Origin of the sequence: Flavimobilis rhizosphaerae, assembly GCF_014852685.1 — a bacterium.
GTDB classification, from domain to species: domain Bacteria; phylum Actinomycetota; class Actinomycetes; order Actinomycetales; family Cellulomonadaceae; genus Flavimobilis; species Flavimobilis rhizosphaerae.
This window is the reverse complement of record NZ_JACZDF010000005.1, coordinates 1-56,491: the sequence shown is the minus strand read 5'-3', so window position 1 is coordinate 56,491 and position 56,491 is coordinate 1. Positions and strand designations below refer to the sequence as shown.

The window sequence follows — 56,491 nt, the reverse complement described above, 5'->3', positions numbered from 1 at the left end:
CTGCTCGAGCAGCACCTGCCGGAAGTCGCCCTGGCCGATGCGGAGGATGCACGAGCCGACGAGCGCGGACGCGGACTGCAGGTGGGAGGGCTCGCCGAGCGTGCCCATCGCGCCGAAGAGCTCGCCGGGCACGAGGACGTCGGTCACGGTCTCGGTGCCGTCGGCCGTCGCCTGGGACACGCGGACGCGGCCCTCGGCGACGACGTAGAGCGCGTCGGCCGGCTCCCCCGCGCGGTAGACGGGCTCGTCGGCCGCGTACGTGCGGGTGCGCATGCGGCGGTCGACGGCGTCGAGCGCCGCCTCGTCGAGCCCGACGAAGTACGGGGCGCGGGAGAGCACGTGGATTCGGACGGGGCGTGGGCACTCGTGCGGGAGGGTGATCTCCTGCAGCGGGATGGTCCGGCGGGGCCCGACGGAGGGCGGCGCGCCCGCGGCGGTGCGTCGTGGCTCGCGCTCGGGGGGTGCCATCCGTCCTCCGACCTGGTCGTCCTGCACGTGCGCGTCCGAGGCGCGCGGGCCCCGTCCGGGGCCCGCGATCAGGCTATCCCCAGCCCGACGTGACGAGCACCACCGCAGGTCGCAGCGGATGCTGCGGTTGATTGACGGCCGTCATGCCACCCGCGCCGGCGGCTTCCTAGTGTCGGTGGTGCACCGCAGGAACAGCTGCGGGGCTCACCTGCAGCACCGACCGGAAGAAGGCTCATCATGACCACCACCTCCACCCCCGCCACCCGCACGGTCCTGCGCGCCGAGGGCTTCAGCTGCCCGTCGTGCGTCACGAAGATCGAGAAGCAGGTCGGCCGCCTCGACGGCGTCGCGAACGTCGCCGTGAAGTTCGCGTCGGGTCGCATCGAGATCGACCACGACCCTGCCCTCGTCACGGTCGACGCGCTCGTCGCCGAGGTCGCCAAGGCCGGCTACACGTCCGTGCCTGCCGCCTTCTGAGACGGCTCCGACGGCGCGGCCGGGCCGCGCCGTCACCGCTCGTCCCTTCGCAGGACAGCACCGCGTCACCCCGTCCGGGGCGCGCACCTCCTCACGGAAGGAAGCATCATGAGTTCCCTGTCACGCTGGCTGCGCGGCCCCTGGGGTGTCCCGACGGTTGCCGGGGCTCTCATCGTCGCCGCCGCGGTCGCGTCGTTGTCCGTCGGCGTCAACCCGTTCGGCGCCGGTCACGGCGAGGCGCACGCCGTCCCGACCGCGCTCGTCGTCTCCGACGTCCTCATGGTCGTCGCGGCGCTCGTCGCGGGCGCACGCATCGTCCGCACGGCCGTGCGCGCGCTCCTCGTCAAGGTCGTCGCGATCGACCTGCTCGTCTCGATCGCCGCGATCGGTGCACTCGTCATCGGTGAGTACTGGGAGGCCGCCGCGGTGACCTTCCTCTTCGCGTTCGGGCACGCGCTCGAGGTCCGCACGATGGACCGCACCCGCTCGGCGCTCGCCGAGCTCGTCGCCGTCGCCCCCGACGTCGCGGTCGTCCTGCGGGACGGCACGCAGGTCGAGGTGCCCGCGGGCGCGGTGCGCCCGGGCGAGATCGTCGTCGTGAAGAACGGCGCCAAGGTCCCCGTCGACGGCGAGGTCACGGACGGGACTGGAGCGCTCGACGAGGCATCGATCACTGGCGAGTCGATCCCCGTCGAGAAGGTCGCGGGCGACCGCGTCTTCGCCGGCACCGTCTCCCACGGCGGTCTGCTCCAGGTGCGGGCGACCGGCGTGGGCGCGGACACGACGCTCGCGCGGATCATCCACCGCGTCGAGGAGGCGCAGGACGCCAAGGCGCGCACGCAGACGTTCATGGAAAGGTTCTCCGCCTGGTACACGCCGGGGATCATCGTCGCCGCGCTCGTCGCGGGCCTGACCACGGGTGACGTCGTGCTCGCGCTCACGTTGCTCGTCATCGGATGCCCGGGCGCGCTCGTCATCTCGATCCCTGTCGCCGTCGTCGCTGGCATCGGCCGCGGTGCGCGGGACGGCACGCTCATCAAGGGCGGCGACCACCTCGAGACGAGCGCGCGCATCAGCGCGGTCGCGCTCGACAAGACGGGCACGCTCACCGAGGGCCGGCCGGTCCTCATGGACGTCACGGTTCTCGACGACGCGCTCACGCGGGCCGACGTCCTGCGGTGGGCGGCCCGCGCCGAGGCCGGCTCGGAGCACCCGCTCGCACGGCCCGTGCTCGACGCCGCTCGCGCCGAGGGGCTCGACGTGCCGGGGCTTCCCGAGCACACCGAGCCTGTGCCCGGCAAGGGCGTCGTCGCGACGGTCGAAGGCCGTCGGGTCGCGGTCGGCAACCTCGCGCTGCTCGCCGCGGAGGCCATGACGCACGACGTCGCGGCGCCCGAGGCCGAGCGCCTCGCGGGCCTCGGGCGCACGCCCATGGTCGTCGCGCTCGACGGGGAGGTCGTCGGTGTCCTCGGCGTCGCGGACCGTGTCCGCGACGATGCCGCGGAGATGGTTGCACGGCTCCACGCGAACGGTGTGCGCCGGGTCGTCATGCTCACGGGCGACGCACGGCCGGTCGCGGAGGCCGTCGGCGCGGCGGTCGGCGTCGACGAGGTCCATGCGGCGCTCCTGCCCGAGGACAAGCTCGAGGTCGTCGAGCGGCTGCGCGCCGAGGGACACGTCGTCGCGATGGTCGGCGACGGCGTCAACGACGCCCCCGCGCTCGCGGTCGCGGACGTCGGCGTCGCGATGGGCCTCGGCGGCACGGGGGTCGCGGTCGAGACCGCGGACATCGCGCTCGTCCAGGACGACCTGCTGCGTCTGCCCGACGCGATCCGGCTCGCGCGCCGCACGGTGGCCGTCATGCGGCAGAACATCGCGGTCGCGCTCGTCACGGTCGCAGTCCTCCTCGCCGGGGTGTTCGCGGGCGGGGTGACGATGGCGGTCGGCATGCTCGTCCACGAGGCGTCGGTGCTCCTCGTCATCGCCAACGCCATGCGCCTGCTGCGGGCGAGGCCCGCAGCAGCACGTGTCGTCGCCGCGCCCGAGCGCGAGCTCGTGGGTGCCTGACCGCGACGACGCGGGGGTGGCGTCCGACCACCGGTCGGGCGCCGCCCCCGCGTCGCCGCTCGGGAGACGCGCGCCAGGTCGCGTGACCCACGGGGCGTCGCGGGCCATGATGGGTGCATGGACCTCACGCGCCCCGTCGCCCCGGACCCCTACGCCTCGCTTCCGGCCGTGCCGTCGTTCACGCTGACGAGCTCGACGCTCGTCGACGGCGCAGCGATGCCTGCCGAGCACACCGCCGACGGCGGCAACACGTCGCCGCAGCTGTCGTGGACGGGCTTCCCCACCTCGACGCGCTCGTTCCTCGTCTCGTGCTTCGATCCCGACGCGCCGACGCCCGCGGGCTTCTGGCACTGGACGGTCGTCGACGTGCCGGCCGAGGTCACCGAGCTCGACGAGGGGGTCGGCGAGTCCGACCTCATGCTCGACGGTGCGGCATTCCACGTCCGCAACGACGGCGGCGGCTACGACTACACCGGGGCGGCACCGCCCGCGGGCGACCGCCCGCACCGCTACGTGTTCGCGGTGCACGCGCTCGACGTCGACTCGCTCGACCTCGACGCGGAGGCGTCGCCGACGGCCGTCGCGTTCACGGCGCTCTTCCACACGGTCGCGAGGGCGACGCTCACGGTCACGCACGCGCGGTGACCCTGCACGTGCGGGCCGCGGTACCGGACGACGCGGCGGCGCTGGCCGCGCTCGCGGCCCTCACCTTCCCGCTCGCGTGCCCGCCGGGCACCGACCCGGCGGACATCACGGAGTTCGTCCGCGGGAACCTCACGGCCGCGCACCTTGCCGCGCATGTCGCCGACGCGTCGTGCGACGTGCTGCTCGTCGCCGACGACGCGCGTCCGGGCACGCCCCTCGCGTACGCGCTCGTCGTCGACGAGGCGCCGCCGTCGACGGCCGTCGTGCCGGCGCTGTCACGGATGGTCTCGAAGTTCTACGCGCACCCGGACGTGCACGGCACGCCCGTCACGGCCCTCCTCATGGGGGCTGTGCTCGACGCAGGCCGCGCACGTGGTGTCGCAGCGGTGTGGCTCGGCGTCAACCAACGCAACGAGCGCGCGCAGCGCTTCTACGCGAAGCACGGATTCGAGGTCGTCGGGACGAAGCACATGCGGGTCGGTGACCGCATCCACGACGACTTCGTGCTCGCCCGGGTGCTCTGACCCCGTCGAGGGCCGGGTCAGTCGACGGTCGCGTCGGCCGCGCGCCGCATGACGTCGAGGACGTCGCCCGACTCCGCGAACCATCCGCGCTGGCGTCGGGCTCCCCCGCCCCGCGACCACAGGCCGCCGAGCATTTCGGTGACGGCGTCGAGATCGCCCGCGTCGGCCAGTGCGGGGCGGACGTGGTCGACGAGGCTGCCGACGACGTCGTGCGCGGACGCGTTCCGCCACGTCGCGGGATCGACGAGTTCGTCGGCGAGCCCCGAGCGGCTCGCGCGCCACGCTGCGGCGCGCAGGACCTCGGGGTGCAGCTCGGGCAGCGGCTGCCCGGCTGCGTGCTCACGGGCGGCAGTCTCGACGAGGGCGCGGGCGAGGGCCGCGACGAGGGTGGCGGTCGCGGGCGCGAGGCACACGTCGGCGACACGGATCTCGACCGTGGGGTACCGCGCCGAGAGTCGCGCGTCGAAGTAGATCATGCCGGTGTCGAGGATCGTCCCGGTCGCGAGGAGTCGTGCGACGGCGTCGTCGTACGCGTCGACCGAGCCGAACGTGCGGACCGGTCCGGCGGTGGGCCAGCGTGACCATACCTGGGCGCGGTAGGACTCGTACGACGTATCGACGCCCTGCCAGAACGGGGAGTTCGCAGAGATCGCAAGGAGCGGCGCGAGCCAGGGCCCGATGCGGTCGAGCACGGCAACCCCCTCGGCGCGCGAGGTGACGCCGACGTGAACGTGGCAGCCGCTCGTCAGCTGCTCGTCGGCGGTGAGGCCGAACTGCGCGGCGGCGCGCTCGTAGCGCCGCGAGGGGACGCGCGTGCCGAGGACGTGGACGGGGCTCGTGCCGACGGCCGCGATGCGTGCACCGTGCGGGGCCGAGGCCTCGTTCGCACGGGCGCGGCCTGCGCGGATCTCCGCGTCGAGCGCCGTGAGGTCGGTGCACGGGACGGTGCCGGTCTCGATCTGCTCGAGCATGAGCTCGTGCTCGAGGCCTCCGCCCGGCACGTGAGCGGGGCCCTCGCGCAGCTCGGGTGGCGCGGTCTCGAGCACTGCGGCGGCGACGGCGGTCGGGTGTCCGGTCTCGTCGACGAGGAGGAACTCCTCCTCGACGCCCACAGTCCTGAGGTTCGTCATCGTCACAGGGTGGCAGCGGAGCGCGCGTCGCGCGACCCGAGCGTGGACGGTCGATCACGGTCGTCGAGTGCCGCCGTCAGTGCTTCCGTCGAGTGGTGCGGGGCCGGACGCACGACGACGGGCCACCGGCGTGCGGTGGCCCGTCGTTCGTGCGCGGGACGTTGCAGGGGTCAGCTCGTCGCGGCCTCGAGCGCGGGAGCACCGGAGTCGTGGACGACCTCGATGCGACGCGGGCGAGCCTCCTCGGCGACGGGGATGGTGAGCGCGAGGACGCCGTCGCGGTAGCTGGCGTCGATCTTGTCGAGGGCGAGGCCGCGACCGACCGTGAGCTGTCGGGCGAACGTGCCCGCCGGGCGCTCACGGAGGAGCCACTGGCTCACCTCGGTCCGCGCGCTGCGCTCCGCCCGGATGGTGAGGGTGCGGTCCTCGACGGAGACGTCGATCGTGCCGGGGTCGACGCCCGGCAGGTCGATGTTGAGGACGTAGTGGTCGTCGGTGCGGAACAGGTCCATCGGCATGCCGGCGTTGTCGCGCGGGCCGCCGAGCATCGCGCCGAAGAGTCGGTCCATCTCACGGAAAGGGTCTCGCTGAGCAGCCATCTCGTTCACCTCCGCAGAAGATCCCCCGGACCTTCCGGGGGTCGGGGACGCCGGAGTCCGGCGCCGTGGCTACGCCTCTATTTTTAGCACTCTCACCCCCCGAGTGCCAGTCTCGCCGGACAGTTTCGCCACGAGCGATCGATGCGGCCGTGCGTCACCGCACCCGGGTCGCCCAGCCCGCGACCGCGACGGCCGACGCGACGTTGAGCGAGTCCACGCCGCCCGCCATGGGGATCTTCACGGTGAGGTCGCACGCCGTGATCGTGCGCTTCTTGAGGCCGTCGCCCTCCGTGCCGAAGACGAGCGCCAGCTTCTCAGGGGTGTCGTGCTCGAGGACGTCGAGGCTCACCGAGTCGTCCTCGAGCGCGAGCGCCGCGACCGTGAAGCCGAGCGACCGCAGCAGGTCGACCCCGTCGGCCGCACCGTCCGCGGGGCCCGCAGGCCAGTGCTCGAAGCGGGTCCACGGCACCTGGAAGACGGTGCCCATCGAGACGCGCACGGCCCGCCGGTAGAGCGGGTCGGCGCACGAGGGCGTGAAGAGCACCGCGTCGACGCCCATCGCCGCGCACGCGCGCATCGCGGCGCCGACGTTCGTGTGATCGACCGTGTCCTCGAGGACGACGACACGGCGAGCGCCCTGCCCGCCACGCGCCGCCGCGAGCAGCTCGGCGACGGGCGCGAGCGCGGGCCGGTGCATCGAGGCGAGCGCCCCGCGGTGGAGGTGGAACCCGGTGACCTGTTCGAGGACCTCGGCCGTGCCCGTGTAGACGGGCACCCCCGGGTGCTCGGCGAGCACGTCCGCCATGGACGTCAACCACTTGTGCTCCATGAAGAACGAGCGCGGCCGATGGCCCGCGGCGAGCGCCCGCCGGATGACGGTCGAGGACTCCGCGATGTAGAGCCCCTTGCCGGGCTCCGTGCGCGATCGCAGCCTCACGTCGGTGAGCGCGACGTAGTCCTCGAGGCCGGGCGCGGTGACGTCGGTGATCTCGACGAGGTCGAGGTCGGCGGGCAGCACGGTGTCAGCAGGATTCGTGGGCACGGTCCATTGTCACGCATGCCAGCCAGGCTCGGCGCGGGGCGGCTGACGCGGGGCTCAGAGCAGCCCGTGCGCCCGCGCGTTGCGCACGCCGAGGAGCACGCCGACGGCTCCGAGCACCGCCATGACGGGGATGGCGACGAACGCCGTGTGCGTGCCGACCGCGTCGGCCGCCGCTCCGAGGAGGAACGGGGCGATGCCGACGGTGGCACCTGCGACGAACGTCGCGACGGCCTGCGCCCGGTCGGCGCCCTCGCGTGCGATGCCGAGGAGCAGCGCGATCGTCAGGGGGTACTGCGCGCCGTACCCGAGACCCGCGACGACGAGCCCGGCGACGGCGACGCCCGGCGTGTGTGCGGTCCAGAGGACCGCCCAGCCCGCGATCGCGAGGACGAAGCTCGCGGCGAGCACCCGGTCGGCCCCGAACCGCCGGGTGAGGGTCGTCCCGAGGAACCGGACGACCGTCATACCGCCGAGCAGGCCGGCAGTCGTCGCGGTCGCGATGCTCGCGTCAGCGCCCGTGCGCTCGAGGACGAGCGACGTCGACCAGTACGTCGTCGCGTTCTCAAGAGTCATCGCTGCGACGAGCGCGACGAGGAGCCCGGACGTCCCAGGGGCGAGCCGTCGCGACGCCACGCTCACGGAGCTGGTGACCAGAGGACCTTCGGGCACCGGATCCGCGACGTCGCGGGCCTGCGTGCCTGGACCGGGGACGTCGCGCGGCAGACGCGACACAGCGAACGCAACGGTGAGCGCGAGGACGACGGCGACGACGACCGCGGCCCGCCAGCCCCAGCCGATCCCGACTGCGAGACCCACCGCGAGCGGTCCGAGGAGGCCGATGCCCGAGCCCGCCCCGTTGGCCTCGGAGATCGCGGCCGGTGCCGCGAGACCGTGGCGCTGCGAGAGGTTGAGCTGCGCGATCGAGAGCGCGATGTTGCCACCGAGCGCGACGACGGCGATCGAGGGCAGCGTGAGGGCGATGCTGGGGGCGAGGACGAAGCAGGTGACGCCGATCGCGACCGTCACGAGGCTCGCGACGAGCAGCCGCTGCCGCCCCAGGAAGCGGATCAGGTGCGGCAGGACGAGCGCCGCAGTGATCGCGCCTGCTGCCATCGCGGTGCCATGGAGCCCGCCGACGGCCTTGGAGACGCCGAGGTCCTCCGCGAGCAGCGGGACCGACGGACTGAAGGAGTAGAGAAACCACCCCCACACGACGAGGACGAAGTAGTGCGTGAGCGTGAAGCCATCACGGCGGAGGGTCGGGGTGAAGGGCGTGGTCACGGGAGGATCATCGCAGGGTTCGGAGCGTTCCCATGCGGGGACACGTCTCGGCATGCCCGGTGGAGCAGGACGACGTTGGACGACGACGGCGCGCCCCGGAGGTCCCGGGGCGCGCCGTCAGTGCGCGGTCGTGCCGTGCGATGGTGTCGTGCGGTCGTACCGTGTCGTGCGTCAGGGTGCCGGCGGCGCGGGAGGTGCCGGCGGCTGCTCGTCGTCCTGCGCGGGGGGTTGCGGCTGGTACGTCGGTGCCGGAGCCTGCGACTGGTAGGGCGGTGCGGCCGAGGCAGCGTGTGCCGGGGGCTGCGCCGCGGGGAACCCGGGCTGCTGACCCCGCGCGGCATCCGGGTTGAACGGGCGCCCCGAACGCTGACCTGCGGTCGTCGCGTCGGCCGTCGCGGCCTCGGCCTCGCGACGTGCCTCGGCGAGTGCCTCGGCAGGGTCGCGCAGCCCGGACGACTCGAACGAGAGCCGCTCACGGCGCCGTGCTGCGGCCGATTCCGGGTCGTCGGCCGCGGACACCGGCGCGGCCGGTGCCGTGCCGCCGAGACCGGCGGTGATGGCGCCGAGCGCCGCCGTGAACTCCGTCGGGACGAGCCAGAGCTTCGAGGAGGTGCCGTTGGCGATCTCGGGGAGCTTCTGCAGGTACTGGTACGCGAGGAGCTTGGGGTCGGCGTCGCCAGCGTGGATGGCGTCGAAGACCTGGAGGATCGCGCGCGCCTCACCCTCGGCCTCGAGGATGCGCGACTGGGCGGCACCCTCGGCGCGGAGGATCGACGCCTGCTTCTCGCCCTCGGCCGTGAGGATCTGCGACTGCTTGACGCCCTCGGCCGTGAGGATCGCGGCACGACGGTCACGCTCGGCGCGCATCTGCTGCTCCATCGAGCCCTGGACGGACGCGGGCGGGTCGATCGCTTTGAGCTCGACGCGGTTGACGCGGATGCCCCAGCGGCCGGTCGCCTCGTCGAGGACGCCACGGAGCTGGCCGTTGATCTGGTCACGGCTCGTGAGCGTCTGCTCGAGGTCCATCGAGCCGATGACGTTGCGGAGCGTCGTCACGGTGAGCTGCTCGATACCGACGATGTAGTTGGCGATCTCGTAGACGGCCGACTTGGGGTCCGTCACCTGGAAGTAGATGACGGTGTCGATGCTCACGACGAGGTTGTCCGACGTGATGACGGGCTGCGGCGGGAACGAGACGACCTGCTCGCGGAGGTCGACCTGGGCGCGGACCCGGTCGACGAACGGGATGAGCAGGTGGAGTCCGGCCTCGAACGAGTGCGAGTAGCGGCCGAGCCGCTCGACAAGCCAGGTCTGAGCCTGCGGGACGATGCGGACGGACTTGCCGATGACGATGAGGACGACGATCGCGAGGACGATCGCGAGGACGATCCCGAAGTTGAGGGTGACATCCTCAGGCATGGAGCGGCTCCCTGGTTCGTGGTGGCGGTGCAGGCGTGCGGTGCGGCCGGGTGCGCGACGTCACGCCCCGTGTCGGATGTGCGTCAGGCCGACGCGGGATGGTCGCTGTAAGTGACGATCGCGATCGCGCCCGCGATGCGCACGACGCGCACCTCGGTGCCCGCTGCGATGACGGCGTCGCCCTCGGTGCGGGCGGACCAGACCTCACCCGCGAGCTTGACGAGGCCGGCGTGCTCGGAGACGTCGTCGACGACGATCGCATCGCGCCCCACGAGGGCCGCGGCGTTCGTCTCGGGAAGGTTCTCCCCACGCTTCCGCAGCGACTTGAGCATGAAGGGTCGCAGGGCTGCGAGGAGGATCGTCGAGACGATGGCGAACACGACGACCTGCCAGACGAGGTCACCGTCCGCCGCCGCGACGACCGCGGCACCGAGGGCACCACCGGCGAACATGAACAGCACGAGATCGAGGGTCATCGCCTCGATCGCGACGAGCGCGAGCATGATCGCGACCCACCAGTACCAGTCCATGGCTCCCCCTCCGTGGTCACGCCGACGCCGACGGACCGCTTTGCCGTAACTTTACCAGCAGCAGGGTCGCTTGTCCTGCGAAAAAGCCTGCTGGGTCAGCGTCCGCGCGCCGAGAACCGGGCGCCGTCGCGCGTCACCACGAGAGGCAGGCCGAACGCGTCGGACAGGTTCTCGCTCGTGACGACCTGGTCGATCGGACCGGCGAGGAACGCGCGGCCCTCCCGCAGCAGGAGCGCGTGCGTGAAGTGCGGCGGGATCTCCTCGACGTGGTGAGTGACGAGGACGAGCACGGGCGAACGACGGTCGCTCGCGATCTCGGCGAGCGCCGCGACGAGCTCCTCTCGGCCGCCGAGGTCGAGACCCGCGGCAGGCTCGTCGAGGAGCAGGAGCTCGGGGTCCGCCATGAGCGAGCGGGCGATCTGCACGCGCTTGCGCTCGCCCTCGCTCAGGGTGCCGAACGTCCGACGCTCAAATCCCGAGAGACCGAAGAGACGCAGCAGGTCCTTCGCACGGCCGTGGTCGACCTCGTCGTACCGCTCGCGCCAGCGGCCCGTCATGCCGTACGCGGCCGTGAGGACGACGTCCTCGACCGTCTCGACCGCCGAGATGTTCTCGGCGAGGGCGGCGCTCGCGAGACCGATCCGCGGCCGCAGCTCGGAGACGTCAACCCGGCCGAGCCGCTCACCGAGGATGTCGGCGGTGCCCCGCGTCGGGTGCATGCGAGCGGCGGCGATCTGCAGGAGCGTCGTCTTGCCAGCACCGTTGCGGCCGAGGACCACCCACCTGTCGGTGTCATGGACTGTCCAGGAGACCTCGTCGATGATGTTGGTTCCGGAGCGGCGGACGGTGACGTCGTGCAGGGCGAGGACCTCGGTCATGCCCCGAGCCTAACGGCGACGCCCCCAGGACGGGTCGCGGCACCCCGACGTTCCGCCGGGACGTGAGCGGCGCCACCCCGCGCGCGCCCGGCACGTCGGTCGAGGAGCTGCATCAGCGTCCCTCGAGCACCGACCGGTAGACGTCCATCGTGCGGTCGCCGATCGCGGTCCACGCGAAGTGGTCCTCGACCCGACGACGCGCGGCAAGGCCCATCTCCGCAGCGCGCGCCGGGTCGGAGACGACCTGGACGAGGGCGTCGGCGAGGTCGTCGACGAAGCGATCCGGGTCGGTCGGCGTGCCGGTGCCGTCCTGGACCTGGTCGATCGGGACCAGCAGTCCTGTGACGCCGTCGTCGACGACCTCGGGGATGCCGCCGGTCGCGGAGCCGACGACAGGAAGCCCGACGGCCATGGCCTCGAGGTTGACGATGCCGAGGGGCTCGTAGATCGACGGGCACACGAAGACGGTGCACGCTGCGAGGAGCGCGACGAGCGTCTCGCGCGGGAGCATCTCCTCGATCCACACGACGCCCGAACGGCGCTTCGAGAGCCCGGCGACCGCGGTCGAGACCTCCTCGGCGATCTGCGGGGTGTCGGGCGAGCCCGCGCACAGGACGAGCTGGACGTCGGCGGGCAGCTGCTCGGCCGCGCGCAGAAGGTACGGCAGGCCCTTCTGGCGCGTGATACGGCCGACGAAGACGACGGCCGGACGGCCGGGGTCGACGCCGAGGCCGCGCACGGCGTCGTCGCCGACGCGGGCCGCGTCGCCCGTGGGGCGCTGCCACGCGTCGAGGTCGATGCCATTGTGGACGACATGGACGCGTGCGGGGTCGATCGACGGGTAGGCGCGCAAGATGTCGGCGCGCATCCCGCCCGAGACCGCGATGATCGCGTCGGCGGCCTCGTACGCGGTGCGCTCGGCCCACGACGACAGGGCGTAGCCGCCGCCGAGCTGCTCGGCCTTCCACGGCCGCAGCGGCTCGAGAGAGTGCGCCGAGATGACGTGCGGCACGCCGTGGAGCAGCCCGCCCAGGTGCCCCGCGAGGTTCGCGTACCAGGTGTGCGAGTGGACGAGGTCCGTCCCTGCGACGCCCGCGGCCATCTCGAGGTCGACGCCGAACGTCGACAGCGCGGGGTTCGCGGCCGCGAGCTCCTCGGGCGCCGTGTAACCCGTGACACCCGGCTGCTCGACCGCGTCGCGCGGACCGTCGAAGCAGTGGACACGGACGTCGGCGTGCGCACGCAGCACCGCAGAGAGCTCCGCGACGTGCACGCCGGCACCGCCGTAGACGTAAGGCGGGAACTCACGGGTCAGAAGATCGACTCTCACAGGACGAACCGTAGCGGGCCGCGCGCCCTGAATCACGACCGGCACGCGCTGGTCCACCCAAGGTGGCCGGAAGATGTCCGACCGGCGACATCCTTCGCGTCGGTGGTCCCGGAACACCCCGCGTGCCACTAAGGTTTCGTCATGGCTGCTCCTCGGGTCCTGGCAATCGTCCTTGCAGGCGGAGAAGGAAAGCGGCTGATGCCACTGACGGCGGACCGGGCCAAGCCCGCGGTGCCGTTCGGCGGCATCTACCGCCTCATCGACTTCGCGCTGTCCAACCTCGTGAACTCGCACTACCTGCAGATCGTTGTGCTCACGCAGTACAAGTCGCACAGCCTCGACCGGCACATCTCAAAGACCTGGCGCATGTCACACCTGCTGGGCAACTTCGTAGCACCGGTCCCCGCGCAGCAGCGAGTCGGCAAGCACTGGTACCTCGGCAGCGCCGACGCGATCTACCAGTGCCTCAACATCATCCACGAGGAGAAGCCCGACATCGTCGTCGTCGTCGGTGCCGACCACGTGTACCGCATGGACTTCTCCCAGATGGTCGACGCGCACGTCGAGTCGGGCGCCGAGCTCACGGTCGCGGGCATCCGCCAGCCGATCGGCCTCGCGGACCAGTTCGGTGTCATCGACACCGATCCCACGGACCCTACGAAGATCCGCGCGTTCCTCGAGAAGCCGACCGACACTGTCGGGCTCGCGGACTCCCCCGGCGAGGTCCTTGCGTCGATGGGCAACTACGTCTTCACCGCCGAGGCGCTCGTCGAGGCCGTGACGCGCGACGCCGACGACACCTCGAGCCGCCATGACATGGGCGGCGACATCGTCCCCGCGTTCGTCGCGCGCGGCACCGCGTCGGTCTACGACTTCATCCGCAACGACGTGCCCGGCTCGACAGACCGCGACCGTGACTACTGGCGCGACGTCGGGACGCTCGACGCGTACTACGACGCGAATATGGACCTCATCGCGACCCGGCCCGTCTTCAACCTCTACAACAGCGACTGGCCGCTCTACACGGGCTACGTCGGGCTGCCGCCCGCGAAGTTCGTCCACGCGGGCGCAGGTCGCCTGGGGCACGCGGTCGACTCGATCGTCTCCCCCGGCGTCATCGTCTCGGGCGCCCAGGTCTCGGGCTCGATCGTCTCCCCGGGGTCGCGACTCCACTCGTGGTCGATGATCGCGGACTCGGTCATCCTCGACGGGGTCACGGTCGGCCGCTACGCGCAGGTCAACCGCTGCATCATCGACAAGAACGTCGTCATCGAGGAGAACGCGCGCGTCGGCTTCGACGCCGAGGCCGACAGGGCCCGCGGCTACACGGTGACGGAGTCCGGCATCACGGTGATCCCCAAGGGCTCACGCGTCACCCGGTGACGTTGCTTGTCGACGACGCCCCCGGCCGTGCGGCCGGGGGCGTCGTGCGTGTGGGGCGTCGTACGGCCGGGCGCCGTTCTTCCGGGGTGCGTGCGTCCGCGTGGCGGGCCCTCCGGACAGTGCGTCCGGGTGCTCCCTATTCTTGGCCCGTGACCACTCCCCAGGCAGACCGCTGGCTCCTCGTCATGGACGTCGACTCCACCTTCATCACCGCGGAGGTCATCGAACTCCTCGCCGCCCGCGCGGGCGCGCTCGAGGAGGTCGCGGACGTCACGGGCGCCGCGATGCGCGGCGAGATCGACTTCGGTGAGTCGCTCGAGCGTCGCGTCGCGCTCCTCGCCGGCCTGCCGACGTCGGTGTTCGACGACGTCCTCGCGCAGGTGACGGTGACGCCGGGCGCGCTCGATCTCGTCGCCGAGGCGCAGTCGCGCGGCTGGGTCGTCGGGCTCGTCTCGGGCGGGTTCGAAGAGGTCGTCCTGCCTCTCGCGGCGCGCGCCGGCATCACGCACGTCCGCGCGAACCGGCTCGAGGTTGCCGACGGCGTCCTCACGGGCCGGACGACCGGACCCGTCATCGACCGCGAGGTCAAGGAAGAGACGCTGCGTGCGTTCGCGGCGGACGAGGGCATCGACATGTCCCGGACGATCGCGATCGGCGACGGCGCGAACGATCTTGCGATGATCGGTGCGGCCCAGATCGGCATCGCGTTCGACGCGAAGCCCGTCGTGCGTGCGCAGGCGCCGTTCAGCGTCGACGGTCCGCGTCTCGACGCGGCGCTCGCGATCATCGACCGCGAGATCGCAGCGCTCACGAGCTGAGCCCAGCACCACCCGCCACCACGGTGTGCACCGGAGCACCCCGGGTCCCGTCCGTCCCTTCTCGACGGATGGACGCGCATCCCCCGTTCAACAGGCGTGCGGCGTCAATCCGTCGGGAAGATCACCGCGGGTCGTCAGACCTGCGGGCGGAAGACGCCCGCGAGGCGGGCGCTGCCACGTCCCCACCCGTCCCACGGGCCCTCGGCCCGCAGGACGCTGAGCGACGCGGTCGGCACGCCTGCGCGCACCTGTGCGACGGCCGACGAGTCGGAGCCGTCGCCCGCGAGGTACGCCGCGAGGCCCGACACCGCGGGCTCGTGACCGACGACGAGGAGCGTGCGCACGCGCGCGTCGACGCCGCGCACGGCCTCGAGGAGGTCGCCCGCAGACGCCGCGTAGAGCTCGTCGCGCAGGTCGACCTCCGGTGCGATCTCGCGCAGGCCGGCCTGCGCGAGCTCCCACGTCTGCCGCGTGCGGAGCGCCGTCGAGACGAGGACGACCTCGGGGAGAAGCCCCGCGTCCTGAAGGTGGTGCCCCACCGAGGACGCCTGCCGGCGTCCCGTGAGGGCGAGCGGGCGGATCTCGTCGGAGCCGCCCTGGGCGGGCTCGGCCTTGGCGTGGCGGAGGACGACAAGCGTCCGCGTCGTCGTGGGCATGGAACTAGAGTCCCATGGCGTGGACCCCGCCGTCGACGTGGACGATCTCGCCGGTCGTCGCGGGGAACCAGTCGCTCAGGAGCGCCGCCACGGCGCGGGCGGTCGGCTCGGGGTCCGTCTGGTCCCAACCGAGGGGCGCACGCTCGGGCCAGCCGCCCTCCATCTTCTCGAAACCGGGGATGGACTTCGCGGCCGTCGTGCGGATGGGGCCGGCGGAGACGAGGTTGACGCGGATGCCGTCGGGGCCGAGGTCACGTGCGAGGTAGCGCGACGTCGACTCGAACGCAGCCTTGGCGACACCCATCCAGTCGTAGACGGGCCACGCGAACGATGCGTCGAACGTGAGGCCGACGATCGAGCCGCCACCGGTCATGAGCGGCTTCACGGCGACCGCGAGCGACTTGAGCGAGAACGCCGAGACCTCGAGGGCGGTGGCGACGTCCGCCCACTCGCCCGCGAGGAAGTTGCCGCCCATGACGGACTGCGGAGCGAAACCGATCGAGTGGACGGCGCCGTCGAGGTGGTCGACGTGCTCGCGCAGCCGGTCAGCGAGCGACGCGAGGTGCTCGTCGTCGGTGATATCGAGCTCGATGACGGGCGCCGGTGCGGGGAGCCGCTTGGCGATCGCCTGCGTGAGGCGCATCTGCCGACCGAAGGACGTGAGGACGACCTCGGCCCCCTCGAGCTGGGCGAGACGCGCGACGTGGAACGCGATCGAGTGGTCGGTGAGGACACCGGTGACGAGCAGCTTCTTGCCCTCGAGGAGGCCCATGGTCTTGTTCCTTTCGTCACGCACGCGGGCGGCGTCGGCCGGGGCCGTGCGCACCCTCGCGCGGGGAGTTCCGCAGAAGAGGATATCGGTGGTCAGTGGCCCATGCCGAGGCCGCCGTCGACGGGCACGACGGCGCCCGAGACGTAGGCGGCCTCGTCGGAGGCGAGGAAGTGGACGACGCCCGCGACCTCCTCAGGCTGCGCGAAGCGGCCCGCGGGGATCGACGCCTTGTACTGCGCCTGGCGCTCGGCCGGCAGCGCGTCCGTCATGGCGGTCTCGATGAAGCCGGGGGCGACGACGTTCGCGGTGATGCCGCGGCCGCCGAGCTCGCGCGTGATCGATCGTGCCATGCCGACGAGAGCGGCCTTCGACGCCGCGTAGTTGACCTGGCCGGCGCCGCCGTAGAGGCCGACGACCGAGGAGATGAGGACGATGCGGCCGCGACGCAGGCGGATCATGCCCTTGGAGGCGCGGCGCACGCAGCGGAACGTGCCCGTGAGGTTGACGTCGATGACCTGCTCGAACTCCTCGTCGGTCATCCGCATGAGGAGCTGGTCCTTGGTGACGCCCGCGTTGGCGACGAGCACCTCGACGGGGCCGAGCTGGGCCTCGATCTCGGTGAACGCCGCGTCGACGGCCGCGGTGTCGGTGACGTCCGCGATCGCGCCGACGACGCCCTCGGGCAGGTCGCCGCCGCGGTAGATCGTCGCGACGCGGTCGCCCGCGGCGACGAAGCGCTCGGCGATCGCCCGGCCGATGCCGCGGTTGGCGCCGGTGACGAGGACGGTACGGGGCTCGGTCACGGGGGACCTCCTGGGGTGGGTGGGTGCGGTGCGTCGTCCGCAGGCGCAGGTCGACGTGTCGACCGAGGTACGACACGCGTTCGACGCTACCCGCGCGCGGTGGGCGCGCACGTGCACGGCGCACGCACGCGCCCCGCGTGCTCGTTGTGGGGTTCCTACAAGACGTGGGTCAGTGCCGGGCCGCTGGTCCCCGTCCGAGCGTGCGCAGCGTCTCGGCTCCCGTACGAACGAGCTCGGCGTCCGGGTCGTGCGCGACCTCCCAGTGGTCGATGCCGCCGAGACCTTGGGCGACGGCCCACCGGGTCTTCGCCTCGATCGCCGTCGGGTCGTCGAACGTCCACCACTCGCGACGCTCCGCGTCGTAGCCGTACGTCGCGTTGAACCGCCCGTCGACCATGTCGTGGACGATCTCGAGCCCGCGCTCGCGCAGGCCGTCCCAGCCGAGCGCTGCCGAGCCGTCGGGCTGGGTCGCGAGGCCCTCGGCGGGGCCCCACGGCTCGCGCTCGCAGCCGCGCCAGCCGTAGCCGTAGTCGGCCATGCCGAGGTTGAGCTGCGCGGGGTCGACGCCTGCGTCGACGTAGGTCGCGACGACGGTCTCGAGGCCGCGTCCGCTGCCACGCGCCGGGTCGGGGTCCGGGTAGACGTTGCCCTGGTGCCCGGGGGTCGCGTCCCACGGGCCGCGGAGGTCGTAGCCCTGGAGGTTGCCGAAGTCGAGGGCCTGGAACATCTCGGGGGTCGCCCAGCCGCCGGCGACGGCGGCCTCGGCGCTCGCCGGGAGGAACGCGGAGATCTCGAAGGTCCGGCCCGTCTCGGTGCCGAGGTCGTCGAGCGCCGTGCGCAGCTCGGCGGCGAACGCGAGGAAGTTCTCGCGGTCGTGGTCGAGGTCGACACCGTTGCCGGGCATCTGGGTCTCGGCGGGCATGGCGGGCCACTCCCAGTCGAGGTCGATGCCGTCGAAGATCCCGGCGGCGCTGCCCGGGCCGCCGCGGCCGTCGACGAGCGGCAGGTTGCCGCGGAGCCACACGTCGACGAGCGACGCGACGAGCGCCGTGCGGCGCTCGGGCGTCGCGACGGCCGCGGAGAACGAGCGTGACCACGCCCACCCTCCGAGCGACACCAGCACGCGCAGGTGGGGCAGCCGGTCCTTGAGGAGCCGCAGCTGGTGGAGGATCCCCGCGAGCGGCTGGTCGAGCGTGTCGGCGACGCCCGCGACGGAGTCCTCCGCGCTGAAGAGGTGGAGCATCTCGGCGACGAGGTTCCCGGCGATGTCCGTCTGCCCTCCGTGCGGGGCCTCGTGGTCGGAGAGGAACGCCGTGTATGGCTGGACGCCGTCGAGGCCGCGGACACCGCGGGCGCGGGCGGCATCGAGCGCCTCGGCGGATCCCGCGACGTTCACGAAGGCGTAGTTGAGGTGCGTGAGGTGCGCGCCCATGTCCCCGTCGACGAAGAGCCGCCTGAGTGTCGGGCCACCAGGAACGGTGGCCTTCCACGACGCGTAGTAGCCGACGCTGCGGAAGCCGTCGAGGATCGGGGTGACGTCGGACAACGTGGGACTCCTTCGCTCTGCGCACCGACGGGTGTCCCCGTCATCGGACGCGTCGGCGCGCCCGGCCCCAGCATCCCGGGTGGCAGCGCTCCGACCCTGCATGACGCGCCCGAGGTCCGTGCGGCGCCGCCTTCCGCCACGGGCGCGGACGCGCCGATCCCCGCACCGGCGGTGACGACTAGACTCGGACGGTGGGACGCAGAGGATCGGAGCAGGTGCATCGCGTGAGCGACGCCCCCGAGCCGCTCGCGGTCGAGCAGGCGCGTCGCATGCGCTCGTACCTCATCCAGATGGGCATCCGCGTCGTGTGCATCGCGCTCGCTGCCGCCGTGCCGTCGTGGCCGCTGCGCTGGGTGTGCATCGCCGCAGCCGTCGTCCTGCCCTACACGGCCGTGCTCATCGCGAACGCGGGACGCGACCGACGGACGACAGGTCCGGTCACGCTCGACCCGCGGGCCCTGCCCGCGGCGCCCCACGACGACGCCGCACCCGGCGGCACCGCGGACGGCACGACGCCGCCCCCGACGACGGAGGACCGATGACTGCTCAGGACTCGCCCACGCCCGCCGACGAGCTCGTCTGCTCGGGCAAGGGCTGCCGCGCCGAGGCGGTGTGGGCCGTCCTGTGGCGCAACCCCAAGATCCACACGCCCGAGCGCCGCAAGGTGTGGCTCGCGTGCGACGACCACCGCGACCACCTCGAGAACTTCCTCGACCTGCGCGGCTTCCGGATCGACACGGTCCCGGTCGACGAGCTCGGACCGTCCGACGGATGACGGCCTCCCCCAGCACCGAGGTCCACCGCACACGCTCGCTGCGCGAGTGGCTCGTCCTGCTCGTCGGCGTGCTCGTCGTCGCGGCCCTGTGCGTCGCTGCGGGCCGCTGGCAGTGGAGCCGGTACGAGACGAAGAAGGCTCGCGTCGACACGATCCAGGCGAACTTCTCGGCGACGCCCGTTCCCCTCGGAGACCTCCTCGCCCCTGGCGAGGTGCTCGCCGCCGGAGACCAGTGGCGTCCCGTCGAGCTCCAAGGCTCCTACGTGCCGGGCGCCGAGGTGCTACTGCGTAACCGACCCGTCGGATCGACGCCCGGCTATCACGTGCTCGTGCCGTTCGAGGTGGCTGATGACCCGGCCGTCACCGTCGTCATCGACCGCGGCTTCGTGCCCATGGGGTCCGACGGTGCCTCCCCGGCCGACGTTCCCGCGACGCCGACAGGCACGACGACGGTGATCGCGCGACTGAGGCTCGACGAGGCCCCGAGCGACCGCGGCGCTCCCGCTGGTCAGGTGCAGCGCATCAACGTCGCCCAGGTGCTCGCGACCGCAGGCCTGCCGGCGACGACCGCGACGATCGGCGGTTACGGCGCGCTCGTCGTCGAGGACGGCGAGCCGGCTCCCGGACTGTTCCGGCTCCCCGACCCCGACCTCGACCTCGGCTCGCACCTGTCGTACACGTTCCAGTGGTTCGTCTTCGCGATCGGAGCGATCGGCGGGTTCCTCCTGCTCCTGCGGCGCGAGCGCCGCGAAGCGACGGCACGCGCGGCTGCAGCCGCCGGTCCCGTCGTCGTGCCCGACGACACTCCCGACGACGTCGCGGCCTGGCTCGACCCGTCCCGCCGAAGCGCCGAGCCCTCGCGGTCTCGCCGCCGCGCGAGCAGACCATCGGACGAAGAGATCGAGGACGCGGAGGCCGAGCGCCTGGGGCGCTGAGCCGGAGGGGGTGAGCGCCGACGTCCCGAGGGTGCCTCGGGCGCGCACGGTCGCCCGCATCCACATCCGCGACCGCTCGAGCGGCCAGGGATCACGCGAGCGCGACGAGCTCCCGGTACGTGTCGTTCCACAGGTCCTCGTCGCCGTCGGGCAGCAGGAGGACGCGCTCGGGCGTGAGTGCGTCGACCGCGCCCTCGTCGTGCGTCACCATGACGACCGCGCCCTCGTAGTTGCGCAGCGCGCCAAGGATCTCCTCGCGGCTTGCGGGGTCGAGGTTGTTCGTCGGCTCGTCGAGCAGCAGGACGTTCGCGGAGGAGACGACGAGCGTCGCGAGCGCGAGGCGCGTCTTCTCGCCGCCCGAGAGCACCTTCGTGGGCTTGTCGGCGTCGTCGCCCGAGAAGAGGAACGAGCCGAGCACGGAACGCACCTCGGTGTCCGTGAGGTCGGGCGCGGCGTGACGGAGGTTCTCGACGACGGTCGCGTCGAGGTCGAGCGTGTCGTGCTCCTGCGCGTAGTAGCCGATCTTCAGGCCGTGGCCGGGCACGACCTCGCCCGTGTCGGGGTTCTCGACGCCCGCGAGGATGCGGAGCATCGTCGTCTTGCCGGCACCGTTGAGACCGAGGATGACGACACGCGAGCCGCGGTCGATCGCGAGATCGACGCCCGTGAAGACCTCGAGCGAACCGTACGCCTTCGTGAGACCCTCCGCGGTGAGCGGCGTGCGGCCGCACGGCGCGGGCTTGGGGAAACGCAGCTTGGCAACCTTGTCGGAGACGCGCTCGCCCTCGAGGCCCTCGAGGAGCTTCTCGGCGCGGCGCAGCATGTTCTGCGCGGCGACTGCCTTCGTCGCCTTGGCGCGCATCTTCTCACCCTGGGCGGCGAGCGTCGCGGCCTTCTTCTCGGCGTTCGCGCGCTCGCGACGACGACGCTTCTCGTCGGTCTCGCGCTGCTTGACGTACGCGTCGTAGCCGAGGTTGTACTGGTCGATCGTCGAGCGGGTCGCGTCGAGGAAGAAGACCTTCGTGCACACGACGCGCAGGAGCTCGACGTCGTGGGAGATGACGACGAGCCCGCCCGAGTAGGTGCGCAGGTACTCGCGCAGCCACACGATCGAGTCGTGGTCGAGGTGGTTCGTCGGCTCGTCGAGCAGCAGCGTGTCGACGCCTGAGAAGAGGATGCGGGCGAGCTCGACACGTCGACGCTGACCACCGGAGAGCGTGCCGATCGGCTGGGCGAGGACGCGCTCGTCGAGGCCGAGGTTGACGGTGATGCGCTCGGCCTCGGACTCGGCGGCGTAGCCGCCTGCGGCGAGGAAGCGCTCCTCGAGGCGCGGGTAGCGTTCGAGCGCTGCGGCTTGCGTCTCTGGATCGGCCGACGCCATCTGGCCCTCGGTGTCACGCATCGCCGTGATGATCTCGCCCAGGCCGCGCGCGGAGAGCACGCGGTCCATCGCGAGCTGCTCGGGGTCGGCGGTGCGCGGGTCCTGCGCGAGGTACCCGATCTCGCTCGACCGCGTGATGGTTCCGCCGGTCGGCTGGGTCTCCCCCGCGAGCGTCTTCGTGAGCGTGGTCTTGCCGGCGCCGTTACGGCCGACGAGCCCGATCCTGTCGCCTGACGCCACACGGAAGGACGTCGGCTCGAGCAGGAGACGGGCTCCGACCCGGATCTCGACGCCCTGGGCGGTGATCACTGCAGGTTTCCTCCGAACTCACGCGGCCCGCCCTGTACGACGGCACAAACGCGCTCGATCTTACCGGTGCGTAGCGTGCGTGACGACGTGATTTCGCCGACCTTGGAGGCCCCGTGACCGCTCCCGCCACAACTCGTACCCCCCGCCGCACCCCCGCCGAGCGTGCGCGTGACCTTGCGCTCATCGCGACGTTCGCTGCGCTCACGGCCGCCTGCGCGCTCACGTCGGTCGCGTTCTCGGCCGTCCCGGTTCCGGTGACGCTCCAGACGTTCGCGGTGCTGCTCGCGGGCGCGGTGCTCGGTCCATGGCGCGGCACGGCGGCGATCGGCCTCTACCTCGCGGTCGGCGCGGCCGGTCTGCCGGTGTTCGCGGGCGGCACGGGCGGTCTCGCATCGTTCGCGGGTCCGTCGGGCGGGTATCTCATGGCGTTCCCGTTCGCGGCGCTCGTCGTCGGTCTCGCGGTGCGCGCGGCAGGCCGACGTGGCCCTCTCGGCACGGGTGTCGCGGTGGCCGTGGGCGTCACGGCCGCGACGGCCCTCACGTATGCGGTCGGCGTGCCGGTCCTCGCGGCCCGCACCGCGATGGACGCGGCCGCGGCCTGGACGTTCAACTGGGGCTTCGTGCCGTTCGACGCGGTCAAGGCTGCGCTCGTCGTCGTCGCCGCGCCCGCGGTGCTGCGCGCCTTCCCGATGCTGCGGGGGGCCCGTGCGCCGCGAGCGCTCGCGCCGGAGATCGCCGCCGCGTGAACCGTTCCCGGACGTCCGTGGGCGGGACCGCGGTCCCGCCCACGGGCGTGCTCGAGCTCGACGGTGCGGGCGTCGCCGTCGTCGACGGCGAGGGCGGCACCCGCACGCTCCTGCACCCGACGACGCTCACGCTCAGCGAGCGTCGCGTCGCTGTCGTCGGCGCGAACGGCTCGGGCAAGTCGACACTCGTACGTCTGCTCGACGGCCTGCTCACGCCGACGACGGGCGCCGTGCGCGTCCACGGCCTCGACACGCGGCGCGACGGCGCGCGCGTGCGCGGGCTCGTGGGGCTGCTCTTCGCGGACCCCGAGGCGCAGCTGCTCATGCCGACGCCGCTCGAGGACGTCGCGCTCTCGCTGCGGCATCTGCCGCGCCGCGAGCGCACCGAGCGTGCGACGGAGCTCCTCGTGGACGTCGGCCTCGGCGGCCACCTCCACCAGCCGGTCGCGACGCTCTCGGGTGGGCAGAAGCAGCTGCTCGCGCTCACCTCCGTGCTCGCAGCCGAGCCCGCGGTGCTCCTCGCCGACGAGCCGACGACACTGCTCGACCTGCGGTGGAAGGCGCACGTCGAGGCGCTTCTCGACGCTCTTCCCCAGCAGGTCGTCACGGTGACGCACGACCTCGAGGCAGCCGCGCGGGCCGAGCGCGTGGTCGTCGTCGACGGCGGGCGCATCGTCGCCGACGGCTCCCCCGCCGCGGCGCTCGCGACCTACCGCGACCTCATGGCGGGGCTGCCGCCCGAGCTCGCTGCCAGGGACGCACGATGAGCCGCGTCCGCGTCGCGACCCCGCTCGGTCTCCACATCCCAGGTACGAGCGTCGTTCACCGCGCGCCCGCGGGGCTCAAGCTCGCGCTCCTCGCGGCACTCGGCACCGTCGTCGCGTTCGTCCGCGAACCGCTGCCGGCGCTCGGGCTGCTCGGGTTCGTTGCGGCGACGTGGCTGCTTGCTCGCCTCCCCCTGCGCGCGCTGCGCCAGGTGCGGGGCGTCGCCGTGCTGCTCGTCGCACTCGGGGCGTTCCGATGGTGGGCCGCAGGCCCGGGCGCGGCCGTCGGCATGGTCGCGGGCCTCTCCGCCGTCGTCCTCGCGGCTGCCGTCGTCACCGCGACGACCCCGACGGACGAGATCGTCGCCGTGCTGGTGCGTGGCCTGCGTGCGCTCGCGCGCGTGCCGCTCCTCGGGCGTGTCGTCGTACCCGAGTCCTTCGCGCTTGCCGTCGCACTCGTGCTCCGCACGGTGCCGACGCTCCTCGACGTCGCGCAGGGCGCACGCGACGCGGCGCGCGCCCGCGGTGTCCGCGGTCCGCGGGCGTGGCTGCTGCCGACGCTCCTGAGGACCGTCGGGCACGCAGTCCGCACGGGCGAGGCGATCCACGCGCGGGGGCTGCTCGACACGGCTCGTACCAGTTGACCGGTCCGCTTCACCCGGGCTTCCTGGGTGCGATCGCACCCTCGGCGCTACCGTGTGCACATGACGTTCAACGACGACGCCCGCTTCGACACGAGCAAGGTGAGCAAGCGCTCGGGCGGCAAGGGCATGGCCATCGGCGGCGGCGGCAGCATCGCCGTCATCCTGCTCGTCGTCGTCGCCCAGCAGTTCGGCCTCGACCTCTCCGGCCTCGTCGGCGGAGGCACGTCGAACATCGCGGTCGACGGCAGCACGAACGGCGACCTCTCACGCTGCTCGACCGGTGCCGCGGCGAACCAGGACGACGAGTGCCGCGTCGTCGGCGCCGCGAACTCGCTCGACGCCTACTGGGCAGCGGAGTACCCGCGTATCGCGTCCGGGGAGTACCGGACGCCGCACGTCAACCTCTTCGAAGGCTCGGTCTCCACGGCGTGCGGCAGCGCATCGTCGGCCGTCGGCCCGTTCTACTGCCCCGGTGACGAGGACATCTACCTCGACACGTCGTTCTACAAGACGCTGCGCTCGCAGCTCGGCGCCGACGGCGGAAGCCTCGCGCAGATGTACGTCGTCGCGCACGAGTGGGGCCACCACATCTCGACGCTCACGGGCGCGATGGCTGCCGCGGAGCGTGGCGGCTCGGGCCCGACGAGCGACTCCGTGCGCATCGAGCTCCAGGCCGACTGCTACGCGGGAGCGTGGGTCGGCGCGGCCGCCACGACAAAGGACGACGCGGGCACGACGTTCCTCAAGCCGCCGACGAAGGCGGAGATCGCCGACGCCCTCGACACCGCCTCCGCGATCGGCGACGACGCGATCCAGGGCCAGTCTGGCTCCGTCCGACCCGAGTCGTGGACGCACGGTTCCTCCGAGCAGCGCCAGCGCTGGTTCACGACCGGCCTCGAGCAGGGCGCCGGCGCGTGCGACACGTTCGCGGTGAGCGGCAACAAGCTCTGACCGAGGTGCTCCCACCCTCCCCGCCCGGACCCGTCCGGGCCGGCGCCGACGCCCGTGCGCTCGTCGACCGTCACGTCGCGCTCGTCGATCGGGCGCGCGCCGTCGTCACCCACCTCGACGACGTCGCCGTCGCGGTCGCCGCGTGGGTGCGCGACGACGAGGCCCGACGGGTCCGCGACGAGCTGAGCCGGGTACCCGTCGGGCGGCTCGGCGAGACGACCGAACGCAACCTGCGGCTCACGGCCGTCGAGAACGCCGGCTACGCGACCGCCGCGGACTTCCTCGGGGTGAGGCCGGAGACGTTCGACGCGATCCCGGGCGTCGGCGATGCGACCGCGCGTGGCGTCGTCGCGGCCGTCGACCAGCTCGCCAAGGCCGCCGTGACGCTGCGGCCCCTGCGCATCACGCTCGACCGCGCCGGCCTGCCGGAGCCGCGCGAGGCCCGCGACCTCCTCGCGCTCCTGCGGCGGTTCCAGCGGGTGACCCCGCTCGTCGCACCGCACCGACGAGAGCTCGACGACTACGTCCGCTTCGGCGGGCAGGCGACGCACGACGCCGCTCCCGCACGCCACGCCGCCCGCATGCTCCTCACGCTGCCGCGCACCCGCAGGGCCGCGCACGCCGCCCTCGCGCGCCTGCAGGAGTGGGACGAGCGCATCGCCATCAACGACCTGCCGGGGATCGTCGCCCGCGCCGAGGCCGAAATCGCCGCCACCGACCCCGCGGGCATCGCGCTCGCCGAGGACTTCGCACGCCGCTCCGCGGAGTACTTCACGACGCTCCAGGAGATCGTCCCGCACGCCGCGGGCGTCCTCGCGGCACGCGGCCTCCTGCCTGCCGACCTCGTGGCACGCGTCGACGCCCACCCGCTCGACACGTCGCTGCTGCGCGTCGCGCTGCGCGGCTACCAGGAGTTCGGTGCGCGCTTCGCGCTCGAGCAGGGCCGTGTGCTGCTCGGCGACGAGATGGGTCTCGGCAAGACGATGCAGGCGCTCGCCGCGATCGCGCACCTCGCGGCCGACGGCCACCGGCGCTTCCTCGTCGTGTGCCCGGCGTCGCTCCTCGCGAACTGGGAGCACGAGATACAACTGCGGACCTCGCTCGCTGTGCACCGCGCTCACGGCTCGGGGCGCGCGGACGCGCTTGCGGTATGGGAGCGCGAGGGCGGCATTGGCCTCACGACGTTTGAAGGCCTCGCTCACGTCCCGCTCCCCGGTACGTCCGACGACGATCCGGGGCTCTCCCCCGACCTTGGGCGCGTGGGACTGCTCGTCGTCGACGAGGCACAGCAGGTGAAGAACCCTCGTGCCGCCCGGTCCAAGCTTGTCGCGGCGTGGGCACAGCGGTGCGCGCGCGTGCTGCTCATGTCCGGCACGCCGATGGACAACCGGCTTGAGGACTTCCTCGCGCTCACGGAGTTGCTGCAGCCGGGGCTCGCGGCGACGATCCCCAAGCATCTTGGGCTCGTCGGGCCCGAGGCCTTCCGACATGCGGTCGCGCACGTGTACCTGCGCCGCAATCAGTCCGACGTCCTCGTTGAACTGCCCGGCATTGTCGCGTCTGACGACTGGGTTGAGCTGAGGGAACCCGAGGAGCGCGCGTACCGCGCGGCAGTCGAGGCAGGCAATCTCATGGCGATGCGTCAGGCCGCGTGGCACCCGACGGCGGGCGAGTCGCCGGCAAAGCTCGACCGCCTCCTTGACCTCGTCGACGAGGCGCTGGACGAGGGGCACTCCGTCCTCGTCTTCTCCTACTTCCGCACGACGCTCGATCTTGTGTCCGCCACGCTCGCGGCTCGCGGGGTAGCGGTCCACGGCCCACTCACGGGCGACGTGCCCGTCGCCCGGCGCGGGGAACTTGTTGACGCCTTCACGTCCGACGACACCGCGGTGCTCGTCGCGCAGATCTCCGTGGGCGGCACCGGGCTCAACCTGCAGGCGGCAAGCGTCGTCGTCCTGTGTGAACCGCAGCTCACGCCGACGCTTGAGGACCAGGCGATCGCCCGCGCGCACCGCATGGGTCAGGTGCGTCCGGTGCGCGCGCACCGGCTGCTCGGAAGCGACGGCGTCGACGAGCGCATCGTCGAGATACTTGGCCGTAAGCGTGAGGTGTTCGACGACTACGTGCGTGTGTCCTCCCTCGCTCAAGCCGCCGTCGGATCGATCGACGTCGCACGCGGCGACCTCGCCCGCGAGGTCGTCGCCGCGGAGCAGGCCCGGCTTGGCTACGGACCGTGGTGGGACGAACTCAATGAGCCCTCTCCCCCGACCTTATCTCCGGACCAGCCAGAATCGCCGCAATTACCCCTGCGCTATCGTGCACCTGAGTAACATAGTCACATGGCAATGAAGCGCGAATACGGGTACAGGGAGTACGACGACTCTCTGAGACCAGGCAAAGGCGGCGAAAGCAACTTGCTCTTCGACAGTGACGGCAATCTCGCCGGGCATGCGCCCTTCTGCGGATCCACGGAGGATCCCGAAGACGACACTAATGACTCCAGCGACGAGCCTGAGGACACCTCATTGTTGCCCGTTATATCCGGACTCGCGCTAGTTGTTACAGCAGCCGCCGGTGGGGTCAAACTCTGGAACCATCTCCGAGCAAGGCGCCAAGCCAAGAAACTCAAAGCTGCACCCAAGGCCGACCTAGCCACAGATCCTCAGAAAGAACTGGGCGACACCTTGGGTATCGACTTCTCCGCCCAGGATGCGCTGCTTGAGGATATCGACGCACTGACGAAGTCAACTCAACAAGCAACCCCCGAGCCGGATTGTCTGGCGGACGACACCCTCAACGCTGCGGTCAACGACGTCCAGAGCGACTCGCAGTCTGAACTACGTTCACACAACGCATAGAGGCTCACCACTCAGCCGCGGCGCACTGAAGTGCTCACGCGGCCTCGTCGGGGAGTTCCTCGATCTCTTCCAGCTGGAACTGAGTCGAATCCTCCTCCGACTCGCCCCGGTCGAGGTCACGCGGCACAACCTTACCCATGGCCTTTTCGACGAGCTGGCACAACCGCTCACGCCGCTCAACGAAGTAGGAATCGAAGTCGTTTGCCCGCAGCAGACCGGCCGGGACAAGGTGTGCCTCGACAAGGCCATCCAGTTTCTCCGACTGAATCTGAGCCTTCTTCTCGATGACGGCCAAGTAGTCCGACGGCGCAGCCCCACCAATCGTCCGATTCGTCACGGCAGATATGGCCGTCTTGTTGACGATGCTCTCGCGGCGCTCGTCGTCGATCTTGTGCTCTTCACACCACTTCTTCGGGAAGATGTGATGGATATCGACTGCAAGGTCCACGTACTGCACCAGGTCGAGAGCCTTGTCCTCCATCCAGTCTCGCGCTTCGTTTCCAAGGAGGAGCGCGTAAATACCCTTGTACGCTGCCGCGCCCCGGGTGCGCAGCGAATGGAGTCGGGACTCCACGAACGTTGCGTCATTCACAGTGTTCGGTGTCACTGCATCGGCGTCACCGCGCGCCCAGCCGGGGACCTGTTCAAGGTCTCGCACGAATCGCGTCTCAATAGCCCCGCCGTACAGCTCGCCCAGAATGCCGCACCAGAACCAACGAACAAGCTTCTCGCGGGTTCCAATCAGGTCTGCTTCACTTCCCATGACGACCCGGATGGCCGCGAGCGGTACGAGCTGTTTCGGGTACGGCAGGAAGCGAACATCGAAGATGTGCCGGTCCGCAAGGAAAGTTGACACCCATACGAAGGCCTCGCGAAGCGGCTCCACCCACTCCAGGTAGTCCTCGAGGGTGAGCTTCAGAACATCCTCACGCTTAGCTGAGACTGCTGGCGGACGGCTACTCGTGTCCTGGAGGTTTCGCTTCCGCGTCGTCAACAAGGTCACTGCCTGGAGGAAGTCGGTGCTCTCTAGGCCCGCAAGAACGGAGTAGCGCGAGAACCTTGACTGCGTTTCCTTCCAGTCGTCGTTGAGCCGGAAATCGGTTCCGTGCCTGTGGAAGTACGCCGCGTCCCCCGCGAAGGTGGCCGTTAGCAGTTCGAAGACATTGAGCGGGAGCCCGCCGACATTGACCTTCTCGAAGACAGTCGCCACGGCAGCTTTGCTGGTGTCCTTGTCGAGCTCGATCGCCGGGATGTTGTACGTTCCAACCGGCTTCACGACCTTGTTGTTGAAGTCCTTTGCGAGGTCTCGATCGTCAAGGTCGAAGAGCCACGACATCGCATCGCCGAACAGCAACCGGACCGGGAACAGACCCTCTGCCCGTTCCTTGTCCGGCGTGGACACGTCCCGGACGATGTCCCGGCCGAAGTTCTCACGTTCGATACCGTCGCCGGGGAGAGACAAGACTGCCTCGTCCATACGGTCCTCGCCCTGAACCGCCACTTCCATGTCGATGAAGTACTGGCGGTCCATGAGTTTGCCGCGACTATCCATCGTATGAACAACGCCGCTCCCGGTCAGGGCCTGCGTAAGCGACGTAAGGCGCTGCTGACCGTCGAGGAGCAGCGTCTCTGGCCCAACGCTCGTAAGCGCGCCCACCCCCTCGATAGGTCGCGGCTTAAACCGAATCTGGTCGTTACCCGTCTTGAGCAGCATCACAACACCGAGCGGGTGACCACGCAGGATCGTCACCAGCAGCTGCCTAATCCGCTCGTCCTCCCACTTGTACCCACGCTGGAAGTCAGGAAGCTGGATCTTCCCGCTCGTCGTCCACTTCAGGTAGTCACTTAACTCATAGAGCGGGGTCTGAAATCCCACGGCGTCTCCACATCGGTCAGGCGACAAAGCGCCACCCGTACTTGACTTTGGGTACTTCGTTAATACTGCCGCATCACCCGGGAACCTGATGCAAGCCGGTTCAGGACAGTTGATTCACTATAGGGAGGGGTAAGCGTATTGCGACGGCTACGCTCCGCGCCGACCATTGTGGCCGTGCTCTCGCATCCGGACCACGCCGAGCGCTCCGACGATGACGCCCACCAGCACGAGCCAACTGCGGGCCGCACCCCCTTCCAGGAGTGCGGCCCTCGCCACGTGCCGATCGAGCTCTCAGACGTTGAAGCCGAGCGCGCGCAGCTGGTCGCGGCCGTCGTCCGTGATCTTCTCCGGGCCCCACGGCGGCATCCACACCCAGTTGACGCGGTAGCCGTCGGTGAGGCCCTCAAGGGCCTGACCGGTCTGGTCCTCGATGACGTCCGTGAGCGGGCAGGCCGCCGACGTGAGCGTCATGTCGATGACGGCGTGGTTGTTCTGGTCGACGGTGATGCCGTAGACGAGGCCGAGGTCGACGACGTTGATGCCGAGCTCGGGGTCGATGACGTCACGCATCGCCTCCTCGACGTCGGCGGCGTTCACCGGGCTGGGGGTCGTCATGCGTGCTCCTCGGAGGTCGGAGTCGTGGTGGTCGGGGTGGTGTGCGCGGCGGACGCGGTGGCCTGCGCCTCGCCGACGGTTCCGGTGCGCACGAGCGCGTCGCGCAGCGCGGCCCAGCCGAGCAGTGCGCACTTGATGCGGGCGGGGAACTTCGAGACGCCCGTGAACGCGGTCGCGTCGCCGAGGCGATCCTCCGCGTCGTCGTCGTCGAGGCCCTTGCCGCGCGTCGACATGAGGTCGCGGAAGAGGTCGCCGAGCGACTCCGCCTCCTCGACCGTCGTGCCGGACGCAAGCTCGGTCATCACCGAGAGCGAAGCCTGGGAGATCGAGCAGCCCTGGCCGTCCCACGTGATCGAGTCGATGCGCGGGGTTCCGTCGGCGGGCGACACGGCGACGCGCAGCGTCACCTCGTCGCCGCACGTCGGGTTGAGCTGGTGGGACTCGCCGCACGCGTGCGCGGCGTCGGCGTCGAGCAGGCCGCGACCGTGCGGAGCCTTGTAGTGGTCGAGGATGACCTGCTGGTAGAGCTGTTCCATCGCGCTGGCAGACATTGATGTTCCTCCTAGGACAGACCGAAGAACGTCCGGACCCCTGCGAGGTGTTCCCGCAGCGCCGCGATGTCGTCGAGCGTCGTGTACACAGAAGCTGACGCGCGCGTCGTCGCCGCGACGCCGAAGCGCCGGTGGAGCGGCTGCGCGCAGTGGTGGCCCACGCGGACGGCGATGCCCTTGTCGTCGAGCACCTGCCCGACGTCGTGGGAGTGGACGCCTTCGACGACGAACGACACGACCGCCAGACGGTCCGTCGTGTCCGTCGGGCCGATGACGCGCACGCCCGGCAGGTCCACGGCCTCGAGGAGCGCGCGCGTGAGTGCGACCTCGTGCGCGGCGACGTGGTCCATGCCGAGCTCGAGCAGGTAGTCGGCGGCGGCGCCCATCGCGACGGCCTGCGCGACCGGCTGCGTGCCGGCCTCGAACCGCTGGGGCGGCGGCGCGTACGTCGTCGCCTCCATCGTCACCATCTCGACCATGGATCCGCCGACGAGGAACGGCGGCATGATCTCGAGGAGCTCGCGGCGGCCGTAGAGCGCGCCGACGCCCGTGGGCCCGAGCATCTTGTGCGCGGAGAACGCCGCGAAGTCGACGTCGAGCGCCTTGACGTCGACGGGCAGGTGCGGCACAGACTGGCACGCGTCGAGCACGACGAGCGCCCCGACCTCCCGCGCCCGCGCGACGAGCGGCGCGACCGGAGTGATGGCGCCCGTGACGTTGGAGACGTGCGTGAACGCGAGGATCTTCGTGCGCTCCGTGACAACGGTCGCGGCGTCCTCGACGCGGATATGACCGTCGTCGTCGACCCCGAGCCAGCGGAGCGTCGCACCCGTGCGGGCGCACAGCTCCTGCCACGGCAGAAGGTTCGCGTGGTGCTCGGCCTCGGTGACGACGATCTCGTCGCCCGGGCCGACCGCGAGGCGGCGCGCCGCCTGGCCCCCACGCCCGAGGCTCGCGTTGCCGATCGAGTACGCGACGAGGTTGAGCGCAGCCGTCGCACCCGACGTCCACACGATCTCGTCCGTGTCCGCGCCGACGAGGCGCGCGACCGACTCGCGGGCCTTCTCGAACGCGTCGGTCGCCTCCTCGGCGAGCTGGTGGGCTCCGCGGTGCACGGCAGCGTTGCGCTGGAGGTAGAAGTCCTGCTCGGCGTCGAGCACCGGGTCAGGCTTCTGAGCCGTCGCACCGGAGTCGAGGTAGACGAGCGGCCGCCCGTCGCGCAGGGTGCGCGCGAGCAGCGGGAAGTCGGCGCGCACCGCGGCGAGCTCGACGTCGCTGAGCATGTCTTACCGCCTCGTGGTCGTGGGCCTCACCGGCCCGGAAGAGTGCTGGGATGGTGCGGCGGAGCATCAGGGACGCTCCGCCGCACCGGGGCCGGGCGGTTGCCCGGCGTTGCTCACGCGTGCGTGAGGAAGCGGTCGTAGCCCTCGTTCTCGAGACGCTCGGCGAGCTCGGGGCCGCCCTCCTCCGCGATCCGGCCGTCGACGAAGACGTGGACGAAGTCCGGCTTGATGTAACGCAGGATGCGCGTGTAGTGCGTGATGAGGAGCGTGCCGACCTCGCCGGTTGCGGTGACGCGGTTGACGCCCTCGGAGACGATGCGCAGCGCGTCGACGTCGAGGCCCGAGTCGGTCTCGTCGAGGATCGCGATCTTCGGCTTGAGAAGCTCCATCTGGAGGATCTCGTGGCGCTTCTTCTCGCCGCCCGAGAAGCCCTCGTTGACCGAGCGCTCCGAGAACGATGCGTCCATGCGGAGGTTCTCCATGGCGGCCTTCATGTCCTTGACCCAGTGGCGCAGTGCCGGGGCCTCACCGTCGATCGCAGTCTTCGCGGTGCGCAGGAAGTTCGACACCGAGACGCCGGGAACCTCGACGGGGTACTGCATCGCGAGGAACATGCCGGCGCGGGCACGCTCGTCGACCGACATCTCGAGGACGTCGGCGCCGTCGAGCGTCACCGTACCGCCCGTGATCGTGTACTTGGGGTGGCCCGCGAGCGAGTACGCGAGCGTCGACTTGCCGGAGCCGTTGGGCCCCATGATCGCGTGGACCTCGCCAGCGTTGATGGTGAGGTCGACGCCGCGGAGGATCGGCTTGGGGCCTTCCTTCGTCTCGACGCTGACGTGCAGGTCGCGGATCTCCAGAGTGGACATTGTTCTCCTAGAAGCTTTCAGACGGTGGTGTCGACGTCGACGAGGACACGGTCACCGTCGAGGGTCAGGGGATAGACAGGGATGGGCCGCACGGCGGGCGGCGAGTCGGGCTGGCCGGTCCGCAGGTCGAAGCGCGACCCGTGGAGCCAGCACTCGATGAAGCAGCCGTCGACCTCGCCCTCGGACAGCGAGACCGCTCCGTGGGAGCAGACGTCGTTGATCGCGTGGAGGGTGCCGTCGGAGTCGCGGACAACCGCGACCTCGACGATCTTCCCCGCGTCGTCCTCGAGCTCGACGTGGTAGGTGCCCTCGACAGGGACGTCCTGCGCGAGGCAGGCCAGCTGGACGGTCATGCGGACGCCGTACCGCCCTGGATCGCGGTCATCGACCGCTCGAGCTCGGCCTCGATCGACGCGAGCAGACGCTCCTCGACCTCGGGCACCCCGATCTCGTGGATGAGCTCGGCGAAGAAGCCGCGAACCACGAGGCGACGTGCCTCGGCCTCAGTGATGCCGCGCGCCTGGAGGTAGAAGAGCTGCTCGTCGTCGAAGCGGCCGGTCGTCGACGCGTGCCCCGCGCCCTCGATCTCGCCCGTCTCGATCTCGAGGTTCGGCACGGAGTCCGCGCGCGCCCCGTCGGTGAGGACGAGGTTGCGGTTGAGCTCGTACGTGTCGGTGCCCTCGGCGCTCGCCTGGATGAGCACGTCGCCGACCCACACGGTGTGCGCGCCCGCGCCCTGGAGAGCGCCCTTGTACGTGACGCGCGACTTGCAGCGCGGCACGGCGTGGTCGACGAAGAGGCGGTGCTCCTGGTGCTGGTCCGTGTCGGCAAAGTAGAGGCCGATCATCTCGACCTCACCGCCCTCGCCCGTGAACTCGGCGTCGGGCGTGATGCGCACGACGTCGCCGCCGAACGTCACGACGACGTGCTTGAGGCGCGCGTCGCGGCCCAGACGGGCACGGTGCGACGACGCGTGCACGGCGCCAGCCGCCCAGTCCTGAACCGAGACGACCGTGAGGTGGGCGCCGTCAGCGACGTCGATCTCGACGGTCTGGTTGAGGAGCGCGTCGCCGACGTGGTCGATGACGACGACAGCCTCGGCGTGCCGTTCCGCGCGGATGACGAGGTGGTTCGACGTCGCGACGTCGCCCTGACCCTCGATGCCCTCGACGCGGATCGACGTCGCGGTCGAGGCGACCTGCTCGGCGGGCACGGTGACGACGGTCGCCTCGGCGAACGTGTTCCACGCGACGACGGCGGCGCGGTCGCCCGGGCGGCCGGACGTGCCGAGCCGCGCGTCGTCACGGCCGACGATCTCGACGGTGACCTCGGGCGCGGCGACGACGGTCGTCTGGACGCCGTGGCCCTCGATCGTCTCTGCGAAGAGCGGCTGGAGGCGGGCGACCGGGCTGAAGCGCCACTCCTCCTCGCGGCCCGTGGGAACGGGGATGTCCGCGAGGTCGAACGACGTCACGCGCTCGGCGCGCGAGCCCTGGACGACGACGCCGTGCGAGTGCGCCCCGTCGGCGGTCGCGCGCGAGTGGTCCGTGCTGAGGTTGGTGGGGGTGGTGGTGGTCATCAGCCGACGGAACCTTCCATCTGGAGTTCGATGAGGCGGTTGAGCTCGAGGGCGTACTCCATCGGCAGCTCACGCGCGATGGGCTCGACGAAGCCGCGGACGATCATCGCCATGGCCTCGGTCTCCTCCATGCCGCGCGACATGAGGTAGAAGAGCTGGTCCTCGCTCACGCGGGAAACCGTCGCCTCGTGACCCATCGAGACGTCGTCCTCACGGACGTCGACGTACGGGTACGTGTCGGAGCGGGAGATCTGGTCGACGAGCAGTGCGTCGCACAGGACGGTCGACGCGGAGTGCTTGGCACCCTCGAGGACCTGGACGAGGCCGCGGTAGGACGTGCGTCCGCCGCCGCGAGCGACGGACTTCGAGACGATCGACGACGACGTGTTGGGCGCCGCGTGGACCATCTTGCAGCCCGCGTCCTGGTGCTGGCCCTCGCCCGCGAACGCGATCGAGAGGGTCTCGCCGCGTGCGTGCTCGCCGAGCATGTAGATCGCCGGGTACTTCATGGTGACCTTGGAGCCGATGTTGCCGTCGACCCACTCCATCGTCGCGCCCTCGGCGGCCGTGGCACGCTTCGTCACGAGGTTGTAGACGTTGTTCGACCAGTTCTGGATCGTCGTGTAGCGCACGCGTGCGTTCTTCTTGACGATGATCTCGACGACGGCGGAGTGCAGTGAGTCCGACTTGTAGATCGGCGCGGTGCAGCCCTCGACGTAATGCACGTAGGAGCCCTCGTCGGCGATGATGAGCGTCCGCTCGAACTGGCCCATGTTCTCCGTGTTGATGCGGAAGTAGGCCTGCAGCGGGATCTCGACGTGGACGCCCGGCGGCACGTAGACGAACGAGCCGCCCGACCACACGGCCGTGTTGAGCGCCGCGAACTTGTTGTCGCCCGAGGGGATGACCGAGCCGAAGTACTGCTCGAAGATCTCGGGGTGCTCGCGCAGCCCGGTGTCGGTGTCGACGAAGATGACGCCCTGCTCCTCCAGGTCCTCACGGATCTGGTGGTAGACGACCTCGGACTCGTACTGGGCGGCGACGCCCGCGACGAGGCGCTGCTTCTCGGCCTCGGGGATGCCGAGACGGTCGTAGGTGTTCTTGATGTCCTCGGGGAGCTCTTCCCACGAGGTCGCCTGCTTCTCCGTCGACCGCACGAAGTACTTGATGTTGTCGAAGTCGATGCCAGAGAGGTCAGCGCCCCACGACGGCATGGGCTTGCGCTCGAAGAGGCGCAGGGCCTTGAGGCGGGTCTTGAGCATCCACTCGGGCTCGTTCTTGAGCGCCGAAATGTTGCGGACGACCTCCTCGGAGAGGCCTCGCTGCGCGAGGGCGCCAGCGTCGTCCGCGTCGTGCCAGCCGTACTCGTACGCGCCGATCGAGGCGATGATCTCCTCGTCGGTCGCCGGAGCGGCCTGCTCCGCGACGTTCTCGGTGGGTGCGGTCATCTCATTCCTTCCGCGGTCCGGCCGGACGGCCGGGGGTGGGTCCCGGTGGTGGGCGTGACGGGGGTGGCGCAGGCCGGTCCCCTGTCGTCCGGCGGGACGCCGGGCGGCGGCCCCACCGGGATGTTCGTGGTGCACACGTGCGCCCCTCCTGCGAGGGTCGACAGGCGCTGGACGTGCGTGCCGAGGAGCCGCGAGAACGCGGCGATCTCGGCGTCGCAAAGCTGCGGGTAGCGGGCGGCGACGTGCTGCACGGGGCAGTGGCCCTGGCACAGCTGGACCATCTGAGTGCCGGGGACGGGCCTCACCGAGGCGACGAACCCGTCGTCGGTGAGCGCTTCGGCGAGCTGCTGGACGCGTGCGGTCGGGTCGGTCGCCGTGAGCGCGGCGGCGTAGCCGGCCTCGCGTGCGGCGACGTTCGTGGTCGCGAAGTCCTCGACGGCGGCCGGTCCACCGAACTTCTCCAGGTGCGCCATGACCTCGAGGGCGAACTGCGTGTAGCCGGCGGCGAGCGGGTCCTGCGCGGAACCGGTCGCGACGTAACGCCTCGCGGGTCGTCCGCGCTGCCCGGTGTGGCCGGACTCGTGGACGGCGACGAGGCCGTCGGCCTCGAGGCTCGCGATGTGCCGGCGGATCGCGGCGGACGTGAGGTCGAGCCGGAGGCCGAGATCGGCGGCGCTCACGGGCCCGTCGGAGACGACGAGCTCGAGGACGCGGTCGCGTGTGCTGTGCTCGCCGGCAGGTGCGGCGGGACGGGCGTCGGGATCGACGGTCATGCGCACACTCCTTCCACGGGTCGTCAGCGATATAGGAAACAGTGTCCTGCCCTAAATGTTGGACCGCAAGGAAGCCGTGCCTTACCTGGGGACCTTGGTCCCGCGTGCCATCCGCGAGTTTCGGCGGATCCCAAGCCCTTGCGCCCAGTTCTCGACGGCATCCGCCGCGCGACGTGGCGTGAAACACACCCGAGGCCGGGCGTGTCACCTCGAGCACGCCCGACTGCGCCGTCCGCCCTAGACTTGCCGATCGTGACCGCAGATCCCGTCGTCGAGGTACGCGACCTCGTCAAGCGCTACGGCGGCAGCGCCGTCGTCGACCGCCTCACCCTCAGCGCAGTCCGCGGCGCTGTGACCGCTGTCCTCGGCCCCAACGGGGCCGGCAAGACGACGACAATCGAGTGCTGCGAGGGTCTCCGCGCCCCCGACGCCGGCACGGTGCGGGTCCTCGGGCTCGACCCGCTCGCCGACGCCGTCGCCCTCCGCCCGCGCGTCGGTGTCATGCTCCAGGACTCGGGGCTGCCCGCCCAGAAGCGCGCGGGCGAGGTGCTCGCGCACGTCGCCCGCATGTATCGCGACCCGTGGCCCGTCGCCGACCTCACGGAGCGCCTCGGCCTCGCGTCGTTCGCCCGCACCACCGTCCGCCGCCTCTCCGGCGGCCAGCGGCAGCGTCTTGCGCTCGCGTGCGCGCTCGTCGGCCGACCTGAGGTCGTCTTCCTCGACGAGCCGAGCGCGGGCATGGACCCGCAGAGCCGCCTCGCCGTGTGGGAGCTCGTGCGCGCGCTGCGCGCGCAGGGGACGTCGGTCATCCTCACGACGCACCTCATGGACGAGGCCGCGGAGCTCGCCGACGACGTCATCGTCGTCGACCACGGCCGCGTCATCGCCCAGGGCACCCCCGCCGAGCTCACCACGACCGGCTCCGACCAGGTCGCGTCCCTCACGTCGGCCACCGCTCTGCCCGACGGCGCCACAGCGCGCCTGCGCGCCCACCTCGGCGAGGGATGGACCGTCGACTCCCCCGACCCGACGTCGCTGCGGGTCCAGGGTCCCGTCGACCCGGCCGCGCTCGCCGCAGTCCTTGCGTTCTGCGCGGCGGAGGACGTCCTCGTCACGCGCCTCGACCTCGGCACCCGCTCGCTCGAGGACTTCTTCCTCGACCTCACCGGACGGAGCATGCGATGAGCGCCCCCGCGGCAGCCCCCGCCCCGCACCCCGGCGCCGCCCCGGTCCTCGACCGGCTGCGTGCCCAGACGACGTTCGAGCTCGCGTCGATCTTCCGCAACGGCGAGCAGATCATGGTGACGATCCTCATGCCGCTCGTCGCGCTCGTCGCGCTCGCCGCGACGGACGTCGTCGACCTCGGCCGTGCGGATGGCGCTCGCGTCGACCTCGTCGCGCCGGGCGTCCTCGCGATGGCTGTCATGGCCGCGGCCCTGACGTCGCAGGCCATCGCGACGTCCTTCGACCGGCGCGGAGGGGTCCTTCGCCTCCTCGCGACCACGCCGCTCGGCCGCGTCGGCCTCCTCGGTGGGAAGATCTGCGCCGTCCTCGTCCTCCAGGTCGTGCAGGCCGTCGTCCTCGGCGGCGTCGCGATCGCCCTCGGGTGGCGTCCCGAGCCCGGCGACGTCATCGTCGCGCTCGGCATCGGAGTCCTCGGCACCGCGGTGTTCACCGCGCTCGCGATGCTCATGGCCGGCACGCTGCGCTTCGAGGCCGTGCTCGCGCTCGCGAACCTCCTGCTCATCGGGCTCACGCTCGTCGGCGGCGTCCTCGTGCCGACGGACTGGCTGCCGGGCGTCGGCGCGGACATCGTCCGCCTGCTGCCGTCGGGCGCTCTCGGCGAGGCCTTGCGCGGTGCCTTCGGTGACGGCGTTGCGTGGCGTGACGTGGTCGCCCTCCTCGGCTGGGCGGGCCTGCTCACCTGGGCGACGAGCCGCACGTTCCGGTGGTCCTGACGAGCGCCTCCGCGCGCTCGCGCCGGGCGCTCGTGACGTGTCCCACGCCGCCGACGTGCAGTTGGCCCCGCGCGGGCGCACGGGCATAGCGTAGGGGCCGTGACGACCCCAGCGCCCACCGCAGCCCGCCCCGACGCGCCCGTCCGGCGCACCTCGCTCCTTGCGCGTTTCCTCGCGTGGGTCGACGCTCATCCCTGGGGCATCCTCGTGGCGAACCTCGCCGCGCAGATCGGCATCATCGTCACGGGCGGGCTCGTCCGTCTCACAGGCTCGGGTCTCGGCTGCTCGACGTGGCCGCAGTGCGAGCCGGGCAGCTTCACGCCCGTCTACCACCCCGAGACCGCGCTCCACTCGGCGATCGAGTTCGGCAACCGGACGCTCACGGGCGTCGTCTCGATCACGGCGCTGCTCGTCGCGATCGCCCTGTGGCGCATGCGCGACCGAGCGAAGGTCCTGCGCGTGCTCGGCCTCGCGCCGCTCACGCTCGTCGCGATCCAGGCGGTCGTCGGCGGCATCACTGTGCTCGTCGATCTCCACCCCGCGATCGTCGGGTCGCACATGTTCCTCTCGCTCATCCTCGTCGCCGTCTCGACGTACCTCCTCGCGCGGGTCGGCGAGGGTGACGCGCCGGGGCGCACCGTCGTCCCCTCACCGGGCCGGCCGCTCGCGCTGCTCTCGGCCGTCCTCGCCGTGCCGATGCTCGCGCTCGGTGTGGTGACGACGGGTGCTGGCCCCCACTCGGGCGACGAGGAGGTCGGCTACCGTTTCGCGCTCGATCCCGCGCTCGCCGCGAAGCTCCACGGCGTGAGCGTCTGGGTGTACGTCGCGGCCGTTGTCGCGCTCGCCGTCGTCGTCGTGCTCGCCTCCCGTCGCACCGCAGCCCCCGATCGCGCCGAGCTCGTGCGTGCGCAGCACGCGCTGCGCGAGGTCGCCGGGGTCATCGGCCTCCAGGCCGTCATCGGCTACGTCCAGTACTTCACCGGGCTGCCCATCGTTCTCGTGCTCCTCCACATGCTCGGCGCAGCACTCTCGACAGCTGTCGCCGTGCGGCTCGTCCTCTCGGTGCGGGTCCGGCCCGCGCTCGCGTCGACGACGCCGCTCGCCGCGCGGCACGACGCGGTCTGACTCACGACGCGCGGAGGTCAGCTGCACCACCCGCTCGACCACCTCGTCGGCGCGTCGGCACGGCCGCGAGCCCGTCCGTCGACCTCCGCTAAGGGCACACTTGACTCTGACGCGACGTCAACCGGTTGTCTGGTTGTCGACGACGAAGGAGGCACCATGCACGCCACGAACGCGACCGAGTGGTCGGTCCACGAGCTCACGCGGCTCACGGGCACGACGAGCCGCACGCTGCGGCACTACGACGCGATCGGTCTCCTGCCGCCGTCCCGCACCGGCGCCAACGGCTACCGCTTCTACGACGCTGACGCTCTCGTCCGTCTCCAGCGCATCCTGCTGCTGCGCGACCTGGGACTCGGCCTCGCGGCGATCGCCGAGGCCCTCGACGGGCTCACGGACGAGGCGGCCGCTCTCGAGCGGCACCTCGCAGAGCTCGTCGAGGAACGACACCGCCTCGAGAGGCGGATCGCTGCGGTGCGGCACACCCTCGCAGGACGACAGGACGGAGGGCGCCTCGTGCCCGAGAAGATGTTTGACGGATTTGACCATGCGGTCCACGCCGACGAGGTCACACGACGGTGGGGCCGCGACGCCTGGGAGAGCTCCGACCGCTGGTGGCGCGACCTCGGCGAGGAGGGCCGCGTGGCCTTCGGAGCGCAGACGCAGGCGATCGTCGCGGCGTTCGCGGACCTCGCGGCCCGCGGCGTCGCTGCGGACTCGCCCGAGGCCGGCGAGGTGGCGGCGCGCCATCACGCGTGGCTGCGTGGCGCGGCACGCACGGTGAGCCGCGGGTACTTCCTCGGCCTCGCCGAGATGTACGTCGCCGACGAGCGCTTCGCGGCGACTTACGGCGGCCCGGACGGCGCTGCCTACGTGCGGGAGGTCCTTGTCGCGTACGCGGAGCACGCGACGTTCGACGAGGACTGAGGTCCTCGCGCACTCCCACGCCGCTGCACGCACCAGGCCCGGACCCGAGATGTCGGGTCCGGGCCTGGTGCGCCAGATCTGCGGTCGCTCTCAGCCGATCGAGCGCGTGCCCGGGGGAGGACCGGGCCGCCGCTGCGGCCACGGCGCGTCCGCAGGCCTCAGCGTCGTGAGATCCGCGGCGAGCGCTGCCTGGAGCGCGAGCACCCCGACGACGGTCGACGGGTTGTGGAGCCGTCCCGCAAGAACCCCCTCGACCGCATCCTCGACCGGCACCCACACGGGCACCATGTCCCGCTCCTCGTCCTCCCGGACGTGGCGCTCGGCCTCTGGCACGGCGGTGAGGTCGCGCGCGAGGAACACGCGCAGCGCCTCGTTCGAGCCGCCCGGCGTCGTGTAGTAGTCGACGAGCACGTCCCAGCGCGCGGCGCGCAGGTCCGCCTCCTCGAACAGCTCGCGCTGCGCGGCGAGGCACGCGTCCTCACCCGCGACGTCGAGCAGTCCTGCAGGAGGCTCCCAGAGCTCGGACCTCACGGGGTGCCGGTACTGCTTGAGCAGCAGGACCCGCCCCTCATCGTCGAGCGCGACGACGGCGACGGCCCCGGGGTGGTCGATGACCTCCCGAGTGACAACGACGCCGTCACCCAGGTCGACGTCGTCAGCGACGACGTCCCACACGTAGCCGCGGTGCACCGGTCGGCTCCCCGTCGTGGGACGGGGAGCCGACCGGTCGAACAGCGGGTCGTCCACGTCAGTCCTGCGCGGCGAGCGCCGCCGCCACGAGACCGGCGAAGAGCGGGTGAGCGTTCGTCGGACGCGACTTGAACTCGGGGTGCGCCTGCGTCGAGACGTAGTACGGGTGGACGTCAGCGGGCAGCTCGACGTACTCGACGAGACCCCCGTCGGGCGACGTGCCCGAGAACACGAGCCCAGCCTCCGCGATCTGGTCACGGTAGGCGTTGTTGACCTCGTAACGGTGACGGTGACGCTCGGAGACCCGCGTCGCGCCGTACACCCCGGCGACGACGGAGCCCTCGGCGAGGACCGCGTCGTAGGCGCCGAGGCGCATCGTGCCACCGAGATCGCCCGCGCCCTCGACAAACGCCTGCTGCTCCTCCATCGTCGCGACGACGGGGTGCTGCGTGTCGACGTCGAACTCCGACGACGAGGCGCCCTCGAGCCCGACGACGGTCCGGGCGTACTCCATGACCATCGCTTGGAGACCGAGGCAGATGCCGAGCGTCGGAACCTTGTTCTCGCGGGCCCAGCGCAGAGCACCGATCTTGCCCTCGATGCCGCGGACGCCGAAGCCGCCCGGGACGAGGACGGCGTCGACGCCCTCGAGCGCCTCGCGCGCACTCTGCGGTGTCTGGCACTCGTCGGACGCGACCCAGCGGATGACGACCTTCGCGTCGTTCGCGAAGCCGCCGGCGCGGAGCGCCTCGGTCACCGAAAGGTAGGCGTCGGGCAGGTCGATGTACTTGCCGACGAGCGCGACCTCGACGTGATGGGCAGGCTCCGTGACGCGGGTGAGCAGTGTGTCCCACTCGGCCCAGTCGACGTCGTGGAACGGGACGCCGAGGCGGCGCACGACGTACGCGTCGAGGCCCTCGGAGTGCAGGACGCGCGGGATCGCGTAGATGCTCGGGGCGTCGGCGGCCGTGACGACGGCCTCGTTGTCGACGTCGCACATGAGTGCGATCTTGCGCTTGATCGAGTCGGGGAGCTCGCGGTCGGCTCGCAGGACGAGCGCGTCGGGCTGGATGCCGATCGAGCGCAGTGCTGCGACCGAGTGCTGCGTCGGCTTCGTCTTGAGCTCGCCCGACGGACCGATGTACGGCACGAGCGAGACGTGGAGGAAGAAGACGACGTCGCGCCCGAGCTCGTGGCGCACCTGACGGGCGGCCTCGAGGAACGGCTGCGACTCGATGTCGCCGACGGTGCCGCCGATCTCGGTGATGATGACGTCGACGTCATCGCTCGCCTGCGCCCGCATGCGCGCCTTGATCTCGTCGGTGATGTGCGGGATGACCTGGACAGTGTCGCCGAGGAACTCGCCGCGGCGCTCCTTCGCGATGACGTGCGAGTAGACCTGACCGGTCGTGACGTTCGCCTTGCCCGAGAGCGGCACGTCGAGGAATCGCTCGTAGTGACCGATGTCGAGGTCCGTCTCGGCGCCGTCCTCGGTGACGAAGACCTCACCGTGCTGGAACGGGTTCATCGTTCCCGGGTCGACGTTGAGGTACGGGTCGAGCTTCTGCATCGTGACCCGAAGACCGCGCGCGCGGAGCAGGCGACCGAGGCTCGAGGCTGTGAGCCCCTTACCGAGAGAGGAGGCGACGCCTCCCGTGACGAAGATGTGCCGGGTCGTTGATTCCGACCGCCCGGAGAGTCGGTTCGCATGCTCTGCCACGGAACTCCACTCTAACAACGACCTGACGCATCGGACGACGACGCGCGGTGCGAACGATGTCACACGCGAGAAAGTTGACCCGCGTAGACCTGGGTGAGCTGGCCGAGGACGTCGACCGGCGTGGGAAGCGTCGAGGCACGCGCGAGCGCGTCCCGACGCAGCTGGGAGACGCGCTGCGGATCGTCGAGAAGCGTCGCGACCTCGGCCGCGATCGCAGGTGCGTCGCCGACTGGCACGAGGACGGCGGCGTCGCCGACGACCTCACGCGTGCCGCCCGCATCTGTGACGACGAGCGCGCAGCCGGCACGGAGCGCCTCCTGCACGGCGATCGGCTGCCCCTCCCACACGGCTGTCGAGACGACGACGTCGGCTGCGGCGAGCAGCCGTGGCACGTCGTCGCGCGGACCGAGCAGCTGCACGGGGGCTTCGCGCCGCGCGGCGTCGGCGCGGAGCCCCTCGAGCAACGGACCCCCTCCCGCGACGCACCACGTGACGTCGCGACCTGCGGGGAGCCGCGCGAGCGAGCAGGCAGCGTCGAGAAGCGTGTCGAGGCCCTTCTGCGGGGCGAGCCGGGCCACCGTGAGGACGAGCCGCGACGACGGACCGAGCCCGAGCTCCGTGAGGATCTGCGGCCGGTCGCCGTCGACGACCGGCCCCGTCGGCGCTGGAACGAGGGCACGCGTGGTATGCCGAGCCCCCCGCGCCCTCGCCCTCGCGACAAGGTCGCCCGAGACGCCGAGGACGACGTCGGCGCCCCGCGCGACGACGCGTTCGAGCACCGCGGAGACGGCGCGCACACCGCGCCCCCCGACGGGAAGGTTGTGGAGCGTCACGACGACACGGGGACGTCGGCGCCGGCTCCGGCTCCGCGCGGCGAGCACGGTGAGCGCCCCCGCACGCAGCCCGTGCGCGTGGACGACGTCCGCGCCCTCGAGCAGCGCGCGCAGCCGGCGGAGGACCGTCACGTCAGCAGCCCCTGGCCGGGGCCCGATCGGCACGTCGGCCCACGGCAGGCCCCCGAGCGCGCCCACGACGGACGCGGGCCCCGCAACGCGCACGTCGGCGCCGACCTCGCGGAGCGATGCTCCGACCTGAGCGACGTGCCGCACGACACCTCCCGCGCTCGTGCCGAGCACGAGCAGCACCCGGGTGCCGTGCACGTCGGGAACGTCGGGCAGCGTCATGACGCCACCCTGCCACGTCCGAGCCGACCGAGCGCGGCGCGGAGCGTCCGTCGGTCGACGACGGCGAGGACGAGCGCGAGACCGCAGGCCGCTGCGAGCGCACCCACCGCCCCTCCCCCGACCGCCGTGCCGAGCGTCGCGCCGGGGCCGACGAGCGCGTCGGTGACCGCGCGTCCCACGAACGACGCGGCTGCTCCGCCGGCGACGACTGCCGCCGCGGTACGCACGACTCCAGCAAGGACGCGCGCGCCGAGCGCACGTCGCAGAGCGAGGAGTGCCGCCACGCCACCGACGGTCATGCCCAGCGTGCTGCCCGCCCCCAGCGCGACAAGCGTCCCCGGCGCGTCGGGCGCCGATCCCGTCGTCGTGAGGACGAGCCCGAACGACGCGACCGCTGCGACCCCCCATGCGAGCGAACCCGAGAGCATCGCGGACCGGGCACGTTCGAGCGCGTAGAGAGCCCGCGTCGCGAGGAAGAGCACCGAGAACCCGACGAGGCCCGGAGCCATGGCGGTGAGCGTCGGCCCCATGGCGCCGACGACGTCCGCGTCACCCCGACCCACGCGTCCGAAGGCCACCGCGACCGCGGGGGCTGCCGCGACGAGCGCGACGGCGCCGAGCCCCGCGAGTGTCGCGACGGCGCGCGTCGTCCCGGCGGCGAGCGACGAGAACCCGCGGGCGTCGTCGTCACCGGCACGCTCCGCGAGCCGCGGGAAGACGCTCGTCGCGAGCGGCACCGCGAGAACCGCGTACGGCAGGAGGTAGACAGCCTGCGTGTACTGGAAGACGGGCCACGTCCCCGTTCCGCCGTACGTCCCCGCGAGCCGAAGCGTCACGACGACCGCGACCTGCTGCGCGAGCAGCGCGGTGACGCCGGCCCCGGCAAGCCGCCGCGCCCGGGCCGCGACACCGTCCGGGAACGAGAGCGTCGGACGCAGCCGGACCCCGGAGCGTCGCACCGGCACGAGCAGCGGCAGGCTCATCGCGGCGACGCCTGCGGTCGTGCCCCACGCGAGCCATGCGACGGCCACGTCCGGGAGCGCCGCAGGATCGCCCTGACGGCCGTCGGCCGTGAGCGCGAACGCTGCGTACGCACCGAGGACGACGAGCGTCGAGAGGACAGGCGCGAATGCCGGCCAGAAGAACCGCTTCTGCGCCTGCAGGACGCCCGAGAGCACGACGCCGACGCCGTAGAGCGGGACCTGGAGGGCGAAGATCCTCAGGAACGTCGCCGTGAGCTCGACCGTCGCGGGGTCGTCGGGCGCGAGCGCGCGGGCGACGGGCTCGGCAAGGACGAGGACCAGGAGCGCGACCGGCGCGAGCGCGACGAGCGCCCACGTGAGCGCGGCCGACGCCGTGCGGTCGGTCTCGGCGCGCAGGCCGCGCGCGAGCGGCGCCGCGAGCAGCGGGACGAGCGCACTCGCGAGGGCGCCTCCGGCGACGACCTCGAAGAGGACATTGGGCACGGTGTTGGCCGACGCGTACGCCGTCCCCACCGCGTCGTAGCCCACGGTTCCCGCCTGCGCGACCCAGCGGACGAACCCGAGGATGCGGGAGAGCACCGTGACGGCCGTGATGAGCGCCGCCGCGCCGACGAGGCTCCCGGCGAGCCGTCGGCGCGAGCCCTCGGTCACCTCCGTCGACCCCAGGCGTCGACCGCAGCGAGCGCAGGAGTGCGGTCGATGACGGCCGAGAAGCTCACGCGCTCGGACGCGAGCGTGAGACCGACGATGCCCGCGAGGAGGGCCGCCCGCGCGGGCAGCGGCGCACCGGTAGCGGCGACGCCGAGATGCGCGCCGAGCGCGTTGGCGCCGCAGTCGCCGAGCATGTCGTCCTCCTCGAGGTCCGCCGTCACGGCCGTGGCGATCGGTCCGAGGGCGGGGGCTGCGGCGAGACCCTGACCTGCGAGGGTGAGGGCGACGGAGGTCGCCGCGCCCGCCTTGAGGGCGCGTCCGGGCCGCAGGTCGAGGAGGTTGACGAGGTTGGCGGCGCCAGCGACGAGCGCGGTGTCGACGAGGACGTCGAGGGTGCGGCGGCCGACGCTGCGCGGGCCACGCCCGCCGTCGACGACGAGCGCTGCGACGAACGCCGACGCACCGATCCCGGCGATCTTCACAGCTCCGGTCGTCACTCGGCCCTCACGCAGCGCACCGAGGTGCCCGCGGAGTCCCTTGCGACGGTCCTCGGGCGCCTCGCGGAGGTCGTCGTTGAGGCCCGCGGCTCCTGCGCCGAGGGTGGCGACGGCGTGCGCGACGCCCGTGCGGGGAGTGCCGCCGACGACGCCGGCGGCGAGCGCGGCGTCGGCGAGCCCTGCAGCGAGCGCGGGGCCGGCCTTGAGGTCGACCCGACGGCCGGCGTAGTTCGTGCGCGTCCAGGTCTCGGGGTCGAGGTCGGCCGCTGCACCGTCGAGCACGGAGCGCGACACCCTGGTGCTCACGGCCCCGACGACGAGCCCGGCAAGCGTGCCGAACGCTCGGCGGGCGCTCATCCCTCGGCTCCGTCGGACGCGTCGCCGGACGGCTCGTCCGAGGCGTCGCCGGTGGCCTCGTCGGTGTTGCCGCCGGTCGGCGGCGCCTCGGGTGGGGCGGCGCGCCGCGTCGTCCGGTCGACCTCGTCGAGCCTCACGACGGTGGGCGCCACCGCCGTCGCCCCGTCGCCCGTGCCGAAGTGCCCGACGGTGCCTGCGGCGCGTGCCGCGAGGGCGAGCGGGACGGAGATCTGGCCGGTGAGCGCATCGACGTCGTTGACCGTCGAGACGGTGTCCGCGTCGTCGCCGCCGATGATCGCGGCGAGCAGCGCCGAGGAGGTGTCCCCCGCGACGACCGACCCCTCCGCGAGCTCGACCGCGGCACGGGGAAGCTCCTGCTGGATGAGCAGCGACGTCGCGTCCTGCGCTGTCGGCGCGGTCGTGCTCTCGCCGGCGGGCGTGCCCGTCGGGGCCAGGACGACGATCATGTCGGCGGGTGCGATGTCCTCCGAGTAGCTGACGAAGTCGCCGGCCGCGAGGAGCCTCTGCAGCTGGAGCGCGTCGGCGGAGAACGCGTCGCCCTCGGGCGCGAGCTGGACGAGCGAGAGCACGAGGGCGCGCGCGAGGCTCGCGTCGTGCGATCCGGTGCTGCCCTGCGGGAGGTAGTCGGTGAGCGACGGGACGAGTGCCTGCCGGTAGCGTGCCTGCCCCTCGCTCGTCCACTGCTCGGAGACGCTCACGGTGCCGGCGACCTGCGCCCCGGCCGTGACGAGGTGCGCCGTGATCGCCTCGACGATCGCGTCGTCGGTCTCGGCGAGCTCGACGAACGTCACGCGGCGGCCCGTGATCGTGCCGGCGGTGAGCTGCGCGGACGTCGCGGCGAGGAAAGCGTCGCGCGACGCGACGTCGGACTCGGCCTCCGCGAGCTTGGTGCGGAGGTTCTCCTTGTCGGTGCGCAGCGTCTCGACCTGCCCCGTGAGCTGGTCGCCGATCGCCTCCTTGAGGGGGCCCGCGCCGAGGACGATCCCGACGGCGAGCGCGAGGAACACGGAGATGAGCGAGACGAGGTGGTAGCGGAAGTCGATCACGGCTGAAGTGGTCCTCGGGTCGGGGGGCGGGGCGTCACGGAGGTGCGGGGCCTCACGGCCCGGAGAAGAGCCCGACGAACCAGCTCCAGACGTCGTCGACGCGGGCACCCGCGAGGCCGAAGAGCGTCTGGCCCGCGGCCGTCGAGAGCAGCGCGACGACGAGCGCGACGAGTCCGGCGACGACGAGCATCGTCAGCTGCACGTTGGAGATCCGCTGGCGGTAGAGGCGTGAGACGCCCTTCGCGTCGACGAGCTTGCCGCCGACCCGCAGACGGGTGAGGAACGTCGAGGCCATGCCGGCACGGCCCTTGTCGAGGAACTCGACGAGCGTGACGTGCGTGCCGACAGCGACGATGACCTCGGCGCCCTTGTCGTCGGCGAGGAGCATCGCGATGTCCTCGCTCGTGCCCGTCGCGGGGAACACGACGTGGTGGACCCCGAGGCGCTCGACCCGCTCGAGACCCGGAGCCTTGCCGTCCCGGTACGCGTGGACGACGATCTCGGCACCGCATGCAAGCGCCTTGTCGGACACCGAGTCCATGTCGCCGACGATGAGGTCAGGCTTCCAGCCCTCGTCGAGGATCGCGTCGGCGCCGCCGTCGACACCGATGAGGATCGGGCGGTACTCGCGCACGTAAGGACGGAGCGTCGCAAGGTCCTCCCGGTAGTGGTAGCCGCGCACGACGATGAGCACCTGCCGGCCCTCGATCTGCGTGCGGATGTCCGGGACGCCGACGCCGTCGAGCAGGAGCTCACGCTCCCGCCGGAGGTAGTCCATGGTGTTCGCGGCGAACGACTCGAGCTGCACGGAGAGGCCCTCGCGGGCCTCGGCGAGCGCGGCTGCGACGGTGTCGTCGTCCTGGAGCACGCCCTCGGCGACGAAGGCGTCACCGAGGAACACGGACGCGCCCTCGACGCGGACCTTGCGGCCCTCGGGCATCGTCATGATGTCGGGGCCGAGGTCGTCGACGAGCGGGATGCCTGCGGCGAGGAGGATCTCGGGGCCGAGGTTCGGGTAGCGTCCCGAGATCGACCGTGCGGCGTTGAGCACGGCGGCGGGACGCGCGGCGACGAGAGCCTCGGCGGCGACGCGGTCGATGTCGAGGTGGTCGATGACCGCGACGTCACCGGGGCGCAGCCGCTTCGTGAGGTCTTTGGTGCGGGCGTCGACACGTGCGGGGCCGTGGATACCGGTCGTGGGCTCGGGGGTCTCCCCCCGGCGGAAGGTGAGTCTCATCGCCGCCATCATCCCACGACCGCGCTGCGAAGGAGCTCGGCCGCGTGGGTGCGCGCGACCTCGGAGTCCTGGCCCGAGAGCATGCGGGCGAGCTCGGCGAGGCGGTCGTCGCCCGTGACCGTGCGGACGTCAGACTGGGTGACGACGTCGCCGTCCGCGGCCGACGACTTCGTGACGACGACGTGCTGGTCGGCGTACGCCGCGACCTGGGCGAGGTGCGTGACGACGACGACCTGGGCGTCACGCGCGAGCCGCGCGAGCCGCGCGCCGACCTCGAGCGCAGCACGTCCGCCGATGCCCGCGTCGATCTCGTCGAAGACGAACGACGGTGTGTCCCCCCCGGGGCTCGCTGCGAGGACCACCTCGACGGCGAGCATGACGCGCGACAGCTCGCCGCCCGACGCCCCGCGTCCGAGGGGGCTCGCGGGTGCACCGGCGTGAGGCACGAGCGAGATCGACACGTCGTCCGCGCCGTAGGGCCCCGGCTCAGCGGCCGCGACGTCGACGACGAGCCGGGCCCCGGCCATCGCGAGTCCCTCGAGCTCGGCGGTAACACGTGCGGCGAACTCCTCGGCGCCTCGCCGGCGTGCCGCGCCGAGCGCGTCCGCAAGCTCCGCGAGCAGCGCGTCGAGCGCGTCGCGACGCTCGCCGAGCTCGACGAGACGCTCGTCGCCGCCCTCGAGCTCGAGCAGCCGCAGCCCGGCGCGCGAGGCCCAGTCGAGCACCTCGGCCGCGTCGCTGCCGTAGGACCGCATGAGCGTCGTGAGCTCGGCGCGCCGCTCGTGGGCGCGTTCGAGCGCGACAGGGTCCGCCTCGAGCCCGGCGAGGTGCGAGGACAGCTCGGCGGCGATCTCGGCGAGCACGTAGCCGATCTCCGCGGTGCGGGCGGCGAGGCTCGCCAGCTCGGGGTCGTGCTCGCCTGCGTGGTCGAGCGCGCGGCGTGCGTGGTCGACGAGCCCGACGGCGTCGGGCTGGGAGTCGCCCGAGTCGTCGCCGACGAGCGCCGCGTGGGCCTCGGCAGCGCGCAGGCGGATCTCCTCGACGTTGCTGAGCCGCTCGACGAGCGCGTCGAGCTCGGTGTCCTCCCCCGCGCGCGGGTCGACGCGTTCGATCTCGGCCAGTCCCAGGCGTAGCAGCTCGGCCTCACGGGCCCGGTCGTCGCGCTCGGCGACGAGACGTGCGGCCTCGTCGAGGACGGCGCTGCGTTCGGTCCAGGCGTCGCGGTAGCGGCCGAGGAGTGCGAGATGGTCAGCGCCGAGGTATGCGTCGAGTGCCTCCCGCTGCCGTCGCGGTGAGCGCAGCCGCAGCTGGTCGGCCTGCCCGTGGACGGTGACGAGCTCGCCGGAGATCTCGGCGAGGACGCTCTGCGGGACTGTGCGCCCGCCAAGGTGGGCTCGGGAGCGGCCGGCGGCTGCGACCGTCCGGAGGACGACGAGCGCCCCGTCGTCGTCGATCTCGCCGCCCGCGTCCGCGACCCGCTCGCGCACGGCCGACCCCTCAGGGATGACGAACGTGCCCTCGGCTGCGGCGCGGTCCGTCCCGGTACGGACACGACCCGGGTCGGCCTTGCCGCCCATGAGGAGGTCGAGACCGGTGAGGAGCATGGTCTTGCCCGCTCCGGTCTCCCCCGTGATGGCGGTGAGGCCTGGCGCGAGCGGGATGCGCGCGTGCGTGATGACGCCGATGTTCTCGAGCGAGATCTCCTCAAGCACGCTCATCCCTCCTGGTCGGGTGCTGTGCGGACGCTGCCGCGGTTCCCGGCGGCGGCACGGGCTGCGCCGCGCCAGCCGACGACGGGCAGATCGAACTTGTTGACGAGCCGATCGCTGAACGGCGCGTGGCTGAGGCGCGCGAGCCGCACGCGGTCGGCTCCGAGCGTCACCTCGACGCGGGATCCTGGCGCGACGTCGACGCGCCGACGGCCGTCGAGCGTGAGGACGCCTGACGCCTGGGAGGCAGGCACGACCTCGATCGCGAACGCGGACCTCGGCCCGACGACGAGCGGACGTGCGAACAGCGCGTGGGCGGCGAGCGGCACGAGGAGCATCGCGTCGACGTCGGGCCAGACGACGGGGCCGCCTGCGGAGAACGCGTGCGCGGTCGAGCCGGTCGACGTCGCGACGATGACGCCGTCGCACCCGAAGGACGACAGCGGCCGGCCGTCGACCTCGACGACGACCTCGATCATGCGCTCCCGGTCGGCCTTCTCAACGGTCGCCTCGTTGAGGGCCCAGCCCGTGAGGACGTCGCCCTGAGGTGTGCGGACCGTGACCTCGACGATCCCGCGCTCCTCGACCTCGTAGTCGAGGGCCCCGATGCGTTGGACGGCGGCACGGAGGTTCTCGCGCTCGGACTCGGCGAGGAACCCGACGTGGCCGAGGTTGACGCCGAGGATAGGGACGTCGGTGCCGCGGGTGAGCTCGGCCGCGCGCAGGATCGTACCGTCCCCGCCGAGGACGACGACGATCTCGGCGGCGCCGACGCCGTCGCGCCGAGTCCCTTCGAGGTCGCCGTGGACGGGCAGGTGCTCGTGGTCGTCGTGCACGACGACGTCGAAGCCTACGGCGTCGAGCTCGTGGAGGGTCTCCCGGAGCGCGGCGAGCGCCTCGGCGCGTCCACCGTGGGCGACGACGATCGCGGTGCGGGTCATGTGGTCACCGTCCATCTCGGTCGTGAGGAGGGGCGCCGACGGTGCGGACGGTCGCCCCGGTCGAGTCTGCCACCGCGGCGCGTACGGCGGGCTCGGCGTCCGTGCGCGCCGCGTGGGCGTCGTGCGGGACGTCCGGGGAGAACCAGCAGAAGAACTCGCGGTTGCCCGAGGGCCCAGGGAGCGCGGACGCGACGACGCCGCGCAGGCGGGCGCCGTGCACGGCCCCGCACGCGACGACGTCGAGCACCGCGTCGACGTGGTGGGCAGGGTCACGGACGACGCCGCCCTGGCCGAGCCGCGCACGTCCGACCTCGAACTGCGGTTTCACCATGAGGAGCAGCTCTGCTGCGGGAGCCGCGGTGCGAAGCGCCGGGAGGACGAGCGTGAGCGAGATGAACGAGAGGTCGGCGACGACGAACGCAGGGGCGAACGGCAGGTCGTCAGCCCGCAGCTCGCGTGCGTTGAGCCCTTCGCGCACGGTGACGCGGGGATCGCGGCGCAGCTCGGGGACGAGCTGGTCGTGCCCGACGTCAATCGCCGCGACGGCCCGGGCCCCGCGCTCGAGGAGCACCTGGGTGAAGCCGCCGGTCGAGGCGCCGACGTCGAGGCAGTCGAGCCCGCGCGGCTCGGGCGTCGGGACGCCCGTCGCGGCGAGCCGGTCGAGCGCGGCCAGCGCACCGACGAGCTTCCCTCCTGCCCGTGAGACGAGCTCACCGTCGGGAGCGACGTCGATCGTCAGCGTGGCGCTGGGGGCGACGGGCTGCGCGGGGCGTGACGCACGGACTCCGTCGACGTGGACACGACCGTCCTTGACCGCCTGGGCGGCGCGGGCGCGCGACCGGGCGAGGCCGCGCGCGACGAGCGCGACGTCGAGCCGCTCCTCGGTGACGGGAGGGTGTTCGGGCTGGTTCACGGGCGCGGTCGTGCCTCACCGGGTGCGGCGGGCTCCTCGGCGAGGTGCTCGTGGAGCGTGCGGTGGACGTCCTCGAGGACGCCTGGGTGCTCGGCGAGAGGGCGCGCGGCGAGGTCGCCGAGCGGCGCGAGCGCCGCGTCGACGGTCGCGTCGCCTGTGGGGCCGTCGCTCATGTCCTCGGTGTCCTCTCGGTCGTGTCGTGCCGCGCGTCCACGCTAGCGGACGACGTGCAGGACGGCCCTGTTCCCACAGGTGTCTGCGGGGACAGGGCCGTCCGGGGTGCCGTTCAGTGGCTGCCGACGGCAAGCTCCGGTACGGCGGCCGGGTCGAGCGGTGCGCCGGCGTCGGCCGACGCCCAGGCGGCGGCGCACGCAGCACGCACGAGGTCGACGGGTTCGGCGTCCGCGTCTCCGTGGGCGTCGTCGAGCTCGAGCCGTCCGTCCGTCACACGTGCGGCGACGCCGCGGCTCGTCCACCAGCCCTCGCGCGCGACGGGCTCGGGGTGGGCGACGAGCAGCGCACGCAGGTCCTCACCGATGAGATGCGGTCGCAGGTGCGGCTCCGCAAGGATGTCGTCGCGCGCGGTGCTCACGCCCGTGAGGACGTGGAGCCCGACGTACCCGCCCGAGCGGGCCCCGGCGAGGTCCGTGTCGAGCCGGTCGCCGACGACGAGCGGGCGAGCTCCCCCGACACGCTCGACCGCGAGCTCGTACATGCGAGGCGACGGCTTGCCCGCGGAGTCCGGCTCGACGCCGGTCGCGGCGACGACGGCGCCGACGAGCGCCCCGTTGCCCGGCGCGTAGCCGCGCGCCGTCGGCAGCGAGAGGTCACGGTTCGACGCGACGAACCAGGCGCCCTGACCGACTGCGTACGCAGCCTCGGCGAGGTCCTTCCACCCGAGGTCCGGGGCAAAGCCCTGGACGACGGCGTCGGGCGCCTCATCGGCGGAGCCGACGATCGTCATGCCGACCTCGCGCACCGCGGTGCGCAGACCGGAGCCCCCGACGACGAGAACCTTCGCCCCCCGCTCGAGCCGGGCCGCGAGGACCTGGGCCGCGGCCTGGGCCGCGGTCATGACCTCGTCGGGCGACGTCGGGATGTCGAGGCCGGTGAGCTGGGCCGCGACGTCCTCGGGCTCGCGCGACGCGTTGTTCGTCACGAAGACGAGACGCATCCCGCGGTCGCGCGCACCGGTGAGGCTGGGTGCCGCGTGGTCGATCGGCAGCGGTCCCCGGTAGGCGACGCCGTCAAGGTCGACGAGTGCGAGGTCGAACGCCTCGGCGAGCGGGGCGGCAGATCCGATAAGTCCTGCGGTCACGCGCGCTCCTCCTCGGTCGCTGCCGTGTCGGCGTCTGCGTCGGCGTCGGCGTCGGCGTCAGCGTCAGCCGAAGCCGCATCGTCGAGGTCTCCGTCCTCGGCCGTGGGTGTGTCCGCAGACTCGGCGAGCGGGTCGCCGCCGGTCGCGTCGGGCTCCTCGGCGCCGTTCGCGTCCTCATCGTCCTCCTCGTCCTCGTCGGGAACGAGGTCGTCGAGGTCGACGACGATGACGTCCTCGTCGATCTCGACCTCGCCGATCGCTGCGGCCAGCTCGGCGGGGGTGACGCCCGCGAGCACCGCTGCGGCTTCCTCGTCACGGCCGACGGACTCGAGGATGTCGGCACGAGCCTGGAGGACACGCACCTGCTGAAGCCGGGGGACGCCGGTGAGGTCGATGTCGTCGAGGGTGACGAGCGCGGCCTCGGTCTCGCCGAGGTCCATGCGCGCGCCAGCGACGACGATCGACAGCTCCACGCGCGCTTCGACGTCGAGCGTCTCGACCTCGGGGGTCTGCGCGAGCGCGATCGCACGCTCAGGACGCCCGAGCCCGCGCTCGCAGTCCGCCATGACGGGAAGGTGCTCGGACGAACCGTTGAGACGACGCACGGTGCGCAGTTCGCGCAGGGCCTCGGCGTAGCGCTCGGTCCGGTACGCGGCGAGACCGGCGGTCTCGCGAACGATGTCGACGCGTCCGCCGCGGGCGACCGCCGCGACGGCGTGCTGGTAGGCAAGCTCGGGGTCGACGTCGAAGAGACGCGCGACCATGACGAGGTGACGGCCGACCGTCTCCGCGTTCTGCTTCGAGAGCGAGCGCAGGTTCGCGCGCGCCTCGCGGTCGAGCTCGCCGATCGTCACGTCCTCGGGGATCTCGGGACCTGCGGGCACCTCACGACGGTCGTCACGCATCGTGTCGCGCGGCGTGTCCCGCCGCACGTCACGGCGGTCCGATGCGTCGCGTGCGGGGCCGTGGGGGCGATCGCCGCGTGCCGCGTCGCCCTGGGTGCGCGCGCCCCGGAACCCGCTGTCGCGACGGTCCTCGCGGTGCCCGTGCGACGGGCGGTCACTGAAGCGACGGTCGCCGCCGTCGCTGCGTCCACGGAACCCGCCCTCGCGGTTGCCCTGGAAGCCGCCGTCACGGCGGTCGTCGCGCTGGCCGTAGGCCGGACGCTCACCATAGCGACGTTCCCCGCCGTCACGGCTGCCACGGAAGCCACCGTCACGGCCAGCCGGGGCGCTGTGCTCACGGGAGCCACCGTCACGGCCACCGCGGAAGCCGCCGTCGCGGCGCTCACCGTCACGGCCACCCCTGAAACCGCCGTCGCGGCCCTCGTCGCGCTGGCCATCGCGCTGGCCGTAGGCCGGGCGCTCGCCGTAGCGGCGCTCGCCACCCGCACGACTCCCGCGGAAGCCACCATCGCGGCTACCCCGGAAACCGCCGTCACGACGGTCGTCGTCCCGGCTATCGCGGGGTGTGCTCGGTCGGCTTCCCTGGAAGCCCCCTTCGCGCGTGCCCGCATCTCGGGAACCACGGAAGCCACCGTCACGGGAAGCGGCGTCGCGGCGGTCGTTGCGCTGCCCGTAGGCGGGACGGTCGCCGTAGCGACGCTCCCCGCCGTCCCGGCTGCTGCGGAAGCCACCGTCACGGCGCTCCCCGTCACGGCTATCGCGGGGTGCGCTCGGGCGGCTTCCCTGGAAGCCACCCTCACGCGAGCCAGCACCACGGGAACCACGGAAGCCACCGTCACGGGAACCGCCGTCGCGGCGGTCGTCGCGCTGCCCGTAGGCAGGACGGTCGCCGTAGCGACGCTCCCCGCTCTCACTGCGACCGCGGAACCCACCCTCGCGCGAAGCGCCACCTCGGGTAGCACCGCCGCGGCTGTCGTCGCGCTGTCCGTACGAGGGCCGATCGCCGTAGCGACGCTCGCGGCCGTCACGACTCGCACGGGCGCCACCGTCGCGGTAGTCACCGCCGCGGGCTCCGGAGCGATCGTCACGGCCTGCCTGCTCGCGGCCTCCGCGGTAGCTGCGGTCGCCGCGCTCGGGGCGGCGATCCTGACGGTCGCCGCCAGCCTGCTGATCGTTCACGTTGGTCGCTTCCTTCCACGATGTTGTTATCGATGCATTCTCTCATCACGTGACCACGGGTGGGTCGTCCCAGAGCAGTCACGCGCGTCACCACTCAGCGATGACGTGCGCGGACTCGGCTCAACCGCACCTTCGACGGCAATCGCCAGCGGCCCTGCTCCTACGATGAACCGACGGAGGAACCGCCGTCCGCCTCCCACGAGAGTCAGATGCAGGCACGCACCGCTGCTGGCTCACGCCAACGGCCGCACCCTTCCTCCCACGGATTGACGCGGTCCGACCATCGCACGGGCGCGAATAGTCGATCCGCCGTGCACCACCCGCGAGAGGTGGAGAAAACGACGAAGGCCCACCCCTCAACGGGGTGGGCCTTCGCGAAAGAATGTCCGGCAGCGTCCTACTCTCCCA

General features: G+C 72.0%; 56 protein-coding genes (1 of these 56 cut by a window edge). 20 read left to right on the top strand and 36 right to left on the bottom strand.

Translation table 11 applies throughout. From position 1 onward, the window contains the following. Positions 1-468: the 5' portion of a Crp/Fnr family transcriptional regulator gene (locus IGS67_RS10015; protein WP_192280342.1), read on the bottom strand. It extends 339 nt beyond the left edge of the window; only the first 468 of its 807 coding nucleotides appear in the window; the start codon lies at positions 466-468; its stop codon lies off the left edge, out of view. A 237-nt stretch (positions 469-705) separates the two neighbouring features. On the opposite strand from IGS67_RS10015, the gene IGS67_RS10010 reads away from it, so the two are divergent. The 4 genes from IGS67_RS10010 (at position 706) to IGS67_RS09995 (ending at position 4,181) form a co-directional block, all read left to right on the top strand. Then, positions 706-945 (top strand): heavy-metal-associated domain-containing protein, encoded by a 240-nt coding sequence (locus IGS67_RS10010; RefSeq protein WP_192280341.1) that lies wholly within the window; start codon positions 706-708, stop codon positions 943-945. Positions 946-1,053: 108 nt separating this feature from the next. Then, positions 1,054-3,012, top strand: a complete 1,959-nt coding sequence (locus IGS67_RS10005) for a heavy metal translocating P-type ATPase (RefSeq protein WP_192280338.1) — start codon at positions 1,054-1,056, stop codon at positions 3,010-3,012. 117 nt (positions 3,013-3,129) lie between these two features. Continuing rightward, complete coding sequence (locus IGS67_RS10000; RefSeq protein ID WP_192280332.1) at positions 3,130-3,657, top strand: YbhB/YbcL family Raf kinase inhibitor-like protein; 528 nt, start codon at positions 3,130-3,132, stop codon at positions 3,655-3,657. Beyond that, positions 3,654-4,181 carry a GNAT family N-acetyltransferase gene (locus IGS67_RS09995; RefSeq protein ID WP_192280330.1) on the top strand — a complete coding sequence of 176 codons (528 nt, stop codon included), beginning with the start codon at positions 3,654-3,656 and terminating at the stop codon, positions 4,179-4,181. Before IGS67_RS10000 ends, IGS67_RS09995 begins: the two co-directional genes overlap by 4 nt. Positions 4,182-4,198: 17 nt before the next feature. Here the strand turns inward: IGS67_RS09995 and IGS67_RS09990 are convergent, their stop codons facing one another. From IGS67_RS09990 to glgA, 8 genes are all read right to left on the bottom strand, one after another. Then, complete coding sequence (locus tag IGS67_RS09990; protein ID WP_192280324.1) at positions 4,199-5,311, bottom strand: carboxylate-amine ligase; 1,113 nt, start codon at positions 5,309-5,311, stop codon at positions 4,199-4,201. 170 nt (positions 5,312-5,481) lie between these two features. After that, positions 5,482-5,910 (bottom strand): Hsp20/alpha crystallin family protein, encoded by a 429-nt coding sequence (locus tag IGS67_RS09985; protein WP_192280322.1) that lies wholly within the window; start codon positions 5,908-5,910, stop codon positions 5,482-5,484. Positions 5,911-6,064: 154 nt separating this feature from the next. Next, a complete protein-coding gene (locus tag IGS67_RS09980; RefSeq protein ID WP_328742335.1) occupies positions 6,065-6,952 on the bottom strand; it encodes a TrmH family RNA methyltransferase in 888 nt (295 codons plus the stop codon). Between the two features lie 54 nt (positions 6,953-7,006). Continuing rightward, on the bottom strand, positions 7,007-8,233 hold the full coding sequence (locus IGS67_RS09975) for an MFS transporter (RefSeq protein ID WP_328742334.1): 1,227 nt from the start codon (positions 8,231-8,233) through the stop codon (positions 7,007-7,009). A 171-nt stretch (positions 8,234-8,404) separates the two neighbouring features. Beyond that, the gene (locus IGS67_RS09970) at positions 8,405-9,652 is read right to left on the bottom strand and encodes an SPFH domain-containing protein (protein WP_192280317.1); all 1,248 of its coding nucleotides are present in this window, start codon (positions 9,650-9,652) and stop codon (positions 8,405-8,407) included. Between the two features lie 83 nt (positions 9,653-9,735). Further along, on the bottom strand, positions 9,736-10,182 hold the full coding sequence (locus tag IGS67_RS09965; RefSeq protein WP_192280314.1) for an NfeD family protein: 447 nt from the start codon (positions 10,180-10,182) through the stop codon (positions 9,736-9,738). A gap of 95 nt (positions 10,183-10,277) precedes the next feature. After that, on the bottom strand, positions 10,278-11,060 hold the full coding sequence (locus tag IGS67_RS09960) for an ABC transporter ATP-binding protein (protein ID WP_192280311.1): 783 nt from the start codon (positions 11,058-11,060) through the stop codon (positions 10,278-10,280). A 112-nt stretch (positions 11,061-11,172) separates the two neighbouring features. Next, complete coding sequence (gene glgA / locus IGS67_RS09955) at positions 11,173-12,390, bottom strand: glycogen synthase (RefSeq protein ID WP_192280295.1); 1,218 nt, start codon at positions 12,388-12,390, stop codon at positions 11,173-11,175. A gap of 141 nt (positions 12,391-12,531) precedes the next feature. On the opposite strand from glgA, the gene glgC reads away from it, so the two are divergent. Both glgC and serB read left to right on the top strand, forming a co-directional pair. Continuing rightward, the gene (gene glgC / locus IGS67_RS09950) at positions 12,532-13,773 is read left to right on the top strand and encodes a glucose-1-phosphate adenylyltransferase (protein ID WP_192280293.1); all 1,242 of its coding nucleotides are present in this window, start codon (positions 12,532-12,534) and stop codon (positions 13,771-13,773) included. A gap of 149 nt (positions 13,774-13,922) precedes the next feature. Further along, positions 13,923-14,591 carry a phosphoserine phosphatase SerB gene (gene serB / locus IGS67_RS09945; protein ID WP_328742331.1) on the top strand — a complete coding sequence of 223 codons (669 nt, stop codon included), beginning with the start codon at positions 13,923-13,925 and terminating at the stop codon, positions 14,589-14,591. Positions 14,592-14,725: 134 nt separating this feature from the next. Here the strand turns inward: serB and IGS67_RS09940 are convergent, their stop codons facing one another. The 4 genes from IGS67_RS09940 to IGS67_RS09925 form a co-directional block, all read right to left on the bottom strand. Then, a complete protein-coding gene (locus tag IGS67_RS09940) occupies positions 14,726-15,247 on the bottom strand; it encodes a SixA phosphatase family protein (protein WP_192280291.1) in 522 nt (173 codons plus the stop codon). A gap of 4 nt (positions 15,248-15,251) precedes the next feature. Next, positions 15,252-16,019 carry an enoyl-ACP reductase FabI gene (gene fabI, locus IGS67_RS09935; protein WP_192280672.1) on the bottom strand — a complete coding sequence of 256 codons (768 nt, stop codon included), beginning with the start codon at positions 16,017-16,019 and terminating at the stop codon, positions 15,252-15,254. A 92-nt stretch (positions 16,020-16,111) separates the two neighbouring features. Continuing rightward, positions 16,112-16,822: a 3-oxoacyl-ACP reductase FabG gene (gene fabG / locus IGS67_RS09930; protein WP_102508845.1), complete on the bottom strand. Its 711-nt coding sequence runs from the start codon at positions 16,820-16,822 to the stop codon at positions 16,112-16,114. A gap of 169 nt (positions 16,823-16,991) precedes the next feature. Beyond that, the gene (locus IGS67_RS09925) at positions 16,992-18,368 is read right to left on the bottom strand and encodes a glycoside hydrolase family 18 protein (protein ID WP_192280288.1); all 1,377 of its coding nucleotides are present in this window, start codon (positions 18,366-18,368) and stop codon (positions 16,992-16,994) included. Positions 18,369-18,592: 224 nt separating this feature from the next. Between IGS67_RS09925 and IGS67_RS09920 the strand changes: the two genes are divergently transcribed. Genes IGS67_RS09920 through IGS67_RS09910 form a run of 3 tightly spaced genes read left to right on the top strand, consistent with a single transcriptional unit; the run spans position 18,593 to position 20,078 of the window. Beyond that, positions 18,593-18,910, top strand: a complete 318-nt coding sequence (locus IGS67_RS09920) for a DUF3099 domain-containing protein (RefSeq protein ID WP_328742328.1) — start codon at positions 18,593-18,595, stop codon at positions 18,908-18,910. Next, entirely contained in the window at positions 18,907-19,143 is a 237-nt protein-coding gene (locus tag IGS67_RS09915) for a hypothetical protein (RefSeq protein WP_192280285.1), read from the top strand. Before IGS67_RS09920 ends, IGS67_RS09915 begins: the two co-directional genes overlap by 4 nt. Then, the gene (locus IGS67_RS09910; protein WP_192280281.1) at positions 19,140-20,078 is read left to right on the top strand and encodes an SURF1 family cytochrome oxidase biogenesis protein; all 939 of its coding nucleotides are present in this window, start codon (positions 19,140-19,142) and stop codon (positions 20,076-20,078) included. Before IGS67_RS09915 ends, IGS67_RS09910 begins: the two co-directional genes overlap by 4 nt. A 91-nt stretch (positions 20,079-20,169) precedes the next feature. On the opposite strand, the gene IGS67_RS09905 is transcribed toward IGS67_RS09910, so the two are convergent. After that, positions 20,170-21,768, bottom strand: a complete 1,599-nt coding sequence (locus tag IGS67_RS09905; RefSeq protein ID WP_192280272.1) for an ABC-F family ATP-binding cassette domain-containing protein — start codon at positions 21,766-21,768, stop codon at positions 20,170-20,172. A 113-nt stretch (positions 21,769-21,881) separates the two neighbouring features. Here IGS67_RS09905 and IGS67_RS09900 point away from each other — a divergent pair, with 113 nt between their 5' ends. Genes IGS67_RS09900 through IGS67_RS09875 form a run of 6 tightly spaced genes read left to right on the top strand, consistent with a single transcriptional unit; the run spans position 21,882 to position 27,731 of the window. Further along, the gene (locus tag IGS67_RS09900; protein ID WP_192280269.1) at positions 21,882-22,514 is read left to right on the top strand and encodes a biotin transporter BioY; all 633 of its coding nucleotides are present in this window, start codon (positions 21,882-21,884) and stop codon (positions 22,512-22,514) included. Further along, on the top strand, positions 22,511-23,281 hold the full coding sequence (locus IGS67_RS09895; RefSeq protein ID WP_328742324.1) for an energy-coupling factor ABC transporter ATP-binding protein: 771 nt from the start codon (positions 22,511-22,513) through the stop codon (positions 23,279-23,281). The genes IGS67_RS09900 and IGS67_RS09895 overlap by 4 nt, the downstream gene beginning before the upstream one ends. After that, the gene (locus IGS67_RS09890; protein WP_192280267.1) at positions 23,278-23,922 is read left to right on the top strand and encodes a CbiQ family ECF transporter T component; all 645 of its coding nucleotides are present in this window, start codon (positions 23,278-23,280) and stop codon (positions 23,920-23,922) included. The genes IGS67_RS09895 and IGS67_RS09890 overlap by 4 nt, the downstream gene beginning before the upstream one ends. A gap of 60 nt (positions 23,923-23,982) precedes the next feature. Continuing rightward, entirely contained in the window at positions 23,983-24,873 is an 891-nt protein-coding gene (gene ypfJ / locus IGS67_RS09885) for a KPN_02809 family neutral zinc metallopeptidase (protein ID WP_192280265.1), read from the top strand. A gap of 5 nt (positions 24,874-24,878) precedes the next feature. Beyond that, positions 24,879-27,203, top strand: coding sequence for a DEAD/DEAH box helicase (locus IGS67_RS13985; protein ID WP_192280260.1), 2,325 nt, complete (start codon positions 24,879-24,881; stop codon positions 27,201-27,203). Positions 27,204-27,212: 9 nt separating this feature from the next. Continuing rightward, on the top strand, positions 27,213-27,731 hold the full coding sequence (locus tag IGS67_RS09875; protein WP_192280257.1) for a hypothetical protein: 519 nt from the start codon (positions 27,213-27,215) through the stop codon (positions 27,729-27,731). Between the two features lie 34 nt (positions 27,732-27,765). Here IGS67_RS09875 and IGS67_RS09870 read toward each other — a convergent pair whose 3' ends face one another. From IGS67_RS09870 to IGS67_RS09830, 9 genes are all read right to left on the bottom strand, one after another. Further along, positions 27,766-29,607, bottom strand: a complete 1,842-nt coding sequence (locus IGS67_RS09870; RefSeq protein WP_192280254.1) for a GmrSD restriction endonuclease domain-containing protein — start codon at positions 29,605-29,607, stop codon at positions 27,766-27,768. A gap of 291 nt (positions 29,608-29,898) precedes the next feature. After that, a complete protein-coding gene (locus IGS67_RS09865; protein ID WP_102508856.1) occupies positions 29,899-30,222 on the bottom strand; it encodes a metal-sulfur cluster assembly factor in 324 nt (107 codons plus the stop codon). Beyond that, entirely contained in the window at positions 30,219-30,773 is a 555-nt protein-coding gene (gene sufU / locus IGS67_RS09860) for a Fe-S cluster assembly sulfur transfer protein SufU (RefSeq protein ID WP_328742320.1), read from the bottom strand. The genes IGS67_RS09865 and sufU overlap by 4 nt, the downstream gene beginning before the upstream one ends. 11 nt (positions 30,774-30,784) lie before the next feature. Continuing rightward, a complete protein-coding gene (locus IGS67_RS09855) occupies positions 30,785-32,056 on the bottom strand; it encodes a SufS family cysteine desulfurase (RefSeq protein WP_192280249.1) in 1,272 nt (423 codons plus the stop codon). 113 nt (positions 32,057-32,169) lie between these two features. Further along, positions 32,170-32,925: a Fe-S cluster assembly ATPase SufC gene (sufC, locus tag IGS67_RS09850; RefSeq protein WP_192280246.1), complete on the bottom strand. Its 756-nt coding sequence runs from the start codon at positions 32,923-32,925 to the stop codon at positions 32,170-32,172. 17 nt (positions 32,926-32,942) lie between these two features. Further along, complete coding sequence (locus tag IGS67_RS09845) at positions 32,943-33,278, bottom strand: non-heme iron oxygenase ferredoxin subunit (RefSeq protein ID WP_192280243.1); 336 nt, start codon at positions 33,276-33,278, stop codon at positions 32,943-32,945. Continuing rightward, a complete protein-coding gene (gene sufD / locus IGS67_RS09840) occupies positions 33,275-34,504 on the bottom strand; it encodes a Fe-S cluster assembly protein SufD (protein ID WP_192280240.1) in 1,230 nt (409 codons plus the stop codon). The genes IGS67_RS09845 and sufD overlap by 4 nt, the downstream gene beginning before the upstream one ends. Next, the gene (gene sufB, locus IGS67_RS09835; RefSeq protein ID WP_192280237.1) at positions 34,504-35,952 is read right to left on the bottom strand and encodes a Fe-S cluster assembly protein SufB; all 1,449 of its coding nucleotides are present in this window, start codon (positions 35,950-35,952) and stop codon (positions 34,504-34,506) included. Before sufB ends, sufD begins: the two co-directional genes overlap by 1 nt. Continuing rightward, positions 35,949-36,725 (bottom strand): helix-turn-helix transcriptional regulator, encoded by a 777-nt coding sequence (locus IGS67_RS09830; RefSeq protein WP_192280234.1) that lies wholly within the window; start codon positions 36,723-36,725, stop codon positions 35,949-35,951. Before IGS67_RS09830 ends, sufB begins: the two co-directional genes overlap by 4 nt. 252 nt (positions 36,726-36,977) lie before the next feature. On the opposite strand from IGS67_RS09830, the gene IGS67_RS09825 reads away from it, so the two are divergent. The 4 genes from IGS67_RS09825 to IGS67_RS09810 all read left to right on the top strand — a co-directional run bounded on the left by IGS67_RS09825 (position 36,978) and on the right by IGS67_RS09810 (position 40,732). Beyond that, entirely contained in the window at positions 36,978-37,910 is a 933-nt protein-coding gene (locus IGS67_RS09825) for an ABC transporter ATP-binding protein (RefSeq protein WP_192280231.1), read from the top strand. Continuing rightward, complete coding sequence (locus IGS67_RS09820; protein WP_192280228.1) at positions 37,907-38,683, top strand: ABC transporter permease; 777 nt, start codon at positions 37,907-37,909, stop codon at positions 38,681-38,683. Before IGS67_RS09825 ends, IGS67_RS09820 begins: the two co-directional genes overlap by 4 nt. A gap of 99 nt (positions 38,684-38,782) precedes the next feature. Continuing rightward, positions 38,783-39,808 carry a COX15/CtaA family protein gene (locus tag IGS67_RS09815; protein WP_192280224.1) on the top strand — a complete coding sequence of 342 codons (1,026 nt, stop codon included), beginning with the start codon at positions 38,783-38,785 and terminating at the stop codon, positions 39,806-39,808. 156 nt (positions 39,809-39,964) lie between these two features. Beyond that, positions 39,965-40,732 (top strand): MerR family transcriptional regulator, encoded by a 768-nt coding sequence (locus IGS67_RS09810; protein WP_192280221.1) that lies wholly within the window; start codon positions 39,965-39,967, stop codon positions 40,730-40,732. A gap of 90 nt (positions 40,733-40,822) precedes the next feature. Here the strand turns inward: IGS67_RS09810 and IGS67_RS09805 are convergent, their stop codons facing one another. From IGS67_RS09805 to IGS67_RS09745, 13 genes are all read right to left on the bottom strand, one after another. Continuing rightward, positions 40,823-41,422, bottom strand: coding sequence for an NUDIX hydrolase (locus tag IGS67_RS09805; RefSeq protein ID WP_328742313.1), 600 nt, complete (start codon positions 41,420-41,422; stop codon positions 40,823-40,825). 58 nt (positions 41,423-41,480) lie between these two features. Continuing rightward, entirely contained in the window at positions 41,481-43,142 is a 1,662-nt protein-coding gene (locus tag IGS67_RS09800) for a CTP synthase (RefSeq protein WP_192280215.1), read from the bottom strand. Positions 43,143-43,201: 59 nt separating this feature from the next. Beyond that, a complete protein-coding gene (locus IGS67_RS09795; RefSeq protein WP_192280211.1) occupies positions 43,202-44,326 on the bottom strand; it encodes a glycosyltransferase family 4 protein in 1,125 nt (374 codons plus the stop codon). Continuing rightward, positions 44,323-45,960, bottom strand: coding sequence for a murein biosynthesis integral membrane protein MurJ (murJ, locus tag IGS67_RS09790; RefSeq protein ID WP_192280208.1), 1,638 nt, complete (start codon positions 45,958-45,960; stop codon positions 44,323-44,325). Before murJ ends, IGS67_RS09795 begins: the two co-directional genes overlap by 4 nt. Then, positions 45,957-46,814 carry a hypothetical protein gene (locus IGS67_RS09785; protein ID WP_192280205.1) on the bottom strand — a complete coding sequence of 286 codons (858 nt, stop codon included), beginning with the start codon at positions 46,812-46,814 and terminating at the stop codon, positions 45,957-45,959. Before IGS67_RS09785 ends, murJ begins: the two co-directional genes overlap by 4 nt. Further along, positions 46,811-47,881, bottom strand: coding sequence for a copper transporter (locus tag IGS67_RS09780; RefSeq protein ID WP_192280202.1), 1,071 nt, complete (start codon positions 47,879-47,881; stop codon positions 46,811-46,813). The genes IGS67_RS09785 and IGS67_RS09780 overlap by 4 nt, the downstream gene beginning before the upstream one ends. Positions 47,882-47,933: 52 nt before the next feature. Then, a complete protein-coding gene (gene steA, locus IGS67_RS09775) occupies positions 47,934-49,118 on the bottom strand; it encodes a putative cytokinetic ring protein SteA (protein WP_192280199.1) in 1,185 nt (394 codons plus the stop codon). An 8-nt stretch (positions 49,119-49,126) separates the two neighbouring features. Further along, positions 49,127-50,830: a DNA repair protein RecN gene (gene recN / locus IGS67_RS09770; RefSeq protein WP_192280659.1), complete on the bottom strand. Its 1,704-nt coding sequence runs from the start codon at positions 50,828-50,830 to the stop codon at positions 49,127-49,129. A 2-nt stretch (positions 50,831-50,832) separates the two neighbouring features. Then, positions 50,833-51,768, bottom strand: coding sequence for an NAD kinase (locus IGS67_RS09765; RefSeq protein ID WP_192280195.1), 936 nt, complete (start codon positions 51,766-51,768; stop codon positions 50,833-50,835). 4 nt (positions 51,769-51,772) lie between these two features. Then, positions 51,773-52,681 carry a TlyA family RNA methyltransferase gene (locus IGS67_RS09760; protein ID WP_192280192.1) on the bottom strand — a complete coding sequence of 303 codons (909 nt, stop codon included), beginning with the start codon at positions 52,679-52,681 and terminating at the stop codon, positions 51,773-51,775. Further along, positions 52,678-52,854, bottom strand: a complete 177-nt coding sequence (locus tag IGS67_RS09755) for a hypothetical protein (RefSeq protein ID WP_192280189.1) — start codon at positions 52,852-52,854, stop codon at positions 52,678-52,680. Before IGS67_RS09755 ends, IGS67_RS09760 begins: the two co-directional genes overlap by 4 nt. Before the next feature lie 113 nt (positions 52,855-52,967). Continuing rightward, positions 52,968-53,999: an HAD-IIA family hydrolase gene (locus IGS67_RS09750; RefSeq protein WP_192280187.1), complete on the bottom strand. Its 1,032-nt coding sequence runs from the start codon at positions 53,997-53,999 to the stop codon at positions 52,968-52,970. Further along, a complete protein-coding gene (locus IGS67_RS09745) occupies positions 53,996-54,883 on the bottom strand; it encodes a tetratricopeptide repeat protein (protein ID WP_192280184.1) in 888 nt (295 codons plus the stop codon). Before IGS67_RS09745 ends, IGS67_RS09750 begins: the two co-directional genes overlap by 4 nt. 81 nt (positions 54,884-54,964) lie before the next feature. On the opposite strand from IGS67_RS09745, the gene IGS67_RS09740 reads away from it, so the two are divergent. Beyond that, complete coding sequence (locus tag IGS67_RS09740; RefSeq protein WP_192280180.1) at positions 54,965-56,353, top strand: hypothetical protein; 1,389 nt, start codon at positions 54,965-54,967, stop codon at positions 56,351-56,353. Positions 56,354-56,491: the final 138 nt, after the last annotated feature.

Excerpts from the sequence above, each read along its gene's own strand:
- IGS67_RS09970 (WP_192280317.1), bottom strand. The coding sequence starts at position 9,652 with ATGCCTGAGGATGTCACCCTCAACTTCGGGATCGTCCTCGCGATCGTC.
- IGS67_RS09960 (WP_192280311.1), bottom strand. The coding sequence starts at position 11,060 with ATGACCGAGGTCCTCGCCCTGCACGACGTCACCGTCCGCCGCTCCGGA.
- IGS67_RS09765 (WP_192280195.1), bottom strand. The coding sequence starts at position 51,768 with ATGACCCGCACCGCGATCGTCGTCGCCCACGGTGGACGCGCCGAGGCG.
- IGS67_RS09865 (WP_102508856.1), bottom strand. The coding sequence starts at position 30,222 with ATGACGACCCCCAGCCCGGTGAACGCCGCCGACGTCGAGGAGGCGATG.
- IGS67_RS09810 (WP_192280221.1), top strand. The coding sequence starts at position 39,965 with ATGCACGCCACGAACGCGACCGAGTGGTCGGTCCACGAGCTCACGCGG.
- sufC (WP_192280246.1), bottom strand. The coding sequence starts at position 32,925 with ATGTCCACTCTGGAGATCCGCGACCTGCACGTCAGCGTCGAGACGAAG.
- steA (WP_192280199.1), bottom strand. The coding sequence starts at position 49,118 with ATGAGACTCACCTTCCGCCGGGGGGAGACCCCCGAGCCCACGACCGGT.
- IGS67_RS09985 (WP_192280322.1), bottom strand. The coding sequence starts at position 5,910 with ATGGCTGCTCAGCGAGACCCTTTCCGTGAGATGGACCGACTCTTCGGC.
- sufB (WP_192280237.1), bottom strand. The coding sequence starts at position 35,952 with ATGACCGCACCCACCGAGAACGTCGCGGAGCAGGCCGCTCCGGCGACC.
- IGS67_RS09875 (WP_192280257.1), top strand. The coding sequence starts at position 27,213 with ATGGCAATGAAGCGCGAATACGGGTACAGGGAGTACGACGACTCTCTG.
- IGS67_RS09820 (WP_192280228.1), top strand. The coding sequence starts at position 37,907 with ATGAGCGCCCCCGCGGCAGCCCCCGCCCCGCACCCCGGCGCCGCCCCG.
- IGS67_RS09855 (WP_192280249.1), bottom strand. The coding sequence starts at position 32,056 with ATGCTCAGCGACGTCGAGCTCGCCGCGGTGCGCGCCGACTTCCCGCTG.
- IGS67_RS10010 (WP_192280341.1), top strand. The coding sequence starts at position 706 with ATGACCACCACCTCCACCCCCGCCACCCGCACGGTCCTGCGCGCCGAG.
- IGS67_RS09830 (WP_192280234.1), bottom strand. The coding sequence starts at position 36,725 with ATGACCGTCGATCCCGACGCCCGTCCCGCCGCACCTGCCGGCGAGCAC.
- IGS67_RS10000 (WP_192280332.1), top strand. The coding sequence starts at position 3,130 with ATGGACCTCACGCGCCCCGTCGCCCCGGACCCCTACGCCTCGCTTCCG.
- IGS67_RS10005 (WP_192280338.1), top strand. The coding sequence starts at position 1,054 with ATGAGTTCCCTGTCACGCTGGCTGCGCGGCCCCTGGGGTGTCCCGACG.
- IGS67_RS09785 (WP_192280205.1), bottom strand. The coding sequence starts at position 46,814 with ATGAGCGCCCGCCGAGCGTTCGGCACGCTTGCCGGGCTCGTCGTCGGG.
- IGS67_RS09915 (WP_192280285.1), top strand. The coding sequence starts at position 18,907 with ATGACTGCTCAGGACTCGCCCACGCCCGCCGACGAGCTCGTCTGCTCG.
- ypfJ (WP_192280265.1), top strand. The coding sequence starts at position 23,983 with ATGACGTTCAACGACGACGCCCGCTTCGACACGAGCAAGGTGAGCAAG.
- IGS67_RS09890 (WP_192280267.1), top strand. The coding sequence starts at position 23,278 with ATGAGCCGCGTCCGCGTCGCGACCCCGCTCGGTCTCCACATCCCAGGT.
- glgC (WP_192280293.1), top strand. The coding sequence starts at position 12,532 with ATGGCTGCTCCTCGGGTCCTGGCAATCGTCCTTGCAGGCGGAGAAGGA.
- fabI (WP_192280672.1), bottom strand. The coding sequence starts at position 16,019 with ATGGGCCTCCTCGAGGGCAAGAAGCTGCTCGTCACCGGTGTCCTCACC.
- IGS67_RS09965 (WP_192280314.1), bottom strand. The coding sequence starts at position 10,182 with ATGGACTGGTACTGGTGGGTCGCGATCATGCTCGCGCTCGTCGCGATC.
- IGS67_RS09990 (WP_192280324.1), bottom strand. The coding sequence starts at position 5,311 with ATGACGAACCTCAGGACTGTGGGCGTCGAGGAGGAGTTCCTCCTCGTC.
- sufD (WP_192280240.1), bottom strand. The coding sequence starts at position 34,504 with ATGACCACCACCACCCCCACCAACCTCAGCACGGACCACTCGCGCGCG.
- sufU (WP_328742320.1), bottom strand. The coding sequence starts at position 30,773 with ATGTCTGCCAGCGCGATGGAACAGCTCTACCAGCAGGTCATCCTCGAC.
- IGS67_RS09910 (WP_192280281.1), top strand. The coding sequence starts at position 19,140 with ATGACGGCCTCCCCCAGCACCGAGGTCCACCGCACACGCTCGCTGCGC.
- IGS67_RS09755 (WP_192280189.1), bottom strand. The coding sequence starts at position 52,854 with ATGAGCGACGGCCCCACAGGCGACGCGACCGTCGACGCGGCGCTCGCG.
- IGS67_RS09940 (WP_192280291.1), bottom strand. The coding sequence starts at position 15,247 with ATGCCCACGACGACGCGGACGCTTGTCGTCCTCCGCCACGCCAAGGCC.
- IGS67_RS09845 (WP_192280243.1), bottom strand. The coding sequence starts at position 33,278 with ATGACCGTCCAGCTGGCCTGCCTCGCGCAGGACGTCCCTGTCGAGGGC.
- IGS67_RS09795 (WP_192280211.1), bottom strand. The coding sequence starts at position 44,326 with ATGACGCTGCCCGACGTTCCCGACGTGCACGGCACCCGGGTGCTGCTC.